This window comes from Alteribacillus persepolensis, from assembly GCF_900099605.1.
Taxonomy (GTDB): Bacteria; Bacillota; Bacilli; order Bacillales; family Marinococcaceae; genus Alteribacillus; species Alteribacillus persepolensis.
The window spans coordinates 519,041-576,711 of sequence record NZ_FNDK01000001.1; the positions used below are offsets into that span (position 1 = coordinate 519,041).

Genomic DNA, 57,671 nt, shown 5'->3' on the forward strand with positions numbered 1-57,671 from the left:
ACTAGCCAAAGTCAACGAATATGGCGGATACTGAAATACTTCAAACTGACTCACTTCTACTTCATGATAATAAATATTTGGATATGTCTTATTTAAACGAAAGGGCATGCTCGTTGAAATAAAGTGAATCTCATGCCCTTTTTCCGCTAATAGTTTGCCTAGCTCTGTAGCTACAACACCCGAACCGCCTACCGTTGGATAACATGAAATACCAATCTTTTGTTTCATTGACTGCTCCTTTTTGGAACCGCCGAAAAAACAAGCGGTGTTTCTCGTTTAAACCCTTCTGCAAACACAGTGTTTGCTTCTTTTCCAAACAACGAATCACGTGCTCTGACAGATTCTATATAGCGGTCGGTAAGCGGTGTTTTTATGCTGTCTTGCTTTGGTACAAATTGACTTTGAAACGCAGCAAGTGCTTTTTCTTTTTTCGGCTGTGTACGTGAAATATCTACATAGAAATCAGGGATTTGTACACCATTTATACAATAGTAAAACAAAGACGGGGTTTGATGTGCTGGTTGAGAAATACCAGGAAATTTATGAATCTTCGCATCAAAAACCGCTTCTCTTACTAAACGAGAACACGCTCCATGATCGGGGTGTCTATCTTCATAAAACGGTGCAAACACTGTATCTGGCTCTACATCCCTTATTAACGAAATCATGTCTTTGTATGATTGGTCCTCACGGCTCAGAAAACGATCGAAAAAGTTGAGCTGAAACCGCTTTGTTATACCTAATATGGCTCCTGCTTGATCTGCTTCATGCTGGCGTTGTTCGATGGTACCGTTTGAAGACAGTTCTCCGCGTGTTAAGCTGCAAATGTATACATCATCTCCATTTTCTGCATGTACAGCTATACTTCCACCCATACCAATTTCCACATCATCTGGGTGCGCGCCGACTGCCAGTATCACCCTTTTATTCACTTGCTTTCCGCTCCTTTGGCATTGCTTTACGAAATTCAAAAAACCCATGTTCCAGCCCTTTTATTAATACCTCAGCTGTTGCCATATTCGTTGCAACCGGCACACTGTGTACATCACACAGCCTAATCAATGCCGAAATATCCGGCTCATGAGGCTGTGCTTGTAGGGGATCTCTAAAAAATAAGACGAGGTCAACGATCCCATCGGCAACAAGAGATCCGATTTGCTGGTCTCCTCCCAGCGGTCCGGACAGATGTTTTGTTACATGAACTGCTGCTTCTTCTTCCAGCCTGGCACCGGTCGTACCTGTAGCGTGGAGAACGTGGCTGTCGAGCACTGGTTTATAGGCTTGTACAAAACGAACTAAATCTTCTTTTTTTCTATCGTGCGCAATTAAAGCAATGTTCATCGGCGCGCCCTCCTACTCCATAATGTTTTCAAGCCCATATACCAATGTGTTCACACGCAACACATTTTCAACTGCCAGTTTAACACCAGGCATGAACGATTTACGGTTGATGGAATCATGGCGAATCGAAAGCGTTTGTGAAGAGCCGCCAAACATTACTTCTTGGTGTGCAACAAGACCGGGCAGTCGTACACTATGTACACGCAAACCATCTACTTCCGCTCCACGCGCTCCTTCTAATTCCTCTTTTTCATCTGGATGCCCTTGAGATTTATGCGGACGTACTTCATTGATTAACGCCGCTGTTTTCGCAGCTGTACCTGACGGTGCATCCAATTTATTATCATGATGCATTTCAATAATTTCTACATCTGGGAAATACTTTGCAGCCATTTGTGAGAACTTCATCATTAAGACTGCTCCCACAGCAAAGTTGGGAGCTATAATCGCCCCGATTTCTTTTTCTTCTGCTTTTTGGCGCAGCCGGTCAATATCTTCCGGGCTGAACCCAGTTGTTCCTACAACTGGACGTACTCCATAATCCAATGCTAATTCCAAATGTTTTTTTCCTACTTCTGGAGTTGTCAAATCAACCAGAACATCTGCTTCGACAGCTTGCAGGCAATCCTCCATATCATCATAAACCAGCACATCTTCGCTAGGCATTCCCTCGAGATCTTGCACCTTCTTGCCATTATTTTTGGAATCAACCGCAGCAGCGAGTTGAAAATGTTCTGTCTCATGCACTAATTGGACAGCCTCGTGTCCCATTTTTCCCCTAGGTCCTGCAACAATTATTCGAGTTGGTTGATCCATATTCATTCTTTGTCATCTCCTTTGTCAATTTTCGTCCAACGATCTTTATCTCTTGTTTTAAATTTTTTCATTACTACATCGAATGCTTCTTCTAAATCAATATCTAATGAGTTAGCAAAGCAAATTAAGACAAATAAAATATCGCCCATTTCTTGTTCTAAAGACTTTTCCGTTTCACTTTCTTTTTTAGGCTTTTCTCCATAGTAGTGGTTCATTTCTCTAGCCAGCTCACCTGTTTCCTCTGTTAACCTTGCCAGCATAGCTAATGGGCTGAAATATCCTTCTTTGTATTGAGATATATGGTTATCTACTTCTTCCTGCATCGCTTGCATTGTTTTTTTATCCATATGTATCTAACCCTTCCCTTCCCATCTTATCGTATCGAATTCCCATTCATTTGACAATATAAAGGTACTTCTGCTGCTTTCACGAACGCCCTGTTCTGCAAGAAGAATCCATCACATCCTGTGAAAGGGCAAGTTGTTTGTTTGATTTGTTTTTCCTATAATGAAGCTTATCCGGCTTTATCAGAGGGGGATTGATAATGAATATAGCTGTCCACGTTAAAAATGCATGTCTCATCCTATTAGGATCTGCCATTATGTCATTTGGACTGGTTTACATTAATATGGAGAACAACTTGGCGGATGGAGGTTTTACTGGCATCACACTGATTTTATATTTTTTGTTCCACATTGACCCCGCCTACTCCAACTTCATTTTAAACATTCCTTTATTTATTATTGGCTGGAAAGTCCTTGGACGTACCGTCTTTTTTTATACGATTATTGGAACAATTGGCATTTCTTTATTTTTATGGTTATTTCAAGAATACCAGCTGATCCATCTTTCCCTTGAACAAGACATGACGTTAGCCGCGCTCTTTGCCGGCGTATTAATTGGTACCGGCCTTGGACTTGTCTTTCGATATGGCGGAACAACCGGCGGAGCAGATATTATCGCAAAAGTAGGATTTCGTTATTTAGGCTGGAGTATTGGCAGAACATTATTTTTGTTTGATACGTTCGTTATCACCAGTTCGCTTGTATACTTAGACTTTCGAGAAGCAATGTATACACTTGTTGCCGTCTTTGTGGCTGCCAAAGTGATTGACATGATACAGCAAGGAGCCTATTCTGCGAAAGCTTCCTTTATTATTTCTGATAAAACCAACGTCATTTCACAGGCTATTCTACAAGAAATGGACCGAGGAGCGACTGTTTTACGAGGCAAAGGTTCATTTACAGGGTCAGATAAGGAAGTGTTATATTGTGTGGTCAGTCGAAATGAAGTCATGCGGCTCAAGCATTTAGTTGAAAAGATTGACCCACAAGCTTTTGTGACTGTCAACGACGTGCAGGATGTATCCGGCGAAGGTTTTACACTTGATGAAAACAAAAGGCCGATTAAAACGCCGTAAAAAAACGCAAGCCACTGACAAAGTGCTTGCGTTTTGTATTACTCTTCGTTCATAAGGAAGTACATGTATACGAACCGAACAAGTTCTAGTACTGCCACAAGTGCTGCTGCTACGTAAGTTAATGCTGCGGCATCCAACACTTTTCGCGTTTCTTTTTCCTCGTCATTTCGAATAATGCCTGTAGAAACAATTTGTTCCATTGCCCGGTTACTGGCATTAAATTCAACTGGCAATGTCACAAGCTGAAACAAGACGGCTGCTGACATGAAAATAATACCGCCAAGCAGCAATCCGCTTGCTTGAAACAGTACACCAGCTAAAATCAAGAAAAACGATAAGTTTGAACCAAGATTCGCCGCTGGAACAAGGGTGTGGCGAAACCGCAAGAAAGCATAATCTTCTGCGTCTTGAATCGCATGCCCTACTTCATGGGCAGCGACAGCTTGACCAGCTACACTCGTGCCGTAGTAATTGTCTTCTGACAAGCGCACTACTTTTGCTTTTGGATCGTAGTGATCAGAAAGCGTGCCTTTGACTGGCTCTACATCTACATCAAATATGCCGTTTTCATGCAAAATCTTTGTTGCTACTTCTCTGCCGCTCATCCCAGATGAGTTAGAAACCTCTGAATATTTGCGATAGGCTTTTTTGACTTTCATTTGCGCCCATATTGGAATAATCAATAGTGCCGCTATATACAACAGCCACATTCCCATATTCGATGCTTCCCTCCATTTCCGTACATTTGGTATATTTTCATTTTATTTAAAACGTCAAATAAAGTCAATAAAGCTGCTCACGAGAGTTTGACGGGTTTTTGAACATTAATCTCTAATTTGCTGACGCTGCTTCTCTCCTTTATATTTTCTCCAGCCGGCATATGTTAATGACACAATAATTGCACTTCCTACCGAAAGCATTACCAGCCATAAAGAAGGATCTGCCGCTGATCTTTTCTCTTCATTCACTACATTTTCTAAAGCAGTCTTCAATTTTTGTATATCGTTTGTACTTGTTGATTGAAGCCAGCCGGCATGCTGGTCCATGTAACGCACGTAGGAAATAAACGGTAAATAATGTTGTTCCTCCACACCTGTATAGATGGCCGGCCGAATTTCTTCAAATTGACGCTGCCACTCTTGAAAAGTTTGTTTTGCATGCTCCACTTCTCCATTATGGACTTGCTGTTCCAACTCATCAAGCTGATGTAAAAGTTGTTTGGCAGACTGCTTCCACAACGGATTTTCTTGACTCACGACAGCATCTGCTGCAAGCCGAAAAGCAAAAAGGTACCGAAGCCGCTGCTTATCGTCTAATTCCGCTCGATTCACTGCTTCTTCGGCTCGTTCAAATGAACGCAGCAGTTCAGACAGCTGATTCGTATTCACATCATATTCATCAAATGGAACAGATGGCAAATGCTGTTTTAACCAGCTATGCACTTGCTTTGCATCTTCATAATTCCCCTTTTCTGCCAGTTCATACAGGAGAGCAGCTTTCTCATTCACTTCTTCCATATCCACAGCAGCATGCTCAGCACTAGTTTGTCCGACACAGCAGAAAAATAAAAAAAACATTGCAGCACTCAAACATCCATATATGAAAAGCTGCTTATGAAAGAAGCTTCCGCTTCGATAATGTATCATATCATACCCCTCCTCATCTCCTCGTTCCATACTTATGAATACTTGGACAAGAGTAGACCGGAAGGGTGTTATTTCTATACAGCTATTTTTTAAGCTCTGTTCTATGCGGAGATTGTTTTTGTGACGGCACCTCCGCTGGATACTTGAAGCAGATGCATTCTTGTCTTTCCAAAGCTGAACAAACCCGTTCGTCCCGCGTGATGTTTAGCTTGTACTTTTTGTACAGACATTACTGTTTGCCACGCTGCCATGCCGATTATTTATATAAACAACCGTTTCTTATACAGAATTTTATTTTCACGGAAGCAGCAGAGTCAGGCGTTGTTTTCTAACGCCTAAAACATAAGCCAGACCAATCGAAAAAATACTCAGCCAGAACGTAAAATATCCAATCTGTGCTATGTAATCATTGATGGCAGGTGAAACCCAAGGATACATACCAAAAACATAATCAATTATATCATTATGCAATGTCCATATAGCTGCTATCACTAAATGCCAGCCTTTTATACGATAATACGGAGAAAACAAAACAGCTTGAACAGCCATCCCTAAATGAGAAGCAATTAACATATAATTTTGCCAGTTCAGCATATCACCATGCACACCGGCAGCGATGTTCATCACTACCGCCCACAATCCGTACTTGACTAAAGTAATAAATGCCAAAGCCTCCATAAGCCCGTTATGCTTTCGAAACAAAAATAAAGCTAAAACGATACAGAAAAATAAGCTTGCTGTCGGGGAATCTGGTACAAACACAAGAAACACAGCCGGAGTAATTTCAAGCTGAGACCCATACCACCAATAACCATAAATCGTCCCGAGAACATTCACGACTAAAAGAAGACTTAGCATGGAAGGCGTTCCTAAAAACGTTATAAAAAGCTTCACTTTTTGCCACCATCCGTTTCTCGCCATAATGAAAGAGCTGTCCCTTTCAGGCAAGGGACAGCTGCTATTTGCTGCTTATTCTTCCGTTTCTTCGCCGTCTTCAGCATTTTCTTCTTCATCCGTTGTTTCGCCCTCTTCTTCGCCTTCACTGTCACCGCCAGCTTCAGGATTACCTCCGCTTGCGATGTATTCAGCAAGAAGATCTAGCTCTTCATCGGAACCATCAAACTGATCAGCTGGCATTTCGCCAATACCATTTACAGCAATGTCTTTAATGGACTCCGCATCATATGGCACATCAAAGAGAGCCGGACCTGCAGAGCCTGCACCTTGCAGCTGGTCGCCGTGACAGCCGATACAGCCTTGATCAGAATATATCTGATAACCTTCGGCTTCCGTGTCAACTTCTTCTACCGCTGCTGCTTCCTCTTCATCAAGCATCTCACCTTGTTCAGCTGCCGCTTCCCAGTCGTGATGGTCGACAGACTCCCATGTAAGATAGACTGTAGCAAGCACTGCTAAAAGCATTAGGCCAGCTGCAATTGGCCGCTGTGACGCTCTTCTTCTTGGGCCTTTATCCAGCCACGGTGCTAACAAGAGAGCCCCAAACGCCAAACCAGGCATAATAACTGCACCAATGACAGTAAAGTCACCGGCTGCATACTCATACTTTAACAGCTGATATAAAAACAAGAAATACCAGTCCGGCAATGGTATGTAACCGGAATCCGTAGGATCCGCCACCCGTTCTAATGGAGATGGGTGTGCTACCGTCAAACACAAATAACCGATAAGAAAAACAGCCCCTACCAGCCATTCTTTTAACAAGAAGTTCGGCCAGAAAGCTTCTGTTTTACCCGGAAACTCCGAATAGTCTTTTGGTATATTCGGTTTACGTTCGGCAGGCACGCGGGAATCCCCAACAAATTTCATACCTTTTCCACGATGCATCGGTTTCCCTCCTTATAGATTCAATCTTCAACGCTCGTACCTGCATTCCTTACAACGGCCCGGAAATACCTTGTCTTCGAATCATAATAAAGTGTGCTGCCATCAGGCCAAGCAAAGCTCCAGGCAAAAAGAATACATGAATCGCAAAGAAACGTGTTAATGTTTGCGCCCCAATGATTTCTGGGTCCCCTGCTAACAACGTCTTTGCCAGTCCTCCTATAACGGGGACACTTTCAGCAATCTGCAGACCAACTACTGTAGCAAAATATGCTTTCATATCCCATGGAAGCAGATAACCTGTGAAACCTAAACCAAGCATAACAAAAAAGATAAGTACACCTACCACCCAGTTCAATTCTCTAGGTCGTTTATATGCCCCTGTAAAGAATACACGCAAGGTATGTAAAAACATCATGACTATGACGAGACTTGCTCCCCAGTGGTGCATGCCGCGTACAATCGTTCCAAACGCTACTTCACCTTGCAAATATTTAACCGACTCGTAGGCGTTTACAATATCGGGTACATAATACATCGTCAAAAACATCCCGGACAGTATTTGGATGACTGTAATAAAAAACGTCAATCCTCCAAAGCAATAAACGAACGCTGAAAAGTGATGAGCAGGGTTTACGTGCTCCGGCACTTCATGGTCAGCGACATCGCGCCACATTGGAGTAATGTCCAGGCGTTCATCTACCCATTCATATATTTTTTGTAACATAAATGACGCCCCTCCTAGATTTGTGGTTCAGCTTTTCCAAGGTAAACCGTTCCATCCTGTACTTCCACTTCATACTTATGAAGTGGTTCAGTCGGCGGTGTACCTTCAATGTTTTTTCCGTCCTTTTCAAATCGTCCACCATGACAAGGACAGAAGAACTGGTCCGGATAATCTTCATTTGCATCCCAATTCACTGTACATCCTAAGTGAGTACAAGTCGGTGAAAGAGCGACAATTTCATCTCCTTCTTGGTAAATCCATGCAGTTTCTGTTACTTCTGATGTGTACCAGGCATCTTTTTGCTCATAAGAAAAATCAAACCGCTGCGGCTGCTCCGTCAAATCACTCACGTCCGCAACAGCTGTCATATCACCTGCTGCACCTGCTTGAAGCACCGGGTCTATAGCAAACCTTGCCATCGGCAAAATCATGCCGGCTGCCATAAATCCCCCAACTCCTGTGAGCGTATATGTTAAAAATTGACGCCTAGACACATTATGATCTTTTTCACTCACCACATATCCCCCCCTGCTATATAAGTTCGGTCCATTTGGACGTAATACACACACGTTTACACAACTAGGACATACTCATGATAGCCTAGTTTTGAATATGCTGTCAATCTTTTGCAGACCGATTTTGCGAGTTATTTCGACTTTTCATGTATCCATTTTCCACTTTTCCATGATTAACGGGATTAACTGTTTAATTTGTTCTGATACTACCTGTCTCTTATACTCCATATCCATATTTTCCAAAGGTACAAGCGGCATCCAAACCAACAGGTCTCCCAAGCTTTGTTCTGCCTTTTTCCATTCTGAATCCGCTGTAATGTAGATAATATGTGCTGTTCCTTCCTTTTTCATCTCCGCCGCCCATTCCAACAGCCGTTCTTTGCGTTGATGAATATCTTCCGTTTCTAAATAAGTAAATGGCGGAACTAATAACATTCTTCCTTTAAACTGGCGTTCCAATTCATCGGAAATAATGGAAATGAATTCGTTCATCGCTGCGCTTTGCCGTACACCGCTTCCAAACGTTACTGGCAAAAGCGGAACAAGAGCTGTATCGATGTACTTTCGTTCTTGAATAAATGAAGCAATGTCATTGGTTATCCATTTCATATCATCCCCTCTTTCTATGCATTTATTATTAATGAAACATAAAAACTCATTTTATTATAAACGTCGTAAGCATTCCTGAAAAGCAGAGATATATTTTTCCCTGTATTTTTCAAAGAAAACTGAGCCAGCACCAAGCTTTTAAGTGCCGGCAAATGCCTCGCCCAACGAATGCTGATTCTCTTAAAGTGTGAATGATGTCTATCGTTTGCCTCTACTAACGTTTTATACTTGCCAGTCAGCGAAAAAGGCTGTCCCGATAACGGACAGCCCGAACATCTGCATCACCTATAGAGTTTTTGCTGTATTATTAATAATCTCTCTGTTAACCTGTAGAATTCTTTCTTTCTTTTGTGGATTAGTGCATCATCAATCTTCTTTCGCAGTGACTCATGTTCAAAATCCCAAACGGCCTGGTTAAGAATATGTTCCGCGGCTATTTCCAACAACAATTTTTCCTGATCTTTTCCAGGTACATATGGATTATCTTCTAGCACTTCTGCATAATAGGTTAAAAATTCATCACCTTCAAACGCCAGCTGCACATAAAGGTCTTCATCTGGATGCAGCCTGATATCATGGAAAGACCGCTCTGTGTCCATGGTGACAAACTGATTTTTATGGTAAGAAAAAGGCATGGAGTTGAGAGTTTCGCTAGAAAAAATAACGGCTTTTGGACAATACTCTGCTTTTTCGACAAAGTGAACTTTTTCTAACAATTTACCGTCACTTAAAAGGTAATGTAAAATCCATGCATGTTCTCTTTGTTTGATGCGCTGTGTTTTTAAAAACCACTTTAGGAAGTCCCGCTTTTCCATCGCTGATACAACGTTACTCAACACCAATCCCTCCTTGTCACCAAGCAAAACACTCAGTTTTGATAACAGTATTATCTTTCGACAAGCACACCTTCATTCCCTTTTCATGCATTAGAATTCTTCTTCGAGGTCACGGATAAACATATCCAGCTCCTCATTTCCAGGATGAAGAGCGAGTGCTTGTTTAAAAAAGTGAAGGGCTTTATTTCTATAGCCAAGTTCTAAAAACAACTTGCCATAGTCTTCTAAGAAGTCATCGTGTTGAGACAGGGAAGGATATACTTTTTCAAACAGTTTCTCTGCCTCGTCGAACGCTTCCTTTTCCCATAGAGCCTTTGCATAGTACCAATCCATATATGCATCCTCTTCTCCAAGTTCTTTCAGATGCAAAGCAAGATCTTCAATTGCTTCATAATTTTCCTGGTCCAGCCACAGAGCAAATAATGCTTTGGCAGCCTCTTGATTCCCTGGATTAACAGCAATCGCTTCTTTTAGTCTGTCCTGGGCAACAGATTCATTGCCAAGAGCGAGCTGAAGCTTGCCTGCTTCGGTAAACAATGTATCGTTTTGTTCATCCACCGATAAACCATCTTCCGCTGCTTTTAATGCCTCTTCATACTTTTCCAGCCCTTCGTAAGCCCGAATCAAATAAGGATAGAGTGTCACATAATCAGGGTCAGTTTGTTTTAACTTCTCTAGTTGCGTCGCAGCCAGTTGGTAGTCTTCTATTTGCAGCGCTGTAAATCCGTAACCGAATAAAGAGTGCGGGTCTGTTTTGTCTTTTAACCCTTTCCGGTAGTAGGTGAGGGCCGTTTCAAATTCTCCAGTGGCACTGTATGCTTCGGCCAGCCGCAGATTCAAACCGCCTTCTGGAAATTCAAACCCTTGTGCTTGCGCCTGTTTCAAATATGGGATGCTTTTCGCAAAGTCTCCTCGGTCTAAATAATAATCGCCTAGCCCGGCTAAGAGAACCGGTTCATTTGGTTCTTTTTGGAGTGCAGCTTTTAACCGGTTTTCTGCTGCTTCATCCAATCCTTGTAATTGATAGAGGTCAGCCAGCAGCATCTGTGCCCTTACATACGCCTCATCACCTTCTTTTACCTCTAGCAGCCATTCAATCGCTTCATCCTCTTCATCTAAATCAACAGCCATTTCAGCAGCTGTCGTTAACAGTTCACCTTCATCGGGATAATAACTAATTAATTCATCCAATAGCGGTTTTGCTTTATCAAGCCTTCCCAATTCTTCATATATTTGAATAAGGTCATATTTTTCTTGATGACTGGCATTTTGTTCCACTTCCTCTAAACGCTGTAACCCTTTTTCTACATCCCCGTTTTGAATCAGTTCAAGGGACTCTTCCAAACTGCTTTTCATTTTTACAACCTCCACATCATCTACACGCGCTGAATAGAACGAAGCCTCCCTGGAAGAAAAGCATTACAGCAGCGGCCAAATCCTTTTAAGAGCTGAACTTGATGACCTGCTTTCAATACCTTTCCCCGCAATACAACAATATCGGGGGGTTGTCCTTCTGACACGTGTCTATCCACTTGATTAACTCTTTTGGATTCATAGTATAACAAATAATCCGCATCTCCTCGAGCAACTGTACCTTTAACGGGATAGAGGCCAATGGTTTGCATTTCATTTTTACTTAACAGAGCTCCATTTTCAAATGTTACAATATGAAAGTGAGAAGAAAGAGCTTTTTCCCATTTATTTTTTTCTATTTGTTCCTCTGCGGAGTCAGGCGGCGGAAAGCGAAAAATAAAACTTAACGGTTCAGGCCCGAGTGCTTGTTTAATCCAATCCCAAGCCACGTATGGACACTCCGATAAGGAAGTAAAATAAATTTCAACAACTGGAAAGTTGCGCCGCAGCAGTTGTCTCATAAAAGCAGGAGTCAGCTGTCTGCTGTGAACCGATGGCACAATCAGATAATCGATTGGTACGTTATTTAATAGATTCAATGATTGTTCTGTTACATGGTCCAGTTGACTGGCTTTTTTTACCGGCATCATAATCAGCGTTGTGGTGACCCCTTTTTTCACCAGTGTTTCCCATCTTCTTTGGCCTTTTTGGTCATTGCACTGTTGCACTGTCGGCCCAATGGCCGCCTTCGCAGGTTCAATGTGAAAACCTCCCGCATGCACATTGATTATTTTTTCATACTGATAGTAATGTCTATAGGTAATTACTTCGTCTTCAATTTTTATATGAACAGGGCCCTTATTTTCTTCTACAGCGTGATTTAGCCAATATTTCACTACATTCCCTGCCTTTCTTCCCTTTTTCTCGAAGATATGAAAGACAGCGTGGATTTATGAAACAAGGCAGAGCACCTGCGCATAAGCAGCACAAAAAAAGACCCGATTCGTAAACGCTTACAAATCGGGCCAGCACACAAGTGCTGAAACGTATTATAAGAGTATGGATAGGAGTGGAGAGAAACCATACGCTACTTTTATTATAACTAAAACGCTTTCAAAGTCAATAATATTTAAATAATTTTTAAAGGAAATTTGGCAAGTTCCCTAAAAAAGGAAAGCAGGCTAAAGGAAAGGTACTTCTGTAACGTATAACAAACGTGAAAAGAGGCTGCCCCTAAAAGATTTTTCACAGCTGAAATACACGCTCCCCTGCGGGAATAGATCAGCAGCCGCTGAAGACCCCGCAGTGAGCAGCTTTTGCTCGCAATGTTACCCTGGAAAGCAAAGCGTATTTCAGCTGATGTTTATCAAAGATAAAACCACTCCGGCTCATGGGACAGACCCATTCTTGTTATTCCATAATATACGTCTCATACAAGGCTTCTTCCAAATGGCGCCGGCCATTTTCCCTGTCGGCTTCTGTCCGAAACGTCAGCTGCAAAACCCCCATAATATCTTCACGTGTCTCAATAATGTGGATGTTTGTAATGCTAATTCCAGCCTTACCCAGGATGCCGGTTACATCCGAAATAACACCAGGATGGTCTGGAACATCAACAAATAAGTCATAAAAAGCAGGCAGGGCACCCTTTTCCCGTGACGGCAGTCCATCTCTAAACGACTTAGCAGAAGCAAAATAATGCTGAATTTCAAGAGGATCTTCTTCTTCAAGCAATTTCTCCACTCTCTTCATTTCCTCTTTCCAATCGTCCAACAGAGATAGGATAATATCTTTATTATGCAAGAGAACATCCCGCCACATTACCGGCGACGCCGAAGCAATTCTTGTAATATCACGAAAACCCCCGGCTGCCAGCCGTGCAACAATATTATCTTCTTTTGCCGTACGTTTCACCTGCTGTACGAGTCCTGCTGCAATAATATGGGGCAGATGGCTGATTAAACCTGCAAAATGATCGTGCTGTTCCGGTGTTAATTCAATAAACCTTGCTTGTGTACCTTTTAACCAGTTTTGCAGCTGAATAACCTTATTCATATCCGTGCTTTCACAAGGAGTTAAAACATAAAACGCATTTTCAAAGAGATGCGGTTTCGCAGCTTGCACACCGCTTTTGTGAGAGCCCGCCATTGGGTGGCCGCCAATAAACGTAACACCTTTTTCAAACAATCTTTTTGCCTTATGAAAGATTTTATTTTTTGTACTGCCCACGTCTGTAACAATGGCACCTTCTTTTAATGGAAAGGTTTCTAGCTCTTCAATGATTTGTTCTGTCTTCGTTACCGGCACCGCAATAACGATTAAATCAGCGTCCTGAACACCTTCTGCTAAACTTTCCACAGGTTCATCTATGACTTTTAACGACTGGGCCAGCCGTAATTGATTTTGATCAATGTCGATACCAGCAATATGTACATCATGTTCTTTCTTGATAGACAACGCAATAGATCCGCCAATCAATCCCATACCAATAATGCATATTTTCCGTTTCACCCTTTGCCCTCCTTTTGCTCTCTATGCTCTTTTCATGAAAAAAGGCAGCGGGCCACTTCTAAGGGAAGTACCAGGCCGCTGCTTTTGTTTACCCTTTCACGGAATGTTTTTGTTCATCTAAACACTCTTCTAATGCCTGCAAAAAGCATGTGTTTTGTTCACTTGTACCTGCTGTCACCCGAATCCAATCCGGATAACCTAATGCTTCGCCAGAACGGATGATAAAGCCTTTTTTTAAGAGTGCATCAAACATAACATCACCAGATACGCCAGTTTGAATCAACATAAAGTTTGTTTGAGAAGGCAAGTAGGACAAGCCCTTCTTCTCACAGTATCTTTCCAATCGATCCAGCTCTTTTCGATTTTTTATGCGGCATTCTTCAATATATTCCTCATCACCAAGTGCTGCTATAGCTGCATATTGAGCAATGGTATTCGTGTTAAATGGAGGTCTTACTGGGTCCAAAGACTGCACCAGTTTTTCTTGAGCCACCCCGTAGCCAATACGCATTGAAGCTAACCCATACGCCTTTGAAAACGTACGAAGAATCATTAAATTAGGATATTCATTTAAATAAGCCAGCGTATTAGGATAATCTTGTGCCGTTACGTATTCAATATACGCTTCGTCAGAGACGACGAGCACATTTTCTGGTACTTGGCGCATAAATGCTTGAAAAGCTTCATCATTTACATACGTACCCGTTGGATTATTTGGATTGCATACCCAAACAATTCGCGTGTTCTCATCAATTTGCTCAAGCATACCCTCTAAATCATGCACACCGTCTTTTAAAGGAACTTCTCTAATCTCCGCTCCTTCAATGACTGCGTTGTGTTTGTATTGCGAAAACGTTGGAGATGCCATGACCGTATTTGTCTCATTATTCAGCATCGCACGGCACAACATTAAAATTACTTCATCTGATCCCGCTCCGAATAATAACTGGCTCGCCTTCACTCCTATGTGGTCGGCTACAGCTTGACGAATGTCTGCAGCATACCCGTCAGGATAAATTTCCGGATAAAGTACTGCCTGTTGAACCGCTGCTTTTGCTTTTGGAGAAGCACCATACGGATTTTCATTTGAAGCTAATTTATGAACTTCCTTTAAACCGAGCTCCCTTTTGACCTCTTCCATAGGTTTTCCCGGTTTATACGGCTCCATGCCTATAATTTGCGACTTAACTTTCATGCTTTAGCACCCCGCATCAATAAATTCTCTACTATTACATGTTACGATGAAATCAGCGTGGAGACAAATGTTTTTATTTCTTGCAGTGCCTCTTTTTTCTTTTCTTCCCCTGCTGCCAGTTCATTGGCATGTTTTTCTACCAGCTTCATAATTGCACTGCCGACAATAACACCGCTGCATATTCCTGAAAGACTTTGAACATGTTCCGGCTTAGAAATGCCAAATCCTACCGCCACCGGTACAGCGCTGTGTTCTTTTACTGTATGAATGAAATCGTATGCTTCTTGCGGAAACACCTCACGTGTTCCTGTCACACCAAGGCTTGACACGCAGTATAAAAAACCTTCTGCATGGCTTGCTATTTTATGCACTCTTGTCGTTGAAGTAGGCGCAACCAGCGATATATTCGCAAGCTGATAATCTTTGGCCAACGCTGTAAAATCCTGACTCTCTTCAAATGGCAAATCAGGTACTAATACACCATCCGCCCCTTTTTCATTTGCCGTTTCTAAAAAGCTCTCCATTCCCATCTGGAACACCGGATTATAATAGGTAAATACAACAACCGGAATGGTCAATCCTCGTTTTCTCATCTCAGGAATGAGATCCATGGCACTTTTCAGGCTCATTCCTTGCTGCAATGCTCTTTTTGCGGAACGTTGTAAAACAGGGCCGTCTGCTAACGGGTCAGAATACGGAATACCAAGCTCCAAAATATGCGCACCAGCCTCTTGAAGTTGTAATGCAAGGTCAACCGTAGCAGATCGTGTCGGGTCTCCTGCCATAATAAACGGAATAAACAATGGATAGTCTGCATTGTGTGCTGCTTCATAAACCGTCAGTCTATTCATGTGAAAGGCTCTCCTTTTTCATTGCTTCTTTTATCGAGTGAACGTCTTTATCCCCCCGGCCAGATAAACATATAATCATGCTTTGCTCAGAAGTCATCTCTTTTGCTTTTTCCATCGCTAGATGCAGGGCATGAGCCGATTCGACCGCCGGCAGTATCCCTTCTGTTTTTGTCAGCAGTGACAACGCATCGAGTGCCTGCTGGTCTGTCACCCCTTCGTACATCACGCGGCCGCTTTCTGCTAAGTAGGCATGTTCCGGCCCGATTCCCGGATAGTCCAAACCTGCTGAAATAGAATACGGCTCAATGATTTGGCCATTTTCATCCTGCATGAGATATGTTAAAGAACCATGAATAATACCTTTTGTCCCTTTTGTGATAGTCGCAGCATGCTGATCTGTATCTACTCCTAAGCCAGCCGCTTCCGCACCGTACAAGCGCACATCATCCTCTAAGAATGGATAGAACATGCCCATGGCATTGCTTCCTCCGCCAACACAAGCCGTAATAGCATCAGGGAGAGCGCCGTACTGCTGTCCAAACTGCTCTTTCGTTTCATCGCCGATAATACGCTGAAAATCTCTTACCATTTTTGGATAAGGGTGAGGACCGACCACTGAACCAATTAAATAAAACGTATCGCCGACATTGGCTACCCAATACCGAATTGCCTCATTGGTAGCATCCTTTAATGTTTTGCTGCCTGAGTTTGCCGGCACCACTTCTGCTCCGAGAAGCTCCATTCTAAATACGTTCAGCGCTTGCCGGCGCATATCTTCTTCTCCCATAAACACTTTACACTCAAGCCCCAGCCGTGCACAGACTGTTGCTGTAGCGACACCATGCTGTCCCGCTCCGGTTTCCGCCACTACTTTCTGCTTGCCCATTCTTTTGGCGAGCAGTGCCTGTCCAATAGCGTTGTTTAATTTATGAGCGCCCGTGTGCAGCAAGTCTTCTCTTTTCAAATAAATGCGTGCGCCCCCTGTCTTTTCCGTTAGACGTTTTGCATATGTCAGCGGGGTAGAACGGCCGGCATATTCTGATAACGTGTGCTTATATTCTTCCATAAAGTCTGTATCTGCTTGTGCTTCTTCCAATGACTGCTCTAACTCTTCTAGTGCATACATTAGCGTTTCCGGTACAAACTTTCCGCCGAAACTTCCAAATCTTCCTCGATTATCTGGATACATGTTACTCATTGCTATTCAACCTCTTTTCCAAACAGTTCAATTTCTGCTGATCTTTTCTGCCATTTGTCTCTACTCCGCTAGAAAGGTCGACACCCCAAGGTCTAAATGCCTTCAATGCAGCAACATTTTCAGCATTAATGCCGCCGGCAATTAAAACTGGCGTGTTCTGTTTACGCCCGAACTCAACATATGCCGGAACATGGGACCAGTCAAAACGCTGGCCTGTTCCACCCCAGGCTCCTTTCACTTTAGCATCTATGACAAATGCATCGACATACGGCACGTACGCATCCATTCTTTCCAGTACAGATGCATCGTGTGCGAGAGCTTTCCAAACGTCTGTTTGACAAACTTCTTTAGTTTTTTTTACATCATCAGGGGTTTCCGCACCGTGCAATTGAACAATATCTGGTGAAAGGATATTCACAGCATCGGCAATTTCGTCTATAGGAGCATTTACAAAGAGAGCTGCTACCGACTTATCCGGCATCGGGTGCCGCTTAAGCCAGGAAGCAGCTGCGTGTGGCGTTATTTTTCGTTTACTTTCCGCCATGACAAATCCCACGTAGTCGGCTTTGGATTCACTCACTATCCGAACATCTTCTTCTGAGTGCAGTCCACATACTTTAAGATAAGGACGAATCATGCTGGTACTCTCCTTTTAACGTGCGTAAAGCTGCCTCTACATCAGGCTGCCTCATGAGCGATTCGCCGACAAGTACTGCCTGTGCTCCAAACTGCTGTACGAGCTGCAAATCCTCTGCAGTATAAATACCGCTTTCACTCACCAAGATGCTGTCCGATGGTATCAAACGGCCCAATTCTTTCGTTACATCAAGCGTCGTGTGAAAGGTACGCAAGTCTCGATTGTTGATTCCCATAACAGCCGGTTCAAATGTTTTCAGAACATCTTCTACTTCCTGCCTTGAATGACATTCTACCAATACTTCCAGGCCTTTTTCATAGGCTTCAAGATACAGCTCATGAAGCTGCTTCGGTTCGAGTGCAGCCGCAATTAATAAAACAGCATCCGCACCAATTCTAACGCTCTCTTCTATTTGTAAACGATCGATGATAAACTCTTTTCTCATTACAGGTATCGACACATTGTGTTTCACTTGTGTCAAGTATTCGCGTTTACCTTGAAAATAAGACTGGTCAGTTAAGACAGACAACGCAGCTGCTCCACCGTTTTGATAACTTTTTGCAATGCTCTCCGGCTGAAAATCAGCGCGGATTAATCCTTTAGAAGGAGACGCTTTTTTTACTTCCGCAATCACTTGGATGTTCGCTGCATTTGATGTTAGTGCCTCTTTTAATGAATATCGTTTCACATCTTGTTTTTCGGGCAGGACTAACTGCTGTATTTCTTCTTTTTTCGTTTCTAAAATTTTATTAAGCATGCTGCTGTTCCACCTTCTCATTTTTCAGACGCTGCAATTGTTGTACTATGTCACCATTTTCTAATGCTTTTGCTGCTTTTTCAACCCCGTCTTTGATAGAAGCCGTGTAATCAGCGACGTAAAGTCCAGCAGCAATATTTAACAGCAAGATATCTTTGGCACCGTCTTGAGCCTCGCCGTTAAAGATATCTTCAATAAGACGGGCACTTTCAGAAGCATTATTCACTTGAATATCCGCCATATCCGCTCGCTTTAACCCTGCCTGTTCTGGTGTAATAGTGTATTGTTCAATGGCCTCGCCGTTCAGTTCTGTTACATAGGTTTTGCCGGTAATCGTTATCTCATCGAGGCCGTCTTCGCCTGTCACAAATATTGCGCGCTTGGCACCGAGACGTTTTAGTGTCTGAGCCATTTTCATCCCATAATCTTTGTTAAACACACCAATAACTTGCCCATTTGCATTAGCAGGGTTCGTAAGCGGTCCTAACAAATTAAAAATCGTACGAAAGCCAATCTCTTTTCTAGGAGCAACGGCGTGCTTCATCGCTACGTGATACATTGGGGCAAACAAAAATGCCATGTCCTGCTTAGCAAGCGAATCCGCCGCCTCCTCTGGGGACGTTTGTACAGACAATCCTAACTTTTCAAGCACGTCAGCACTTCCGCTTTTAGAGGACACAGAGCGATTCCCATGTTTGGCTACTTTGATGCCAAAAGCAGACAAGGCAATCGCAGAAGCTGTAGATATATTATAAGTAGAGCTTTTGTCTCCACCTGTTCCGCACGTATCAATCACGTTCGTTTCACAGTGGGGAATTCGAATTACATGGTCTCGCATCGATCTTGTAAAACCTGTCATTTCATCTACCGTTTCCCCACGGAAACGAAGTACAGTAAGCAGGCTGGCAATTTGACTTTCCGTCGCTTTTCCTTGCATAATTTCATCCATGGCAGCTTTAGCTTCTTCTTCCGTTAGTGTATTTCCCTCAATACATTCGTTTAACAACTCTTTAAGCATGAATGCTCTCCTCCTCTTCTCTTTCTCTGCTAAACATTTCCTCTGCTGATTCAATGGCTTTTAACAACGCAGCTGCTTTATTTTGGGTTTCTTCGTACTCTTTTTCGGGAATAGAGTCCGCAACAATTCCAGCACCGGCCTGAATTTTTGCTTTGTTGTTTTTAACAATCATTGTTCGTATAGCGATACAAGAGTCAATGTTTCCATCAAAACCTAAATAACACACAGCCCCAGCATAAATTCCGCGTCGTTCGGGCTCTAATTCTTTCAAAATCTGCATAGCTCGAAATTTAGGTGCTCCAGACACCGTCCCCGCTGGAAATGAAGCTTCAAGTGCTGCTATCGGCTTTGTGCCATGGCTAATCGTGCCGGTCACTTTTGAGATAATGTGCATCACATGTGAAAACTTACCGATTTCAAGCAATACCGGTGTATCTACCGAACCATATTCTGCCACACGGCCTACATCGTTGCGGGCTAAGTCCACTAGCATATAATGTTCTGCTTTTTCTTTTTCATCTTGCAGTAAATCTCTGACCAGTTCATCGTCTTCCTGTTTTGTCGCCCCGCGTTTTCTTGTTCCAGCAATCGGATGAATTTCTACATGGTTGTCTTGCACTTGAATGAGCCGCTCCGGAGAACTCCCCACCACTTCCGTATCACCAAGCTTTAAATAAAACATATATGGAGAAGGATTAATCATTCGAAGCGTTCGATATATATCAAAAGCTGTTACTGTAATATGTTTTTCAAACCTCTGCGACAGCACGGCTTGGAAGATATCTCCTGCTTTTATATATTCTTTAATCGTCTCAACGTCCTGCAGAAACTTCTGCTTTGGATAGTTCGAGCTGACTTGCTTAAAATGAACATCCACTGTGGTTGTCAACGGTGATAAAAAAGCATCCGCGCCTGTCACGGCTGCCACTTGCTCCATTAATGAACCGACTGTTGCTTTCGCTTGTTCATACCGCTTTTTCGTACCACTCTCTATGTCATTATCATAATGAATAAAACTAATTTCTTTTGTATCATGGTCAAGCGCAATCAATGTCTCGCAAAACAACAGCACCACTTCATCTGCACGGTCTGTATCCTCTGATGACTTTAGCTCTGGTTCAAATTCTTCTACGGTATCATAAGGAATAACGCCGACTGCTCCTCCTTTAAAGGGGATTTGAATAGAGGGAGAACCGGGTTTGAGCCACGTAATGGATTGTTCAAACAGCTCTGCCAGGTTTTCACTCTGCAGTAAAACACGGTCATTTTTATCTGCAAACACGTACATGTTTTTATTGCTGTAAATTTTATATTGTGGAGACAATCCAATAAACGAATACCTCGACCACGGTGACGCTTCGTCTTTACTTTCAAGTAAAAATACTGCTTTATCTTTTAATTTCTGAAATACTTGGATTGGGGTTAGTGTATCTGTAAAAAAACGTCTCACATACGGGAGCATGCTGCTCGTTTTAGAAAGTTCTTGAAATGCTTGAAAAGAAGTCTCTGTCATGGGCTCACCTCTTTATAGCGACAAGAAGAGAGCATGAAGGAAGGAGATTAGGGGTAGGACGCATACGGGCAAAAAGCCTCATAAATTTATATACATAGAAAGCCTGAAACAGACAGTCTCAGGCATAGTTTAAACATTATACACTCTGCTCTGCTACTCTCTCTTCTCTTCTACCTGCACTCTGCTCGACTACTTTATTTTTGTATGGACTCATCTAAACTAAACTACTACTATCGTACACATGTCAATTCTTTTTTGTCAACACCAAGTCAGGGCGCAGCTGTTTTGCATCACGCAAGTAAACATGTTGAACGTCCTTTTGCGCCTTATCTATTTCTGCTTGCAGCATAATACGAATACACTTTGGCAGGCTGTTTTTCACATCAATTTCTTTCGCACACATGACCGGAACGAACTGCCAGCCTTCCAAAGAGCGCACTGCTTTTGCCGGGAATACAGCATCAATATCAGATGTAGCTGTAAACCAAATGTGTGATACATACTCTGGTTCCAAATCATTTTGACTAATCATTTCTTCAAGTAATAATTTGGTGCTTTTCACAATGTCTTCTTCTGTATTTTCATGGATAGTGATTGCTCCTCGAACACCTCTAATCACCGCTAGTCATCCCCCTTTTATCGTTGTTCAGCAGCTCATACAAAAGATGTTCCTCGACTGTTTTTAAAAGAGGACAGCCTGGCTTTTCTACTAAAACAAATGTTAATTGACCAGATGTTGCTTTTTTGTCTTTTTTCATTGTTTCAATGAACGTTTGTGCAGAAAAGCCTGCAGGGATATTCACCGGAAAACCGAGTGCCTCTAACCACTTGACTTCTTCTTCTACGTCCCAGTTGGACAGCCCTAAATAATTGCTGACTCTCATAGCAAACATCATTCCAGCCGCTACTGCTTCACCGTGGGTGACATCACCATTATAGCCTGCCAATTTCTCAATAGCATGGCCCAATGTGTGGCCGAAATTCAAATACGCGCGCACCCCCGCCTCTTTTTCATCTTCTTTTACAATATCTGCTTTGACAGCTATGGAGCGTTTTAAGAACGGGCGAATCTTATTTGTTTTTATGTCCTCTATCGATCGCACGTTTTCCTTTAGCCACTGTAGAAACTCTGAATCGTTAATATAAGCATGCTTGATCATTTCTGCAAATCCTGAACGCCACTCCCTGTCCGGAAGCGTCATAAGCGTTTGTGTATCGTAAAGCACAGCTGACGGCTGATGAAAAGCACCAATTAAATTTTTTCCTAACTCGTGATTAATACCTGTTTTGCCGCCTACACTGCTGTCATGCGCGAGCAAAGTTGTCGGGACCTGTACAAATGGTATGCCCCTCATATATGTGGCAGCAACAAAGCCTGCCAAATCTCCAATCACACCGCCGCCAAGTGCAAAAATAATGGACTGGCGATCCAGACCTTCTCGTATGCATGCTGTTAACAATCGTTCGTAGCTGGCTAGTGATTTCGCGGACTCACCATTTGGCACGGTTTCCACACAAACAGGCAGCATAGGGTCCAAACAAAGCCGTAAATCCTCTGCATATAACTCACCGACATTTGTGTCTGTAATAATCATTGCTTTGCTTTTACCAGCCAGCTTTTCTTTCAATAAACTCTCCGTTTGATGCAGCACGTTCTCTCCAATATATACTGGATACGATTGGGCTGATGCATGTACCGTTAATTGTTCCATTAAAATTCCCTCGACCATTTTTCGTGTTCACTCAAGTTTCGTTGAATAGCATCTACTCGGTCAGAACCGAATGTTTCTAACAGCGCATTCGCCACTTCAAATGCGACGACATTTTCCATAACAACAGATGCTGCCGGCACCGCACAGCTGTCGGACCGCTCGATGCTGGCTTTAAACGGTTCCTTTGAGTCAATATCCACACTGTAAAGGGGTTTATAGAGTGTTGGAATAGGCTTCATCACACCTTGTATGACAATAGGCATACCGGTTGTCATTCCGCCTTCAAACCCGCCAAGATTATTCGTCTTACGCTGATAGCCATTTTCTTCATCCCATACAATTTCATCATGCACTTGACTTCCCGGAAGGCCAGCTGCATCAAACCCGATACCAACTTCCACCCCTTTAAAAGCATTAATGCTTAAAACAGCACCGCCAATTTTAGCGTCGAGCTTTCGGTCATAATGCACGTGACTGCCAAGTCCAGTTGGAACCCCAGTGATAACTGCTTGAACAACCCCTCCGATGGAATCTCCCTCTTTTTTCGCATCGTCAATGGCTTGCATCATTTGTTCTTCTGCATGTTTGTCCAGGCAGCGTACTGGAGACGCTTCACTTCTTTCTTTCAAATCATAAATATCCTTATATGACGTGTCTTCTGCTTTAATACCGCCAATTTCAAGAACTTGGCCGCCAACTTCCATGCCAAATGTTTTCAGCACTTTTTTCGCCACAGCACCTGCACAAACGCGAGCTGTCGTTTCTCTTGCAGAAGAACGCTCTAACACGTTTCTCATATCCCGGTGATTATATTTAATTGCTCCATTTAAGTCTGCATGTCCAGGGCGAGGTCTCGTAATTTTACGTTTCACTTCGTTTTCTTCTTCCGGTGTCAATGGTTCAGGTCCCATAATTTTCTGCCAATGTTTAAAGTCATCGTTTTCCACGACTAGAGTCACTGGTGCCCCAGTTGTTCTGCCATGTCGCACACCGCTTAAAATTTGCACTTTATCTTTTTCTATCTGCATGCGTCTACCACGCCCGTAGCCGCCCTGCCTGCGCGCAAGTTCTGTATTAATATCTTCGCTGAGCAGCTCCATGTTAGCGGGAAGCCCCTCAATGATTGTTGTTTGCTGCGGTCCGTGTGATTCACCTGCTGTTACATATCTCATGTTCATTCCACTCCTCTTTTTACTTGCTGCCCAATACTCTTTATCGCTTTTATGCATTAAATGATAACATATTTATTTTTTTATGTGGGCACTGCATCTAAAGTTTTCAAAATTTATGTAACATCTTTAACTTTTTTATAAAAAAATGTATCTTCCGTTTCAAAGCCATATCGGGACGGGGTAAAAATTTGTTCAGTGCTTCCTACAAACAACACTCCTCCGACAGTCAAAGCTTTATTGAATTCTTTATAAATGTCATGCTTGGCAGCTTCTGTAAAATAAATTAAGACGTTGCGGCAGACAATCAAATCAAAGCCTGTCTGCACAGCTTTATTTAACAAGTTATGTTTTCTAAACGTCACCTGCCCTTGAAGAAATGGCTTCACCTTATAGTATGTGCCGTTTTGATCAAAATAGCGGGATAATGTGTGAGACGAAAGCTCTTTTAGAGCACGGTCTGAATAGAGTCCTTGCTCAGCCTGTGCTAAAACAGTTTCATCAATATCCGTTGCCAAAATAGAGTATTGGCGTTTTTTTAACAATGTATCTAAAATAATAGCAAGCGTATAAGGTTCTTCGCCGGTGGAACAAGCAGCAGACCATACGTTCAACCTCGACCTTTCCTTTTTAAGACGAGGCAAAATAACTGTTGTCAACACGTCCCAACGCTTGGGATTGCGGTAAAATTCCGAAACATTTATTGTCATCCGCTCCAAAAATTCAGACAATAATGCCCCATCTTGATTTAACCCTCGATGAAAAAAATCTTCAAAGGTGTGGTATCCGTTCTTTTCAAAAAACGAACGCAGCCGCCGTTTCATTTGTGCTTCTTTATATAACGATAAATCAATGCCTGTTTTCTTTTTCACGTTTCGAACAAAGTCACTGTAATCCTGATTATATCGCTCACCGGGTGAACCCATTGAATGTGCGGGCATAAAATATTATCCTCTCCCTGAATCATGGTTCTTATTATACCATGCTAACCGTTTACTGGCAGCTGTTCAAACACTTTTTGCGGTAAGAACACTCTATAAAGAAACGCCTTCTGCCAATAAGCAAAAGACGTTTGAAACGATTTCCTATTTACACCCATTTAGAAATTGTTTTTTCATATGAAACAAGGTCGTCTTCATTGAAAAACAAGCCAATTTCTCTTTCTGCACTTTCTGGAGAGTCGGAACCGTGAATCACGTTCATACCTACTTGTACGCCAAAGTCACCGCGAATGGTTCCTGGCTCGGCATCCTGAGGGTTTGTTGCTCCCATCATTTTACGAGCAGTTGCAATAACTCCTTCGCCTTCCCACACCATTGCAAAAACAGGGCCGGATGTAATAAATGAAACAAGCTCACCGAAAAATGGCTTATCCTTATGCTCTCCATAATGTTCTTCTGCTAGTTCTTTTGAAATGTTCATCAATTTACCTGCAGCAAGTGTGTAACCTTTGTTTTCAAAACGCTGCACAATTTCTCCTATAAGGTTGCGCTGCACACCATCTGGCTTTACCATAATAAATGTTTTTTCCATGCCTATCCCTCTTTCTTATGTAATACAATCAGACTTGTTAGATTATAACAAACTATGAAAGCGGTCGCAATGGAAAGCTGATTTATGTACGGGTTCAGCACGTATTAATGGTCCCTTCCTCCAATATAGCTAGCGATATTAGAAAGCGATTTTTTAGCAGGTATGTCTGGCAGTCCTTCTAATGATAAATAAGCTTTTTTTAGATACTTTTTGCTCAGTTCTTTAGAGTATTCGATGCCCCCGGAATTTTTGACTAATTCAATCACCGAGTCGACATCATCTTTTTTTGTTTTGCTGCCCTCTATGAAATGAGACATTTTTTGATACGCATCTTCGTTTTTATGAATAGCGTATAACGCCGGCAGCGTGATATTTCCTTGCAGCAAATCACTTCCAGCTGGTTTGCCCAGTTCTTTTTCCGTTCCGGTAAAATCTAAGATATCATCAATGATTTGGTAAGACATCCCTACATTGTATCCATAATGATAGAGCCGTGACTGCTCTTTTGGTGCTGCTCCTGCACTAACTGCCCCTAACTGGCAGCTTACCGCAATTAAAAGCGCTGTTTTGCGCTTGATACGGCGCAAATATGTCTTTAACGATTGATCCCAATTATATTGATCCCGAATCTGCTCAATTTCTCCAAGACACATTTCATGCATGGCTTGAGAAATGATACGGTGAATGTCTTCATTTTTAAAGCGTGCTGCCTTTTCAATCGCTTTAGCAAAAATGTAATCCCCTGTATACATAGCCACACGATTGTCCCACTGCGCTTTAATCGTTCGTTTTCCACGGCGAAGCTCTGCATCATCAATGACATCATCATGGACTAAAGAGGCCATATGTATTAATTCCAAAGCTACAGCAATGTGTTTAATTCGTTCAATATCATAGTTGCCAAATTTTGCACCGAGCAAAACAAAAACAGGGCGAATCCGCTTGCCGCCTGCTTGTAATAAGTGAAGGGAAGCATCTTTTAAGACGGGATGCTCTGCTGCCACGGACCTTTCCAGCTCTTTTTCGATTTTATTAATATCCGATTTTAAAAACATATATAAGTCCGCCAACTTCATTATATTCACCTTCAAAATAAGTATTGCACCTCGTTTCCAGCCAGCCACATGTCAATGTTGTGTACAGGTTTTTGAAAATAACCATATTTATACATCAACTGATAATAATATAAAAGACTTTCTTTTTCTTTTTCTTGAAAATCGTAATGCAGGTTTTTGAAATACGCTTCCCAAAATGATTGACTGCCGCCATGCTCCTTTTGTATGGAAGCGGTCATATCTTTCAAATGACGATGAAGAGTAAGCTTTTTGCTGTATAAAAACTGCTTGTACAGTTCTTTTAATATCTCAGGGTGTTCTTTTGCAGCCTGTTTTCTTACGGCAAAAACAGCATAAGTCATTGGAAGGCCGGTATGGCGGTACCACATTTCGCCTAAATCGTAACAATGCATGCTGGACGGATTTTCCCATGATGCATGGATAGCATCGTCACCAATTAAAAGAAAAGCATCAAAATTATTCTTCATTTCATGAGGGTTGGGAGCCATTGTCGTATACTTTATGCTGTTCAGATTGTAAAACTCAGCCAGCATGACTTTTAATAGGTGCACAGATGTTGCACTAGAAGATGTTAAGGCAATATCCGCCCCTTCTAATGATTCTATCGGCCGATGAGAAAATAAGAAAATTGACCCTACGCTGCCATAAGAAGATACGGACAAACCAGGCATCAACTGATAATGGTCATGTGACTTCCCAAATGCAAATGAAGAAATCCCCCCGACATCAATTTTTCCTGCTTTCATTGCTTCATTCAGGCCAGCAGGCACTTTAGGGATGAAGGTGCAACCTTTCGATTGCAGATGGTCACGATCAATATAAAAGAACATCGGCAAAATATTTGTATAAGAAATCTCTCCAATTTTTATGCTCATGTCTTACGCCCCGCTTTATACATAGGGAATGATGAATACACTTTTTCATCTTTTACCTACTATAGTTTGCTTTTGTTTTCACTACAACTTTCGCCACATGTCATAGAAAGATGGTACTTCCTACTTGTATTATAGACAACTTTCCCGATATATCATGCATAGAACACAGCTGCTCCTATCATATCAAGACATCACCAATGGTAAAGAACAGCATAACCATGCTGATAATGCCATTCATGGGAAAGAAAGCTGTTTTCACATTTGTTAAGTCATGCGGCTTTACCATCGAATGTTCATATGTCATCACCACACCTGCTATTAACACACCTGCTAAATAAATCATAGAAAGCGGCGAAACAACATGCAGAATAAGCAATGACACAAAACTTATGCTGTGAAAAGCACGGGAAATATACAATGCTTTTTTTATTCCAAACTTAGATGGGATAGAATAGAGACCTTCTTTCCGATCATAATCAGCATCTTGTGTTGCATAGATAATATCGAAGCCGGCAACCCAAAAAGCTACGGCAAAAAACAATAAAAATGCTTCTCCTTGCAGTGTGCCAGTAGTACCTACCCATCCGCCAAGCGGTGCAATCGCTATTGTTATACCTAAAAACACGTGGCATAACCACGTAAAACGTTTCGTATAAGAATAAAAGGCGAGAAGAAATACAGCAATTGGAAGCAAATACACAGACAACATATTTAACTGATACGCAGACACAAACAATAACAGAAAAGAAGCAGTGATAAACAGCATACTTTGACTAATCGAAATCAACCCGGCAGGTATAGCTCTGTCAGCGGTACGGGGGTTTTTCTTATCGATGTTTACGTCAATAACACGGTTTAGCGTCATCGCGGCACTTCTAGCACCAACCATTGCCAGTGTAATCCAGATCCACTCCGCTATAGTCGGCCATGTTCCTTCTACCATTAAACTGCCTAAGACAGCGCCTAAAAATGCAAATGGAAGTGCAAAAACTGTATGTTCAAACTTGATCATTTCTAAAATTATTTTTATCTTTCTCATCGGACTTCTTCCTCACTTTTTGCCGAGCTTGCTTTCACAGCAAAATGTGCAGCTGCTGCTCCCATAGTGTATGGGATAACACTTACCCGAGCAAACCCTGCCTGCGAAAACAGCACAGCCAGAAGGCTTTTATTCGGAAACGACATCGTTGACTCTTGCAGCCAGGAATACTGTTCATAACTTCCTGCTAAATACTTCCCTAATAACGGCATAATCTTTTTAAAGTAAAACGAGTAAATACCGCTGATTTTTTTATTATCAGGCTGAGACGTCTCGAGGCAAACAGCCAGCCCTTCTGGTTTTAACACACGATACATTTCTTTTATGACGGTTTGATAATCAGGGACATTTCTAAGTCCAAACCCAATCGTAACGTAGTCAAATGTATTATCTTCAAACGGAAGGCTCATTGCATTGCCTTCAACCAGCTCCACGTTGGAAAGCTGTTTTTTTTGTACCTTCTCCACCCCGACCGACAACATGTTTTTGCTGAAATCAAGCCCTACCACACGTCCATTTTTCCCTGCTTTTTCTGCAAGCTGAATCGTCCAGTCTGCTGTTCCGCAGCATATATCCAAGGCAGCTGCACCCTTTGCTACATTCATTCTTTTCATCGTATCATTACGCCAGCTTTTATGAAGCTGAAAGCTAATGACAGAATTCATATAGTCATACTTATCATATATGCTCTCAAAAACTTCATGTACTTTTTCCTCTTTTGAGCTATGCATCACTGTATCCTTCTCCCATTACAATCTCTCATTCACCGCTTAACCAGTTTTCCACCCTTTGATAGAGAGTATTTGTCACCTGCATCGCACAGGCATCCATTTGTGAGACGAGCGCCTCTTCTAATTCTTTTTCTTTTGCTTCTAAAAATGAGCGCGTGCGCGCCGTCGGCCAGTCTGTTACCTCGTCTTTTCTCTCTCCTTCGTGAAAGGCATAGATAGCCGATGCAAAGGCAGATAAATATTTAACGTCTCTCTCTTGTTTTTCATGTTTTATTCTTTTTAATAAAAAAAACGTTTCCGCCAGGCAGCCAACTTCTTGCTGCTGATAAAACGAAGCAATATCAAAAAGAAAGCCCCCTTCTACAACTTTCAGGCGGTTCATTAACTCTTCTTCTGACTGGCTTTCAGCAAAATGAAGACTCATCTTTTCTTCATTGATCCTTTGTATAGCGCTGCTGAACACCGGTAGTATATCATCATGTGTGTTTTTCACGAGCATGAAATAGTACAGGCTGCTAAAAAAGTCCCCTGCGAGTACCGTTAACTGGCGCGGCTTTTTCGCTGTACCATTAACCAAATTCTTGTTGTATACATTTTCGTGCGTCAAAAAGGCTGCTTGTACGAGCAGCGCTGAAAGGATTTGTTCTTGTTTGCTCACAGCATCAATCCGCGCATCCTTCATGATGTCTTGCAAAAAAAAGATAATATCAAAATCTATTTCTGCTTTTTCAATGTGTTTGGCCAGATAAGGGTGGGTCGTCATGGCTACAAATTTTTTTTCTATCTCTTTGACTTCGCCTGGTGATTGTTGTGTAGATTTCATGCAAGACGTCCCCCCGTTAAAATATAGCAAATAATATGTATGTTACCTTTGAAGCAATGCTGCAATGAATGAAACAATCTCATTATAGCATAGAAGCAAAAAACGTCGAAACTTTTGTTTTAATCGCAAACAGCTCAACTGAATGAAGGGCTGAAATAAGACGGAAAACAGCTTCCATCTTTTTCTTTTAGCCCTCTTTGTTTATTCATCCGTTTTCATTTCACCATGACTTGTTTGTACGACTGCCTTCCCTCTCACTTTGACAGCAGAAGTATGTTCTGTAAACTGAGCAATCATCACTTCCCCTTTATCCAGTTTTTCGGAATGGTGAAAGCGTGTGTCTGTGCCTCTTGTTAAACCAATGACATTTACACCATCTTCTTCTGCTTTTATTACAAAGAAATCACCTTTATCTTTCATTTTCATCACCTGCCATTAAAACTTATGATTTATTAATAAGAGACAGCACTTCTGCCCGTGCCGCTGCATCTTCTTCAAACGTGCCTCTCACAGCAGATGTTACAGTCTGTGCTCCCGGCTTTTTAATGCCGCGCATCGTCATGCACATGTGTTCAGCTTCCACCACTACAATAACACCGTGCGGTTCTAACGTTTCAACTATAGAGTCTGCAATAGTCGATGTAATCCTCTCTTGCAGCTGTGGTTTTTGTGCTACTGTTTCCACCGTACGAGCAAGCTTGCTTAAGCCAGTAACTTTTCCACCTTTTGGTATATACCCAACGTGTGCTTTCCCAAAAAACGGAACGAGATGATGTTCACACATTGAATGAAAAGGAATGTCGCGTACCAATACCAGCTCTTCATGATCTTCTCCAAATACCGTTTGTAAATGCTCTTTAGGGTCTTCATAGATACCTTGGAACACTTCTTCATACATCTTGGCCACTCGTTTCGGCGTATCTAAGAGCCCTTCTCGATCAGGGTCCTCACCGACACCTTCCAAAATCATCCGTACTGCCTGCTTAATTTTATCGTGATCAACCGTTGACAATCTTATTTTCCCCCATTCGCAGTTTAAGTAACCTTTGAAAAATTTTAGCATAAGGCTAGGTATAAAGCAAAATGTAACCCTTTTTAATTTACATAATTTTTATTATGTAAACTCATTAATGAATAGCTTCTCAACTTAACCAAAACCTTATAAAACGTCTTCATTCATCAAACGGCACACAAAAAAAGAAGCAGTTATACTGCTCCCTTTGTACCTATGAATGAAGTTTCGTTATAAAATAATAGCTATTAATCCACCTGAACCCTCATTAATGATGCGTTCTAATGTCTCTTTTAGTTTATACCTTGCATTTTCAGGCATGAGCGACAATTTCGCTTGAATCCCTTCTCGGACAATGGAATTGAGCGAACGGCCGAAAATATCTGAATTCCAAATGCTGAGCGGATTTTCCTCGAAATCCTGCATAAGATAGCGCACTAGTTCTTCGCTTTGTTTTTCCGTACCGATTATTGGCGCAAATTCCGATTCAACATCTACTTTTATCATATGAATGGAAGGCGCTACCGCTTTTAAACGCACCCCAAAACGCGATCCTTGCCGGATAATTTCTGGTTCATCCAAGCTCATATCCGTTAATGCTGGAGCAGCAATGCCATACCCTGTTTGTTTCACCATTTTCAAAGCATCACTGACTTGGTCATACTCACTTTTTGCATATGCAAAGTCTTGCATTAATTGTAGTAAGTGGTCTTTGCCGCGTATTTCAACGCCAACAACTTCTTTTAACACTTGATCATATAAACGATCAGGTGCATATAAATCAATTTCAGCGATTCCCTGCCCCATTTCAATTCCAGCCAGCCCTGCTTCTTCAATAAATTCGAATTCATTAGCAAATTGATGAACGACTCGATCGACATCACGCAGCCGCTTAATGTCTTTGACGGTGTTGCGGACAGACTCCTCATATTCTTTTCGCAGCCAGTGATTTTCACGTAATACCATAACCCAGCTTGGCAAATTCACGTTTACTTCATGCACAGGAAACTCAAACAGCACTTCTCTTAACACATTATGAATATCGTGTTCGGTCATGCTCTCAATACTTAACGCCAACACAGGAATATCATGCGTTTCTGATAACTCTTGACGGAGTGCTTCGGTTTCAGGATGGTGCGGCCTGACTGTATTGACAACCATAATAAATGGTTTCCCAACTTCTTTTAACTCTTCGACGACTCGCTCTTCCGCCTCTACATAATCCATTCGGGGGATGTCACCAATTGTACCGTCAGAGGTTACAACAACTCCCAGCGTCGAATGTTCTTGAATAACTTTGCGAGTGCCTATTTCAGCAGCTTCCTGAAACGGAATCGGCTCTTCATACCATGGAGTGTTAATCATCCGCGGTCCATTTTCATCTTCATACCCTTTTGCACCTTCTACAGCATACCCTACACAATCAACCAGTCGTACATTAACTTCTAATCCCTCATCCACTTCCAAAGACACAGCGTTATTTGGGACGAATTTGGGCTCAGTCGTCATAATCGTTTTTCCGGCAGCACTTTGTGGCAGTTCATCTTTCGTGCGAGCTTTGTCTGCTTCACTTTCCATGTTTGGAAGAACAACCAGCTCCATAAACTTTTTAATGAAAGTGGATTTACCGGTACGGACTGCCCCAACGACTCCAAGATAAATGTCTCCGCCGGTCCGCTCCGCGATATCTTTAAAGATATCAACCTTTTCCACTAGATCCCCTCCTGTCAATATGAATTCCGATACCACTCTTGCATGTATGACATTATATGTTTATGTTCATGTCTGGCGGATATGACTTGCTCATCTCTACTTATGCTTTGAGTCGGCTATCTATGCGTACCTCGGAATACATATTTCATTGAATTGGTATACAGCTTATGTCATCTCACAATGAAAAAGACCCTTTTTTCATAGAAAAAAGGGTCTATTCTTCCATCTTTTGCTTAAAGACAGGCTCATGGTTTTCATCAATCGTATACGGCACGGAATAAGCCGGAACAATTGGAGAATGTTCTGTTAGTATATTTCTAATATCATCACCTGGGCGGTAGGAATGGTCATATTCCCGGAGAAAAATATTTAAATCAATGCTGTAATCAATAAAAATATTACCATGCTCGTCCATAATAAGCGGTAAATATGTGTCATTATATGGGCTTTCCACTTGAGGATCGCGATGATAATCGAGCTTTTCCATATCAATAGAATACACATTCGGTCCAATTGGTTCTTTCACCGGAGTAAAACCATGCTCGCTTATATAACTCTGTACCGCCCTCTGCAGTTCCTGAATTTCTCTCATAATACGCAGGTCAATCACTTTGACTTCGGGTTCATCTTCAGGGTTAATCAAAACATACTGATAAAAACCGCCATTTTCAAACGAGTTTCCAGGCGGCTCCTGCAAATAGCGCGGCATCAATTCATTAAAATCGACGACATATTTCTGATAAATGGGTGTGTCTTGGTCTTTTGTCCGAATAGGAAGAACGTTGTGGTCACTCTGATATTGATCCACGGCTTGCTGAACGGAAGTAAGTTGTGTTTCATAAGGCACTTGATTTTCCGCTCTTCGCTCATCTGGAAACATACATCCTGTTAACATCAGCAGGCAAGACACACATGACAACAATAAAACCTTTCGCAATACTGCACCTCCAAACCATCCCATCATCACATGCAAAACCACTCGCACTTTACTCTGCCAACGGTCCTCTAATCACAACCATAAATACAATCAACCCTGCCACAACAAGGCATAAAAACGATATTACAAGCAAAAGCACCCGCCAAAAACTTGGCAGCTTTTGCGATAAAACGGTCAGTCCTGCTGAGACAAACATTAAAAATAGACCGAAAAACGAGAACCACATATTTTGAAGCGCTGTCATATCTTGTCTCCTCCTTTAATACCGTTCATATTATAACATAGGGCGTCTGTCATGCATGCAAGTCATTTGGTTGTTCAACAATTTGTAATACACACCTTACTGCCGAATTTTCAGTTCATCGTCTGTTATGTAAAAATACCGCATCCTTTACATACGCACCAAAAACCAGCTGAACCGGGGCTGATCCAGCTGGCTTCGCTATATTCTTTCCGTTTTTCCAACAGCCTTTATTCTATTCTTTTTACTGTATTCATAAAGAGGTCCATTGGAATGAGCATATGCCTTTGCTTCACAAAGAAAATTTAAAAAAATTTTACATTATCTTGACTGAAACCACTTATTTAAGGAAGACAAATCGAAAGGAATATTATTGTTCACAATCGCCTTGACGAGTTCATCTTCTTGCTTTTTTGACACAGATTTTCCTGCCAGTCTGCTAACATCGGAAATCACGCGGCGTACTGTCTGTTCGTCTTGAAAATCAGCTCCATTTAAAGATTGTACAAGTTTGAACAGATCTTCTTGTTTTACGTTCGTTTTCTTTTCAATTTGGTCAAAAAACGAATCGTTTTGACGATGTCGCATGTAACAGCCTCCCTTAATCACTATTCAAATTATCCTATGCATGATTAAAGAAGGCGTGCGCATGTTTCTTTTATGATTTATCATCTATCTATTCGCTGCACTCCTGCCATTTTTCGTGAAATTCATGACCTAATAGCAGCGACACATTTTCTACCTCATGTTTCTTTACCCGCCCCATCAATTGATTGGCTGCTTCTTTCGGATCTTTTCCTTCAAATAACACGTGAAACAATGCTTCTGTTATCGGCATTTCCACATCTAACTGTTTGGACAGTTCATGGACCGCTTTTGTTGTCCTGACTCCTTCAACAACCATGTTCATTTCTTCTAACACAGCATCAAGCTCTTTTCCTGTGCCGAGTTTGTAACCAGCCCGCCAGTTTCGGCTGTGTTTGCTTGTGCATGTCACAATTAAATCTCCCAACCCCGATAATCCAGTGAAAGTAAGCGGATTCGCGCCAAGTTTGATGCCTAATCGTGCAATCTCAGCCAACCCCCTTGTCATCAAGGCAGCTTTTGCATTATCTCCATAACCCAATCCATCCGTCAAACCAATTCCAAGCGCAATAACATTCTTTAATGCGCCCCCCATTTCCACGCCAATTAAATCTTCATTTGTATAGACACGAAAATGTTGGTTCATTAACAATTCTTGAACTTCTGAAGCAGCATCAATCACGTGTGATGATGCGGTAATAGTCGTCGGCTGTTTTTCGCATACTTCCTCCGCATGGCTTGGACCAGACAATACCACGGTAGCACGCCCTTGCTCGTCATTTAACTCTTCATCCATCATTTCCGATATTCGTTTCGAGGTTCCTGGCTCAATACCTTTAGATGCATGAATGAGGATGTGATGTTTTTGTATGAACGGCTTTAACCGTTTCATTGTATCTCGAATTGCTTTGGTTGGCACAACAAGAAGAATGTACTGAGTACCTTCTGCACAAACACGAATATCTGTGGATGCCTGTATCGATGACGGCAAAGAAAAACCTGGCAGATAAGCTTCATTCGTGTGAGAATGGTTGATTTCACTTGCTTGTTCCTGCCGTCTTGTCCATATCTTTACTTGATGGCCATTATCGGCTAGAACCGCGGCAAGTGCTGTGCCCCAGCTTCCCGCCCCTGCGACCATAATATTTTGTTTCATGCTAGCCCCCCTCGTACATACTCTTTATGTTATTGTTTCCTTCCAATTTTACTTTCTGTCCCATTCACTAACCTTTGTACATTGGTACGGTGTTTCCACACAGAAATGACACCTAACAGTGCTGTTAAATAAAAATACGGACCGGGATGTCCGTAATAATCTTTCGTCACCCAAATGAAAACTGGTGTGAAAACAGCAAATATTAATGATCCCAGTGACACATAACGTGTAATGACAATGACTAAAATAGCGACAATGCCCACATATACAGCAGGAAAAAACACAAGACTTCCAACCACACCAATGGCTGTTGCTACGCCTTTTCCACCTTTAAAACCATAATATACCGGCCAGTTATGCCCTAAAATGGCAGCAAGCCCTGCTGCTGCAGGAGCAAGCCCTTCCCATTCTCCTAACGGTGTAATAGCAGGTAAAAATCCCATCATTTCTAACCATTTGGCCAGCCAAACAGCAACAATCCCTTTTGCTATATCAAGGCTCAGCACTAAAATGGCCGGCCCTTTCCCCAACACCCTTAAAATATTGGTAGCCCCTGCATTGCCGCTTCCATGCTGGCGTATATCAATTTTCATAATCTTTCTTGCCACGACATAACTAAAGCTAATGGATCCTAATAAATAAGCAGCAATGACTGAAACAATTAATTCCATCTCTCCTGTTCCCCCGATTAATAGTTTATCTCTATTTTACTCGTTCTTTTGTCTAGGTATAATTTTAAGCGGTGTTCCTTCAAAATGAAAGGCTTCTCTCAGTTTATTTTCCAAATAACGCCGATAGGAAAAATGTAAAAGCTCTGGGTCGTTCACAAACAATACGATGGCCGGCGGTGCTACTGCTACTTGCGTTGCATAGTTAATTCTTAATCGCCGGTTGTTTTCTGTCGGTGTCGGATTCATCACAACAGCATCCATCACCACATCGTTTAACACATTTGTCGGAACGCGCAAATTATGGTTGTCAGCTGCTTGTTTTACTGCTGGGAGCAGATGCTGCAGCCGATGCTTTGTTGTGGCTGATAAATAAAGGACGGGAGCATAAGATAGAAACTGAAATTCATCACGAATTTTTTCAGTGAACTGAGCCATCGTTCTATCGTCTTTTTCCACCACATCCCATTTGTTTACAACAATAATCAACGCCCGTCCTGCTTCATGAGCATAACCAGCAATTCTTTTATCTTGCTCCCGAATGCCTTCCTCTCCATTGATGACCATTAATACCACGTCCGTGCGCTCCATCGCTTTTAATGCTCGCAGCACACTGTATTTTTCCGTTGTCTCATATACCTTTCCTTTTTTACGCATGCCAGCTGTATCAATAATCACATATTCCTGGCCATCCTTTTCAAAAACCGTGTCCACAGCATCACGCGTCGTTCCCGGGATATCACTGACAATCACTCTCTCTTCGCCAAGAACAGCGTTTACTAGCGAGGACTTACCTACATTAGGCCGGCCAATGACAGCCATTCGAATCGTATCTTCTTCATAACCTTCCTCCTCATCATCAGGAAAGTGGTGGACGACCTCGTCTAATAAATCCCCCAATCCTAATCCATGTGCACCGGATATACCAAACACCTCACCAGTTCCAAGTGCATAAAACTCATAAATATTATCTTTCATTTCAACGTTATCAATTTTATTAACACCTAAAACGATTGGTTTTTTTGAACGGTGCAGCATAGAAGCCACTTCTTCATCAGCTCCTGTCACTCCATCTCTTCCATTGGTGAGGAACATAATAACATCCGCTTCATCAATAGCGATCTGCGCCTGCTCTCGCATTTGTTCTAAAAGCGGCTCATTGCCGATTTCAATGCCGCCGGTGTCAATAATATAAAATTCCCGGTTTAACCATTCTGCTTTACTGTAAATACGATCCCTTGTAACACCGGGAACATCTTCTACAATTGCCTGCCTTTCTCCCACGATTCGATTAAAGATAGTAGATTTACCTACGTTAGGCCGACCTACAATTGCCACTACTGGTTTTGACATTGCTTTCTTCCTTTCTCCCTGACAAATAAACATACAGCCATGTTTTTATGTTTTTGTATTTAGAAAGAACCCGGCTCTCTTGCCGAGTTCAGTTATTTGTCACATTCATGCAACAACTTGTATATTCTAGCAGAATTGCCTCTATCCAGGCAAGTTCGAACCCGATGGTGAAACAACTCCATTAACGAAAGAAAACATTTTATATAGCAAGTGAATACCATACATCACCGCAACTAATGTCATTATATAGTTCAGAAAAAAAATTTCGCCTAAATAAATAGCTGATGAAAACGGAAACAGATGAATCTGGCAGACAATTTCCCCACAGCAAGAAGCAATAACAGCACAAATGATGCGTTCTCTCAATGAAGAGAAAAACAACCAGAAAATAAACCCAAAACAAATGACATACGTGACAAAGCGGCCAAATAAAAAAACAACGGGTTCATACCATTCAATGAAACGAAATGCAGCAAACAAAAAAGAAAAGCTCAGTGATAACAACAGGACTTTCCATTTCCTTATCAAAGACAGTGAACATAGAGCAAAAAAAGCTGCTGCCAGTAAAAAGACAAATACCGGCTTGACCGTCCAATGGGCGACAGAAAACTCCATTGGAAAGAGAATAATCATCATAAGTAAACACCAAGCTGACAAAAAACGGTGGGTATTTTGTTTTTTTACAAGAAACGTTTGAATCATCCACAAATACCAGCTAATAATTAGAAACATTACACTTCCCATTTTTTTCCTTTTTTCTACTCAGTGTACCCATCTTTACATTATGTATACCTCTTATTCTTTTTTGCGTCTACTGTAGGAAGAGACATGGATCCCTCTGTCCAAAAGCCAATCTCGTGTTCTGCCGGTAATAACGAGCGGCACACTTTGTAACTGCTGTATGCTGTCTGCCCCCAGTGCTGCCATGATGATTGTTAGTTCATGAAGACAGTGCTGAATATAGCGTTCGGCTTTTTCTTTTCCGCCATCATTTGCAGCAGCTAATACTCTGCCAGCTATCCCACAAGCATCTGCTCCTAAAGCAATGGCTTTTGCTAAATCATAGCCGTCCCTTATACCCCCAGAACCAATAACAGATAGTTCTTTTGAAGCGGAATGAACGGCTTCTGCGAGCGACACAGCCGTAGACAGCCCCCACTCATTAAAAAATGAATAAGGCTCTTCTCTCCTTTGATTTTCAATCACCGCAAAGTTGGTCCCGCCTTTCCCACCGATATCAACAGCGGCAGCACCTGTCTCTTTTAAAGCTTTCACTGCTTCAGAAGAGACTCCAAAGCCTACCTCTTTTACAATAACGGGCACTTCTAGCGATGAAGAAATATGTGCAATAGTCTCTAACGCTCCTTGAAAGTCCCTGTCTCCTTCGGGCATGACCAGCTCCTGGATAACATTCAAGTGTATTTGCAATGCGTCCGCTTCTACCATATCCACGGCACGCTTTGCCTGATCGAGCGTCAATTCACTGCCTAAATTAGCAAATATCAGTCCTTTTTGATTCACTTTCCGAACAATGCTGTACGTTCGTTTTACGGCCGGATCTTTGAAAGCCGCCATTTGCGAGCCAACAGCCATCGCTGTTCCACTATCTCTTGCACACGCAGCAAGACTTTCATTGATGCGCTCTGTTTCTTTATCACCGCCGCCTGTCATAGCATTAATAATAATCGGCGAACTTAACATAAGTTCGCCGATAGAAACAGAGAGATTGATTTGTGAAACGGAGGTCTCCGGCAAGCTGTTATGAACGAAACGGACATCATCAAAGCTATTGCTGTTTTCTGTAACGCTATTTAAAGCGTGTTGAATATGATCCTTCTTTCGTTCCGCACGAGACACGTTACAATCAAACTCCTTATTTTTTATATTTTTTTAATTGATCTCCAATCATATCTCCTAGTGAAAATCCAGAGTGATCTTCTTCTGGTGCTTCATATTCCTGCTGTACTTTTTCATCTGGTGTATCTTCTTTTTCTAACTCACGAATGCTAAGCGAAATCCGTTGTTCCGATGGATTAATATCAAGAATTTTTGCTTTTACAGACTGTCCTTCTTCTAGCACTTCACCTGGGGTGCCGATATGTCGATTAGCGATTTGGGAAATGTGAACTAATCCTTCTACACCCGGTGCTACTTCTACAAATGCTCCAAAGGAAACTAAGCGTTTTACTTGCCCTTCGATGATATCACCTGGTTCAAACTGGCCTTCAATCGTTGTCCAAGGCCCCGGAAGCGTTTCTTTAATTGATAAAGATACACGTTCGCTTTCCGTGTCAACCGCTAAAATTTTCACATCGATTTCGTCGCCTTCTTTCACAATCTCACCTGGAGATTCTACGCGGTGATGTGCCATTTGGGAAATATGAACTAGTCCGTCTACACCGCCGATGTCTACAAAAGCACCGAAATCAGTGAGGCGCTGCACAGTACCTTTGACAACGTCACCAACTTGTAAATTTTCCAGCAGCTCTTTTTTCTTTTGTTCTGCTTCTTCATCAAGCACAGCACGTTGGGAGAGAATTAATTTGTTTTCTTCTGGATCAATTTCAGCTACTTTTAATCGCAGTGTTCTCCCCTTGTAGTCGCTGAAATCTTCTACGAAATGACGCTCTACCAGTGAAGCCGGAATGAAGCCGCGTACGCCAAGGTCGACAACAAGGCCGCCTTTCACTACTTCTGCCACTTCGGCTTCAATAATTTCGCCAGACTCATACTTTTCCTGCAGTTCTCCCCATGCTTTATCAGCTAATGCGGCACGGCGAGACAATACAAGTTCGTCATCTTCTACTTTAATCACTTTTAACTCCAATTCATCTCCTACTTGCAATACATCACTGACTTTTTCTACATGCAGGCTTGACAGTTCACTGATTGGGATTACAGCATCTACTTTATATCCAGCATCTGCATAGGCCTGTTTGTCCTCTACTTTTGTAATTTTACCGGTTACAAGATCACCTGCTTGAAGGTCTTGCATACCGACCAATTCATTGTTCATTTCATCCACCATTGACATTTGCCTCCTTACTTTCTTTAGGGAACATATACCTTAAACTAAATATATAAATTCTTTAAACTAAAGAATTTACCTCACATTCAATGAAGATCTTATGATTCATTCGCTTTTTCTCTTTTACGATGTTCATCTATTAATGCACGGATACCATCCATAATTTCTTCTGTTGCATCAGCCGCGTTTGTTTTTTGATCCCGCAGTTTTTGAAAGTCAAGCGGCTTTCCATACACAATCGTGACTTTATGAAAAGGCTTATACTTACCAATAACCGCCACAGGAACAATAACAGCTTCAGATTTTAACGCAAAAAAACCAGATCCAGACAATCCTTTGCCAACTTCTCCTGTTTTACTTCTTGTACCCTCCGGAAAAAGGCATAAAACTTTTCCCTCTTTTAACATACTCAAACCTTTTTTTAAAGCTTGGCGGTCACCAGCTCCTCGTTTAACCGGAAAAGCGCCTAAAGCATTTAACAATGAGCCAATCAATTTCTTTTCGAAAAGTTCTTGCTTGGCCATAAAGTTAAGTTTTCTTTTGATAAAGCTTCCAACTAAAGGAGGGTCATAGTTGCTGATATGATTGGAGCAGAGTAAAACAGGTCCTTCTTTTGGAATATTTTCTCTGCCAATTACTTCAGCTCTGATAACAAAAGTAAAGTATAGTCTACAAATCATTTTCCCTATCCCGTAAATGCTCATAGCTTCTTAATCCTTTCCTTTGCTATTGAACATATACGCATCGCAGCTTGTTCTGCTGTTAATTCAGTTGTATCCATTTCCACAGCATCAGCTGCTTTTGTTAAAGGTGATACCAGCCGTGAGGAATCCTTTTCATCTCTTGTTTGAATATCTTGTTTAATCGTTTCAAAATTGGACTCTCTGCCGTTTTCCACATTTTCTAAATGTCTGCGCCGTGCTCTTTCCTCTACAGAAGCTGTGAGAAACACTTTCAGCTCAGCATGGGGAAGAACCGTTGTTCCAATATCTCTTCCGTCTAAAACAGTGCCTTTCGCTTTTGCGAGCTCTTGTTGTTTTTTTACCATCTGTTCCCGCACGCCGGCGTGCAGAGACACTTGTGAAACAGAAGCAGTTACTTCATTGGAACGAACCATGTTTGTCACTTCTTCATTATCAACAAAGATGCGATTGCCTTCTGCTGTATAAGACAACGTTAAATCCATAGATTCTAAAAGCGCCGACAGAGCCTCTCCGTCCTGTATATCTGCTTGTGACTGGAGAGCTTTCCACGCTAGTGCACGATACATTGCCCCTGTGTCAATATAAGTATAATCAAGATCACGGGCTACTTGTTTGGCAACCGTACTTTTGCCTGCCCCTGCAGGCCCATCAATAGCAATATTTATTTTATTCATAGTGCACCCCATTGACCATATGTATTACTGCGACGATAGCGGGCAATTATTCCCTAAAAACTAACATATTCACAGAGTATCATACCACAAAGCTATGAACAAATCTAATGATTCTGCTTTTCATTCTCATCACCTCATCTGCTTCTATGAGCAGCAAGAACAAGAAACAGGGAAAGAAGAAGCAAATGCTTCTCCTTTCCCCTTAGTGCTATGATATCGTTTGCTACATCGTGTCGTAAACAGGTTCAGCTTCTTGCATTTTCTTCACGTTTTCTTCGTCTCCGTCTTCTGCGTTAATATAAATTCTAAACGTGTCATTTTCAATCGTACCGTAAAATTCATAACAAAGAATCTCTTCATCGTCTTCATTATGAATGACAGCTAACCCCTCTTCTTGGACATCCACATTCGGATTCACTTGCGCTTTGGCTTCTTCTGCACTGATGGATGGAGATAGGTCATCTCGTTGATGATGGTTGGCGATATAATCCGATGCTTTGTAGCCGACCACTTCCCCATCATCAAGTGCTACTTCTACATAAACGGTATCAGGATAGATTTTTACATCGTCTTTTTGAGTGACGAATTGAAAAACACCAACCGTGTCATATTGCTTACCGTCTGCTAGTTCCATGTTTTCGTAACCATTTTCTTCAAGAAACGCCAGTCCCTTGTTTGACGCTTCATTCAAACTCATTTCCGGCTCGTCAATTGGCCTGGATTGTAAAAACCATAAAGGATGGCCGCCTCTTTTTGTCATATCCATGTAGATTTCATCTTCGCCTTCCGGCTCTTGAACGGTTAACGTGTAACCTTCAAACCCTAAACTTTCTTCATCAAGCTCATCAATCTCTACTTCCATTGAATCAGGGACACCTAAAAACTGTTTCGCTTTTTTTGCCGCTTCCTGTTTAGACAATGCTTTGCCTTTGACACTTTCAGCAATTTTCTTCTCAACGTCCGGGGCAAAGCCTTGACCCATTTCAGAACCAAACTCTGTTTCTTTAAAGCCTTTCACCTTATTATCAATCGTTTGAAAGCCATTGACGATGGAGTTATCCATTGGTGCATCGTTATCTGCCATTACCTGTTCTGCTTCTGTCCATTTGTATTGTTCCTTTAGTGCAGAAGCTTGCAGTTTACGCAAGTCATGACGAATTTCTCCAGCTTCTTTGTAAAACCGCTGCAATTGTTCGTATTCTTGGTCTGAAAGTGGTTTTTCGCCTAAGTCGCGAATCGTTGTTTTATAACTGAAGTCCCCAATTTTACTCAGCAAATTCTCTGTTTCGTTTAAAGCCATCAGGCCTAATGGAAGCTGGCCAAGTTCGCTTTGAGCAAGTGATGTCAAACGCCATACTTGCGCCAGCGAACTAGACAGCTGCTCTCTGGAATTCATCGCAAGAGTTGAACCAACTTCATCCTCGATTTGATCAAGGTGAAAAGACAGGTCATGAAAGGCTCGCTGATAGTTGTTTTCACTATTTATTTCTAATGCTTCTTTTTGGCTGGCCTGATTGGCTCCCCACCAGCCAGTGCCAATTACTGCTGCAGCAAGCACCCCGATTAAAACATTTTTAACCATTTTCTTTGTTCACCTCCATTATTTCGCAAATACGTGTTTACCAATCGTTTTCACTTGCGGCCGTTGTGCTACCCAATCAGATGTTGCTGTTACGGGATTATAATAATACAACGATCCCTCAGACGGGTCTTGGCCATTAATCGCATCCAGTACCGCCTTTCTTGCCTCCTCGTTTGGAGTCATATAAATCTGTCCATCCATTACTGCTGTAAACGCTCTCGGCTCAAAAATTACTCCACTTGCCGTATTAGGAAAAGTCGGGCTTTCTATTCGATTAATAATGACAGCAGCTACGGCAACCTGTCCGACATACGGTTCACCACGAGCTTCTCCGTAGACAGCATTGGACATAATTTGAATATCGTTTTCAGAGTACCCATCTGGTACGTTCATGGCCTTTTGGATATTGGCTTGATTCGATTGATCCTCGTCTACCTGCTCTTGGCCCTGTTGTTGCGGCTGTTCTTGCTGGCCTTGCTCGGCTGGAGCCTGCTCTCCTGCGCCGTCTTGCGGCTGCTCTTGTCTTCTTTGTCCTTGTCTCTGCTGACCTCCGCCCTGCTGCTCTTCTTGCTGCTTAGAAGGCGCCGGTTTTTGCTGCTGTTTATTTTTACCGCCTTTTGGACCTTTTTGAATGTGTTTCGGTGTACTTCCGTAATGTGTAAATTTCCTGCCGTTTTGCAAGGCTTCTTGAACAAATTCTTCATCATATTCTGTAGATGTTTCGAGCTTATTTTTCATTTTGTCTCCTACAAGTCCATCCGTTTCAAGCCCAAATTCTTCTTGAAAGTTTTTAACGCTCCAGTATGTCCCCCAGCCATATACGCCATCAATATTACCATTGTAAAAACCGTTATACTGCAACCGTGCCTGTAGTTCGACTACATCATCTCCTGTTGCACCTTTTTGTATAACCTGATCAGAAAAAGCTTCTGCTGATTGTATAGGAAGTGCATAATTCATAAAAAAAAGGCACAAAGAAAAAATAACACATGTTGAAAATACCTGTTTATACTGCACTGCCATATTCCCTCCTTTTACTCACCCTCATCGGTTACGCTTATTTTCTTCGTGGTTGCCTTTTTTATTCATAAAGAGTTATTTATTACATGTTTTTTTATAAAATCTGGTTAAAACAATGGAAACCATAACTTGTATATGTGTACACAAAAAAAGCACAGCTTTTTCTGCTGCGTAAAAAAACTGACTTGCTGTTAAGCCTTTCCAGCGGCAGCTGCGGTTTTAACGGCATTAAACGCCCTTCCCATACAAAAAAACCCTTTTGGCATACGGCCAAAAGGGTTTTTCCTTATAATACGCTGAAGTACCTTGCTTCTGGATGAGCAAATACCATCGCAGAAACAGAAGCCTCTGGTTCCATCATATATTCTTCTGTTAAATGGACACCTATCTTTCCAGGCTCTAACAGCCGGAATAGTTTAGCTTGATCGTTTAAATCAGGACAAGCCGGGTACCCAAACGATACTCTAATGCCTTCGTATTTTGCCGAAAACCGTTCTTCCATCGTTAACTCTGGCGAATCCGGTATGCCCCATTGATCACGCATCATTTGATGCAGCTTTTCTGCAAAGCCTTCTGCAAGCTCTAATGCTGTTGCTTGAATGAGGTGGCTGAACAAATAATCACCGTTTTCTTTTGCTTGGGCAGACATTTCCCGTACGCCTTTCCCAGCAGTCACTGCTAAAAATCCGACGTAATCCATTTCTCCGCTTTCGACTGGGCGAATGAAATCAGCCAGGCACAAATATGGTGCACGCGGCTGCCGCGGGAAAGAAAAGCGCTCAAGTATTTTCTTTTCCTCTGGATTGTTATAAATAACAATATCATTACCTTCAGATTGGGCTGGATAAAATTGATACATGCCGTGCGCTTTCAATAAGTCTTCTCGTTTTGCCTGCATCAAGAGTGCATCTACTTTTTCTTTTAAATCCAGTGCTTTTTCATTTTTTTCTTCTAATAACCGGCTTACCTTCCCTTGAAGCCCTAAGTGTTTCCCCATCAGCATCTGCAAATTCACGTACGGCTCTAAATGGGCAATGCTGAAGTCTTTTAATACATGCTTTTTTAAATCCGGCGGTGTTTGAACCGGAACGGTCAACGATACTTCTGAACGTGCAGGCATATCTTCTTCGGGTGTTCTGGCTTTTTGCTTCCGTTCTCCTTTTTCTAAACGGTTTTCAGCTTTTTCCTGTAATTCTTGCTGCAGCTTAGTACGCTCCTCTGGAACAGCAAGCTTGTTCGCTATATCGAGACCATTCATGGCATCTTTGGCATACAGTACCATGCCGTCGTATTCCGCACTAATCTTTTCTTCTGTAAATCTACGTGTTAAGGCCGCTCCCCCGACAAGAACAGGAATGGATATTTCTTGGTTCTTCAAATCCTGTGCAGTGAGCACCATTTGCTGTGCCGACTTCACGAGCAGTCCGCTTAAACCTACTGCATCGGGCTTCTCTTGATCAATAGCTTCGATGAGTTCGTTCGATGTTACTTTAATTCCTAAGTTGACAATTTTAAAACCATTATTCGACAAGATAATGTCAACTAAATTTTTGCCAATGTCATGCACGTCGCCTTTTACGGTTGCCAGCAATATTTTCCCTTTGCCAGAGTCGTCTTCTTTCTGTTCCATATGCGGTTCTAAATGGGCAACTGCGGCTTTCATAGCTTCGGCACTTTGCAGCACTTCAGCAACAATTAACTCGTTGTTGTTAAATAATTTACCGACCTTATCCATTCCCTTCATAAGGGGACCATTGATAATATCGAGTGGCTCATCGAATTTTTGCAGAGCTTTATCCAAATCATCAAATAAGCCCTCTTTGGTGCCTTCTACGATATATTCCGCGAGCCGGTCTTCAAGGGAAAGATTTTTTTCGACTTTCTTTTTTTCTGACTTTTTCCCGCGATAGTGTGCAGTGAAATCCGCAAGCGATGCATCACTTGTTTCAAACAACAACTTGCGTGCCATTTCTTTTTCTTCCTCTGGAATGCTGGCATAGCGTTCTACCTTTTCCGTGTTTACAATCGCATAGTCCAAGCCTGCTTTCGTGCAGTAATACATAAATGCTGCATTTAACACTTCACGCCCGACAGGAGGGAGGCCAAATGATACGTTACTAACCCCTAAAATAGTCAAACAGTCCGGCAAATGTTCTTTAATGAGACGAATACCTTCCACTGTTGCTTCAGCAGAACCAATATATTGTTCATCACCTGTTCCAACTGGAAACACAAGCGGGTCGAAAATAATATCTGTTGGATTCAGGCCGTACTTGTGCACGAGCAAATCATGAGAGCGTTTTGCCACTTCGAGCTTGCGTTCAGCCGTAACGGCCATCCCTGTTTCATCAATGGTCCCCACAACGACTGCAGCACCAAAACGCTTAACAATCGGTATAATATCATCAAAACGTTCTTCCCCGTCTTCTAAATTAATCGAATTAATAATTGCTTTTCCCTGAGAGTAGGTTAACGCTTTTTCAATCACCTTGGCATCTGTGGAGTCAATCATTAACGGGACTTTCACTTTATTGGTAACATAGCTTAAAAACTTTTCCATATCCTCTAATTCATCACGATCCGGGTCAGCCAGACATACATCAATGACGTGTGCTCCACGCTTTACCTGGGCACGGGCAATTTCAGAAGCTTCTTCAAATGCCTCTTCATTAATTAGCCGTTTAAATTTTCGTGAGCCGATCACATTTGTTCTTTCTCCAACAAACAACGGTCTCATATCTTCTTCATATATAAGCGGTTCAATACCAGACACAGCGTGAGCGTGTGAATCGGCCGGTACTCTCGGCTCATAGTCTTTTAATGTATCTCTCATTACTTTAATATGTTCTGGTGTAGTACCACAGCAGCCGCCTACAATATTCAACCAGCCTTTTTCGGCAAATGTTTTTAATTTTGATGCCAGTGATTCTGGTGACTCATGGTAATGACCTTCTTCATCCGGAAGACCAGCATTTGGATAACAATGCACATAAGTTGTGGCCAGCTCTGATAACGACCGCAAGTGATCGCGCATAAATTCTGGGCCTGTCGCACAGTTTAATCCGACAACCGTTGGTTTCATGTGCTCAAGGGAGATGTAAAAGGATTCAATTGTCTGTCCTGCAAGAGTTGTTCCCATCGGCTCTATCGTTCCAGACACAATCAGCGGAAGCTCGATGTTCATTTTTGTTTCTGCTTGTTTAATACCAGCATAGGCAGCTTTTACATTTCGCATATCCTGGCTCGTTTCCAGCAAAAAGATGTCTGCACCGCCCTTCATTAAACCCGTTGCCTGCTCCTGATAGGCATGCACTAAATCATCAAATGTAGCACCACCGGTAACGGACAATGACTTCGTTGTCGGCCCCATTGCTCCAGCCACGTAACGGGGAAAATCGGGAGTCGAAAAATCCTCCGCCGCTTTTTTTGCAAGTTGCGCCGCTGCAATATTTAATTCTTCTGCTCTATCTTCTAAGTCATAGTCACTAAGCACGATATCCGTTGCTCCAAACGTATTGGTTTCAATAATATCGGCACCTGCCTCCAAATAATCGCGATGGATGCGATCAACCACATGCGGAGAGGTGACATTTAAATATTCATTACATCCATCATAGTGTTCTCCGCCAAAATCTTCTGGTGACAAGTCTGCATTTTGCAGCATCGTTCCCATCGCACCATCTAGTAGTAATATGGACTGTTGTAATCTATCTTCAAATTTTATTGTTTTGGTCATCTTTCCACTCCTCTATATACTGCTCTCCACTATCTTAACGCTGCAGTGCTTGTGCACGTATATATGACGTTAATTCTGTTGTTATGTCATACCGCAAAAATGGTGTGATCAAATATATGCCTTGAAAGTACAATAACGCCTCGTCAATAAGAGATTTCGCAATGGCGATGCCTTCTTTTTGCGCTTTTTCCCGGTCTTGACCACAATCGGCCATAATTTTCCGTGTTTCATCTGTCAGCTTGATTCCCGGCACTTCATTATGCAGAAACTCTGCATTTCTGCTGCTGACAAGCGGCATAATCCCTACGTAAATAGGAGCATCTAAGTGCTTTGTTGCTTCATAAATTTCCTTAAATTGTTCTTTTCCATACACTGGCTGACTCATAAAATAATCTGCACCTGCATCTACTTTTTTCTCGAGCCTTTTCACCGCACGATCGACATTTCGAACATTAGGGTTGAATGCTGCAGCAATCGTAAAGGATGTCTTTTCTCCTAATGATTTTCCCGAAAAGGAGCGGCCCTCATTCATTTCTTTCATGAGAGAAATTAAATTCAATGAGTTCACATCATACACAGACGTTGCTCCTGGAAAGTCTCCCACTTTCGTTGGATCCCCAGTCACCGCTAAAATATCATGAATACCTAGAGCGTGGATGCCTAACAAATGGGATTGCAGTCCGATTAGGTTGCGGTCCCGGCAAGCGACATGCAAGAGAGGTCGTGCATTTGTTTGATTTTTAACCATTGCTCCCATCGCTAAATTATCAATGCGCGGAGAGGCAAGAGAGTTGTCAGCCATCGTTACCGCATCGGCTCCAGCTCGATACAGAGCAGCTGCTCCTTCTATATACTTTTGTGTTGACAGCTTCTTTGGGGGATCCAATTCAACAATCACCGTTGGCTCCGTATTTTTTTCATCGAGACGTACATGAGACTGAGCAGGCGGCGCATTGTCGAACGCATCTGACTGTACCGGTGTTACAATTGCTTTCTCACGGACAGGTGCTGTACCTTTTACAGCCTTTGCAATTTCAGCAATATGTTCGGGCGTTGTGCCGCAGCACCCTCCAATCAGCCTGACTCCTTGCTGTTTAAGATCCTGAGCTCTTTCATAAAAGTAGTCGGGATTTGATTGATAAACAAATCTCCCATCGTCTAGATCCGGCAAGCTTGCATTAGGATAGGCAGATAGAAACACATCTTCCATTAACGGAACTGTTTCCAGTGAGCGCAGAATATGGTACGGACCCATCCGGCAGTTTAAACCGACAACATCTGCCCCAGCATTTTTCAACCTTTGAAATACGTCAGAAACCGGCAAACCGCCCCGCATGACTCCTACATCACCTAAAGCAGCCTGCGCGATAATTGGCAAATCCGTTAATTCCCTGATAAGTGTTACTGTGCCCAGCAGCTCGTGGATATCATAAAATGTTTCCAGCATAAAACCGTCAACGTTTTCTGACAATAACGCTTCTGCCTGTTCTTTAAAAGCATCTAATATATCGTCATTTGTGACATCAAGCTGCTGGACTCCTTTTATTCCTCCAATTGTTCCAAACACATACGCATCATCAGCCGCTGCTTCTTTAGCCAGCTGTACACCGGCTTTATTGATTGCACCCGCTTGTTCATGAAGTCCATATTTTTCGAGTTTTATCTTGTTTGCAGCATACGTATTGGTTTGTATAACGTCAGCACCGGCTGCCACATACTCTTTATGAATCGCAGTAATTGTCTCCGCTTCTTCGATATTCAATTTCTCAAAAGATCCTCTGTAGCCTTTTTCATATAAGTAGGTGCCTATTGCCCCATCTCCAACCAGCATGCTGTGCTGTAATTTTTCTAGTACATTCACTTTTTTGTCATCCTTTCTGCCTTACTTCAGCACCTTACAGCTTAGAAAATGCCTGATCTAAATCAGCAATTAAATCTTCTGCGTGTTCAATACCAACCGAAAAACGCAGCAGTCGATTATCCACACCATTTGCCATCCTTACTTCTTCGGGGACGTCAGCATGTGTTTGTGTTGCCGGATAAGTGATAAAACTCTCTACACCGCCGAGGCTTTCAGCAAACGTAATCAAACGTAATTCCTGAAGCAATGTGTCAACCCATTCTTCGTCTTTTACCCGAAACGACAGCATGCCGCCTTTTCCAGGATAGAGCACATCTGCTATTTTATCATGGTCTTCTAAATAGGCAGCCACAGCTTTCGCATTTTCTGTATGCTTTTCCATTCTTAGCGACAATGTTTTCATTCCACGCATTAAAAGCCACGAATCAAGCGGCGCTAAAATCGTCCCCATTCCATTATGAAAAGCGGCAATTCGCTCACAAATGCTTTCGTCTTTGGCCACGATCAGACCGGCAATCACGTCATTATGGCCGCCTAGATACTTCGAAGCGCTGTGAATGACGATATCAGCTCCCATATCTAACGGCTTCTGCAGAATGGGGGTGTAAAATGTATTATCTACAATAAGCAGAAGGTTGTGTTTTCTGGCAATATCTGAAAGAGCATATAAGTCTGCTTGCTGCATTAATGGATTTGTTGGAGTTTCAATAAATAACGCTCGGGTTTTTTCTGTAACCTGTTGTTCAAATTGTTCGATATCTCTTGGGTCACCGTAGTTAATACTTACTCCCCAATGCTTCCAGCCTTCTTCAAACAAGCGGTACGTGCCGCCATATAAATCTTGTGAGGCTAGAATTTCCTCGCCGCTTTCAAAAATCGCAAACAACGTTTGAATAGCTGCCATACCTGAACTTAACGCAAATCCCTGCCGGCCGTTTTCTAACGAAGCAATTGCGTTTTCCAAAATGTCTCTTGTGGGGTTTTTGGTTCGTGAATAATCATAGCCAGTCGACTGGCCGATTCCCGCATGTCGATAAGCAGTGGAAAAATAAACGGGAGCGCTTACTGCGCCTGTTTTTTCATCTTGATTATTACCAATTTGCACTAAATTCGTTTCTATGTGATGTTTCCTACTCATCTGTCTGCACCTCTTCTGCATATGTATTTCTCCATAAAAGGAAAGCCTTCTTCTTGATAAGAAGAAGGCTTGCTTTCATTGGCAATCTATACTTCTCCTTATCTCCCAGACGAAAGCAATCGCCTGCTGGATTTAGCACCTGACCGCACGCCACGGCTGGTTGCTGAGATTTCATCGGGCCGGTCCCTCCATCTCTCTCGATAAGAATATAAGCTATTTTTGTTGTTAGTAAAACCGTACACGATTAAAAGCATAATTGCAATAACAAATTATTCCGGTGTGACATCAATGTGAAGGTTGGAATCATTGCCGCACACGCACTGCTTAAAACCAGTTTCTAATTCTCCTTTGCTGTTATAACGTCCGCGAAGGATATATTTTTCCCCGCACTTTGGGCAACGGACAATGACACGATATCTTGTCTGAACAGCCATCAATATCATCCTTTCTTATGCTATATTTTCATTCGCTTTTTTCGTTTTTGATAACGCGAACCACCATAAGAAAAACATAAACGGTACTATCGCCAGTATGACATTTTCATGGACGGCCAATAATATCAAATCGTATACACTGTGTAAAACGATCGGGACCGCCAACGACAATACCATCCAGCATATTCTCATGCTTTTTTCTACAGTCCATTGTGCACATCCTATATAATACCCCATTAGGACTCCAAATAAAGCATGACTTGAAACAGGGAGGAGTGCTCTGCCTACAGCATAATCAATACCTGCTGCCATTAAATACAAAACATTTTCTACAGAAGCAAATCCTAACGAAATGGCTGCTCCATACAAGACGCCATCATAGCGCGAAGAAAATGGAACAAATTTGTAAACAGTATAAAATAAAAGAAACCATTTAAAAAACTCTTCCAGAAAGGCAGACGCGACAAGAACGTGCTGCCAGTCAGAGGAGAAAACCCGCTCGACTTCCAAGGCATATTCCAGCACAAGAATAGGAAACACAAGCAGCGCGCCAATAATAAACGTTCGCACAACCTCAAAGAGGATGCTGGTATCATATTTGTTTTTTAAATAAAAATAACTTAAAAGAGCGACCGCTGGAGCGATGGCCGCTACTATTAGCGCTATCACTACTATCCGTACCCTTCTTCTGCTATTATCATAACATGCAATGGCTGCTCGAGAAATATGGCATATAACATGAAGACCCCGCTACGCATCTGATTTTGCCGATAAAGAAACTGCTAGACGGATACGTGCTTTTTTAGCATCCAAATCTCCTGCAAGCTTTGCACCCATTCTTTCTAAATCATAGGTACTTCCTCGATAATCATAAGCCGAAAGCACATTTCCTTCTTCTGCATTTGTCGTTAACACAACTTCGATATTTTGTTTTATTGCCCTTCTAATACTATCTGCCATCTCTACAGGAATTTGCCCGCGCCCTGCTCCTTCAACAACAATTCCTTTTGCACCAGCAGCAACAGAAGCATCAACGTGTGTGCCGTCTGCACTCACATACGCTTTGACAATATCTACTTTTGGCAGCATGTTTCCAAGAGGCAATACTTCTTGTTTAACCGGCTTTTGGTAGAGGAAAACATTGTCTGCATCAACAGTCCCTAAATAGCCAAACCCAGACGTGCCAAACCCTTGAACATTAGAAGCGTGTACTTTTTTAACGTAGCGGGCGGCATAGATGCTTTCGTTAAAAACAACAACTGTCCCAATATCAGCACAATCTTTTTCACAAGCTGTCAGCACCGCATAACGGACATTTATGTAAGCATCGCTCCCCAATGCTTCAGGTGCTCTTTGTGACCCCGTAACAACGACTGGTTTCCTGTGCGCTACTGTTATATCCAAAAAGTACGCTGTTTCTTCTAATGTATCTGTCCCGTGCGTAATAACAATGCCGTCAACCGTATCATCGTTTACATATTTGCGGACTGTTTCGTGGAGCTTGATGTAATCATCAAAATCTACGTGCATGCTCGGTTTTTGCAAAAAAGATTCGACAACAATATCAATATCACTCGGCAAATCAAACATAGCGGTCAACTCTTCTCCGCTTATTTCCCCTGCAACCAGCAAGCCAGAGTCTATATTAGGTTTACTTGCAATCGTACCGCCAGTAGTGATAATAACGATTTTTTTCATGACTGCACCCCATTTTCACGCCGTTTTTTTATGGCATTTGCAATCCGCTCTCCATGAAAACGTCCATTTTCAATAAAAATTTCATTAGCATTATTCCCTGCTGCAATCACACCTGCGATATAAATGCCTTCTACATTAGTCTCCATTGTCTCTTCGCTAAACACCGGGCGGCCAGTATCTTCTTCCATTTGCACTCCCATTTTTCGCAAAAACGCATGATCAGGGTGATACCCGGTCATAGCCAGCACAAAATCAGCTTCTTGCTGGTATGTTTTACCTTCAGTACGATAATAAACAGCAGATGAAGTAATTTTTTCAACGTGTGCTTCATACACCATTCGTATTTTATTTTGCCGGACAAGGGAATAAAAGTCAGGCAGAATCCAAGGCTTTACTGCACTTGAAAATTCACTTTTCCGATAGAGCACGGTCACATGAGCCCCTGCTTGTTCAAGCGCCAGCGCAGCGTCCACCGCAGAATTCTTCCCTCCAACAATTGTTACGTTCTTTTGAAAAAACGGGTGCGCTTCTTTAAAATAATGAAAAACATGCGGAAGGTTTTCCCCTTCTACCCCCATCATATTGGGATTATCGTAATAACCGGTTGCAACAATTACATTTTTACAGTGATAAGTTTTTTCTTCATCATGCGCTGTAGAAGTTACTACGTAAAAACCATTTGTTTCTGCTTTGCTTACTTTCTTTACTGTCTCGTAAGAGTGGATTCTCAGTTTACTTCTCTCCGCCACCTTCCGGTAATAAACGAGCGCTTCGTGGCGCTTTGGCTTTCTTTCAATGGATGGAAAAGGGTAGCCGCCAATTTCTAGTTTATCGCTGGAACTAAAAAAAGTTTGGTGAGAAGGGTAACGATAAATGGAATGGGCCACATTGTTTTTTTCTATGAAGAGCGGCTCGTATCCATTCTCTTGTAAAGCAAGGCCCGTCGAAAGACCGCACGGGCCTGCACCAATAACGATAATGTCTTCTTCCAGCATATCCTCATCTCCCTTGTTGACTGTATATAGTAAGAAAAACGCGAGCGTCCTAAAAGAAGGAACTTCGGCTACGATGAAGGCACTTCTGCATGGAGCGTCAGCCAGAGGCTTTTGAAAGATACTTCTGTTAAGTACGCACACGTTTTGTGTGCAGCGCAGCAGGCACCATCTCCTGTGAAAACACGCCTTGTATGCAGCCGCTAAGCAAACCCACGCCGCGGGCGTCCAAGCGGCTTATGCTTGCACAAGAGGAAAATAACACCGGCTTTTATGTTCTCCTAGCAAAAGAAACCCGCCACAAACAGGCGGGTCCGTCCACTATCTTTGTTTAAATCCACCCTCGAAACCTTGAAGCCTCTGCCATTTTGCGGACGCCAATCATATAGGCTGCTAGGCGCATATCAATTCTTCGCCCGTGTGCCAGCCTGTAAATGTTATCAAAAGCTTGTACCATCACTTGCTCAAGTTTGTTCTCAACTTCTTCTTCCGTCCAATAATACCCTTGGTTATTTTGTACCCACTCAAAGTAAGACACGGTTACTCCACCTGAGCTAGCCAGCACATCCGGCACTAATAAAACGCCGTTATCAGACAGAATCTTTGTTGCTTGAAGAGTTGTCGGGCCATTTGCGGCTTCGACAACAATACCGGCTTTAATAAGATCGGCATTTTTCTCTGTAATTTGATTTTCAATAGCAGCCGGTACCAATATATCACAATCAATTTCTAGCAGTTCGTCATTCGACAAACGATCTTTGAAAAGATTTGTGACCGTTCCAAACGAATCTCTTCTGTCAAGCAAGTAGTCGATATCCAAGCCATCAGAATCATACAATGCACCATATGCATCAGCTACACCGACTACTTTCGCCCCTGCATCATGCATAAACTTTGCTAAAAAGCTGCCTGCATTGCCAAAGCCTTGAATCGCTATTCTGGCATCTTTTAGATCGATTCCCTTTTTCTTTGCTGCTTCACGTATGCAAATGGTAACTCCTTTTGCCGTCGCTGACTCTCTGCCATGCGAACCTCCTAAAACAACTGGTTTCCCTGTAATAAATCCAGGAGAGTCAAACTCGCGGATTCTGCTGTATTCATCCAGCATCCACGCCATAATTTGTGAATTCGTAAAAACATCTGGAGCTGGAATATCTTTGGTTGGCCCCACAATCTGACTGATTGCTCTTACGTACCCGCGGCTTAAGCGTTCTAGTTCATGAAAAGACATATTTCTTGGATCACAAATAATCCCGCCTTTTCCTCCGCCATAAGGAAGATCAACGATTCCTGCTTTCAGAGACATCCATATAGACAACGCCTTCACTTCTTGTTCCGTAACGTTAGGATGAAAGCGGACGCCTCCTTTCGTCGGGCCAATTGCATCGTTATGCTGTGCACGGTATCCTGTGAATACTTTTGTAGAACCGTCGTCCATTTTTACCGGGATACGTACAGTCAACAACCGCATCGGCTCTTTCATAAGTTCGTACACTTCTTTTGGATATCCCAATTTATCTAAAGCTTTCTTTATTACCGTCTGCGTAGAATCAAGGACGTTCATGTTTTCTGCTGTCTTTTTTTTCTTGTCTTGATTCCCTTGTTCCTCCATTATTTTTTCACCTCTAAAACGATTGCTTAGTCATGTGTATGCCAATTACTACTATAAAGAATTAAAACAGTGATTTCCACTCATAAACAAGAAAAAGAATGACAGTTATTCAGGCGATGCTAAATACTGTAAGGCTGACCTGACGTTAATAACTTTTCCCCTTTTTTGAACGCAGCCTGGGTCGATATACGTCTTCTCCCCGTATTCTTCTAATAATGCTGTCAACAAGTACTGCTGTGTCATTTCTGAACAGGTAAACAACAAATAATCATACGGATACCAATATAAAAGAGTTCCACCTTTCAAATCATATTCAGCCGCCCTGAGCGCAAAGGCACCTAAGTTTTCTTTTGTCGCAAACCGAAATAACAGCACTTCTTCGTTTTGACTGGTTTCACAAAACAGCGGCATTTGATTGCCATGTTCATCATAAAAATGAACAAGAAGGAAAATATCCCCTGCTTCGCCTTCGTTAAATTCCACATCTAGCTGTGCATTTTCTTGCACTTGAAAATGATTGGATGCCATCCATAATAACGATACAAAAAAAGCCTCTGCCCGCTCACGATGTACGAGTCCATTACGGGGGTCCAAACCGTATCTTTTTAACTCTTGTGTATCCAAATAAACTTGTAAACGATCCTCCGGCCAAGTGTACATCTCCATTTTTCTTCCTCCTGAATATGCCATGGTGCTGTCATTGCTTGCTATACTGTATTCATTCGCCCAAGGAGGGGTGAAGAGATTTACACTTTTGATTTTAACGTTAAAAGGTGTGTCTCGGCAGGAGCCCCAAAACGCAGCGGCAGAGACGTTGTTCCATAGCCATTACTGATTAATACGTTTATCCCTCGCCGCTGTTTCCAGCCGCCGCGCTCACGAATACCAAAACGCCCAAAGCGAATTTGTCCCCCGTGCGTATGGCCCGTCAGTGCTGTATCAAACGTTGTTGGATCATTCAGTTTCGATATAACCTCTGGGTCGTGCACAACTAAAACCGGAATCGGCTGCTGCGTTTTTTCATACAGCCGCCACTCAGCCAACTTTTGATAACGGTCCATTAACCCTGCAATCTGCAGCTTATGACGGCCTATTCCCCACTGATAAATGTCATTTTCCAAACATATGACACCCTCTTCTTCCAATAAACGTCCAAGCTGTTCCTGTTCTTCTATATCGTTATTTCCCCACACAAAAATGACCGGACCGATTTCTTGTAAACGCCGTATATTTGTTCGCACCCTGTTAATCGGTACATTTTTCTCCAAAAGATCCCCACCAATAATTACAATATCTGCTTTTGACTTCGCTTTATGTACTAGCCTTCGGGAAACGCGGCGAAAATGTATGTCCGAAATGAAAAATATCCCTTTTTCATCGAAGGGAGTTGGCAAGTCATATATATAAAGATATTCTTCTTTGATATAATTCCGTTTTGCTTCCATAAACATAAACAATATCCAGAGCCCGCTGCACCAAAATAACACTTTCCACCATGCTTTCATCGTTCATCGCCTTCCCCTGTTCATGTTTGTTCTTTTACCATGTTACATCATAGCAAAACTTTTCGGGCAGATAAACAAAAACACTGTACTAATACACAAGCTTTCTCTTCCCCAAACAGATATACACAGAATATGTACTACTATCTTCTGTAATTCCTTGAAGCAAGCTTCTGTCAAAACCACTCAGAGAAGAAACGTGCGCACATTTGCGCAGCTTCCTTGTTATGTATTGCGCACTTGTTGCTTGTCTTTCTTTTCCTGACGGCAGCTTAGGCACAC

The 57,671-nt window shown here is 42.2% G+C and carries 60 protein-coding genes and 1 riboswitch (1 of these 61 cut by a window edge); of the genes, 1 reads left to right on the forward strand and 59 read right to left on the reverse strand.

The features are described 5' to 3' along the window. The 5 genes in view from bshA to BLT18_RS02490 are tightly spaced (at most 12 nt apart) and all read right to left on the reverse strand, a layout consistent with a single transcriptional unit that may run on beyond the window. A protein-coding gene (gene bshA, locus BLT18_RS02470; RefSeq protein WP_091270857.1) for an N-acetyl-alpha-D-glucosaminyl L-malate synthase BshA crosses the window boundary here: on the reverse strand, nucleotides 1-228 show its start. 903 nt of this gene lie to the left of the window's left edge; only the first 228 of its 1,131 coding nucleotides appear in the window; it begins with the start codon at nucleotides 226-228; the stop codon falls past the left edge of the window. Continuing rightward, nucleotides 225-932 (reverse strand): bacillithiol biosynthesis deacetylase BshB1, encoded by a 708-nt coding sequence (gene bshB1 / locus BLT18_RS02475; protein ID WP_245705149.1) that lies wholly within the window; start codon nucleotides 930-932, stop codon nucleotides 225-227. The genes bshA and bshB1 overlap by 4 nt, the downstream gene beginning before the upstream one ends. Beyond that, nucleotides 925-1,341 (reverse strand): methylglyoxal synthase, encoded by a 417-nt coding sequence (mgsA, locus tag BLT18_RS02480; protein WP_091270859.1) that lies wholly within the window; start codon nucleotides 1,339-1,341, stop codon nucleotides 925-927. Before mgsA ends, bshB1 begins: the two co-directional genes overlap by 8 nt. 12 nt (nucleotides 1,342-1,353) lie before the next feature. Next, nucleotides 1,354-2,157: a 4-hydroxy-tetrahydrodipicolinate reductase gene (gene dapB, locus BLT18_RS02485; protein WP_091271155.1), complete on the reverse strand. Its 804-nt coding sequence runs from the start codon at nucleotides 2,155-2,157 to the stop codon at nucleotides 1,354-1,356. 2 nt (nucleotides 2,158-2,159) lie between these two features. After that, entirely contained in the window at nucleotides 2,160-2,504 is a 345-nt protein-coding gene (locus BLT18_RS02490; RefSeq protein WP_091270861.1) for a nucleotide pyrophosphohydrolase, read from the reverse strand. A gap of 197 nt (nucleotides 2,505-2,701) precedes the next feature. On the opposite strand from BLT18_RS02490, the gene BLT18_RS02495 reads away from it, so the two are divergent. Further along, nucleotides 2,702-3,577: a YitT family protein gene (locus BLT18_RS02495; protein WP_091270862.1), complete on the forward strand. Its 876-nt coding sequence runs from the start codon at nucleotides 2,702-2,704 to the stop codon at nucleotides 3,575-3,577. Between the two features lie 38 nt (nucleotides 3,578-3,615). Here the strand turns inward: BLT18_RS02495 and BLT18_RS02500 are convergent, their stop codons facing one another. The 54 genes from BLT18_RS02500 to BLT18_RS02765 form a co-directional block, all read right to left on the reverse strand. After that, complete coding sequence (locus BLT18_RS02500; protein ID WP_091270864.1) at nucleotides 3,616-4,293, reverse strand: zinc metallopeptidase; 678 nt, start codon at nucleotides 4,291-4,293, stop codon at nucleotides 3,616-3,618. Between the two features lie 108 nt (nucleotides 4,294-4,401). Next, nucleotides 4,402-5,223: a sporulation protein YpjB gene (locus tag BLT18_RS02505; protein WP_175487341.1), complete on the reverse strand. Its 822-nt coding sequence runs from the start codon at nucleotides 5,221-5,223 to the stop codon at nucleotides 4,402-4,404. Between the two features lie 297 nt (nucleotides 5,224-5,520). Then, nucleotides 5,521-6,117 (reverse strand): lipoprotein heptaprenylglyceryl N-acetyltransferase LhaT, encoded by a 597-nt coding sequence (gene lhaT, locus BLT18_RS02510; RefSeq protein ID WP_407639913.1) that lies wholly within the window; start codon nucleotides 6,115-6,117, stop codon nucleotides 5,521-5,523. A gap of 75 nt (nucleotides 6,118-6,192) precedes the next feature. Then, nucleotides 6,193-7,068 (reverse strand): menaquinol-cytochrome c reductase cytochrome b/c subunit, encoded by an 876-nt coding sequence (locus BLT18_RS02515; RefSeq protein ID WP_091270869.1) that lies wholly within the window; start codon nucleotides 7,066-7,068, stop codon nucleotides 6,193-6,195. 49 nt (nucleotides 7,069-7,117) lie between these two features. Further along, nucleotides 7,118-7,792, reverse strand: a complete 675-nt coding sequence (gene qcrB, locus BLT18_RS02520) for a menaquinol-cytochrome c reductase cytochrome b subunit (RefSeq protein WP_091270872.1) — start codon at nucleotides 7,790-7,792, stop codon at nucleotides 7,118-7,120. Between the two features lie 14 nt (nucleotides 7,793-7,806). Continuing rightward, nucleotides 7,807-8,307 (reverse strand): QcrA and Rieske domain-containing protein, encoded by a 501-nt coding sequence (locus tag BLT18_RS02525; protein WP_091271157.1) that lies wholly within the window; start codon nucleotides 8,305-8,307, stop codon nucleotides 7,807-7,809. A 144-nt stretch (nucleotides 8,308-8,451) separates the two neighbouring features. Beyond that, complete coding sequence (locus BLT18_RS02530) at nucleotides 8,452-8,916, reverse strand: YpiF family protein (RefSeq protein ID WP_091270874.1); 465 nt, start codon at nucleotides 8,914-8,916, stop codon at nucleotides 8,452-8,454. 281 nt (nucleotides 8,917-9,197) lie between these two features. Next, nucleotides 9,198-9,752, reverse strand: a complete 555-nt coding sequence (locus BLT18_RS02535) for a ReoY family proteolytic degradation factor (protein ID WP_091270876.1) — start codon at nucleotides 9,750-9,752, stop codon at nucleotides 9,198-9,200. 90 nt (nucleotides 9,753-9,842) lie between these two features. Further along, nucleotides 9,843-11,108 carry a tetratricopeptide repeat protein gene (locus BLT18_RS02540; protein ID WP_091270878.1) on the reverse strand — a complete coding sequence of 422 codons (1,266 nt, stop codon included), beginning with the start codon at nucleotides 11,106-11,108 and terminating at the stop codon, nucleotides 9,843-9,845. 20 nt (nucleotides 11,109-11,128) lie between these two features. Further along, the gene (locus tag BLT18_RS02545) at nucleotides 11,129-12,001 is read right to left on the reverse strand and encodes a hypothetical protein (RefSeq protein WP_091270879.1); all 873 of its coding nucleotides are present in this window, start codon (nucleotides 11,999-12,001) and stop codon (nucleotides 11,129-11,131) included. A 514-nt stretch (nucleotides 12,002-12,515) separates the two neighbouring features. After that, nucleotides 12,516-13,616 carry a prephenate dehydrogenase gene (locus tag BLT18_RS02550; protein ID WP_091270881.1) on the reverse strand — a complete coding sequence of 367 codons (1,101 nt, stop codon included), beginning with the start codon at nucleotides 13,614-13,616 and terminating at the stop codon, nucleotides 12,516-12,518. Between the two features lie 88 nt (nucleotides 13,617-13,704). Further along, a complete protein-coding gene (gene hisC / locus BLT18_RS02555) occupies nucleotides 13,705-14,811 on the reverse strand; it encodes a histidinol-phosphate transaminase (protein WP_091270883.1) in 1,107 nt (368 codons plus the stop codon). Between the two features lie 41 nt (nucleotides 14,812-14,852). Further along, nucleotides 14,853-15,662 carry a tryptophan synthase subunit alpha gene (gene trpA / locus BLT18_RS02560; protein WP_091270885.1) on the reverse strand — a complete coding sequence of 270 codons (810 nt, stop codon included), beginning with the start codon at nucleotides 15,660-15,662 and terminating at the stop codon, nucleotides 14,853-14,855. Then, on the reverse strand, nucleotides 15,655-16,860 hold the full coding sequence (gene trpB / locus BLT18_RS02565; RefSeq protein ID WP_091270887.1) for a tryptophan synthase subunit beta: 1,206 nt from the start codon (nucleotides 16,858-16,860) through the stop codon (nucleotides 15,655-15,657). The genes trpA and trpB overlap by 8 nt, the downstream gene beginning before the upstream one ends. After that, nucleotides 16,853-17,497: a phosphoribosylanthranilate isomerase gene (locus BLT18_RS02570; protein WP_091270889.1), complete on the reverse strand. Its 645-nt coding sequence runs from the start codon at nucleotides 17,495-17,497 to the stop codon at nucleotides 16,853-16,855. Before BLT18_RS02570 ends, trpB begins: the two co-directional genes overlap by 8 nt. After that, the gene (trpC, locus tag BLT18_RS02575) at nucleotides 17,478-18,254 is read right to left on the reverse strand and encodes an indole-3-glycerol phosphate synthase TrpC (protein ID WP_091270890.1); all 777 of its coding nucleotides are present in this window, start codon (nucleotides 18,252-18,254) and stop codon (nucleotides 17,478-17,480) included. Before trpC ends, BLT18_RS02570 begins: the two co-directional genes overlap by 20 nt. Then, complete coding sequence (gene trpD / locus BLT18_RS02580; protein ID WP_091270892.1) at nucleotides 18,247-19,272, reverse strand: anthranilate phosphoribosyltransferase; 1,026 nt, start codon at nucleotides 19,270-19,272, stop codon at nucleotides 18,247-18,249. The genes trpC and trpD overlap by 8 nt, the downstream gene beginning before the upstream one ends. After that, a complete protein-coding gene (gene trpE / locus BLT18_RS02585; protein WP_091270894.1) occupies nucleotides 19,265-20,785 on the reverse strand; it encodes an anthranilate synthase component I in 1,521 nt (506 codons plus the stop codon). Before trpE ends, trpD begins: the two co-directional genes overlap by 8 nt. 244 nt (nucleotides 20,786-21,029) lie before the next feature. Continuing rightward, the gene (aroH, locus tag BLT18_RS02590; RefSeq protein WP_091270896.1) at nucleotides 21,030-21,404 is read right to left on the reverse strand and encodes a chorismate mutase; all 375 of its coding nucleotides are present in this window, start codon (nucleotides 21,402-21,404) and stop codon (nucleotides 21,030-21,032) included. Then, nucleotides 21,397-22,497: a 3-dehydroquinate synthase gene (aroB, locus tag BLT18_RS02595; RefSeq protein WP_091270898.1), complete on the reverse strand. Its 1,101-nt coding sequence runs from the start codon at nucleotides 22,495-22,497 to the stop codon at nucleotides 21,397-21,399. The genes aroH and aroB overlap by 8 nt, the downstream gene beginning before the upstream one ends. Further along, nucleotides 22,497-23,669 carry a chorismate synthase gene (gene aroC, locus BLT18_RS02600; RefSeq protein WP_091270900.1) on the reverse strand — a complete coding sequence of 391 codons (1,173 nt, stop codon included), beginning with the start codon at nucleotides 23,667-23,669 and terminating at the stop codon, nucleotides 22,497-22,499. Before aroC ends, aroB begins: the two co-directional genes overlap by 1 nt. Nucleotides 23,670-23,782: 113 nt before the next feature. Beyond that, nucleotides 23,783-24,607 carry a CheR family methyltransferase gene (locus BLT18_RS02605; protein WP_281242324.1) on the reverse strand — a complete coding sequence of 275 codons (825 nt, stop codon included), beginning with the start codon at nucleotides 24,605-24,607 and terminating at the stop codon, nucleotides 23,783-23,785. Between the two features lie 148 nt (nucleotides 24,608-24,755). Next, on the reverse strand, nucleotides 24,756-25,199 hold the full coding sequence (gene ndk / locus BLT18_RS02610) for a nucleoside-diphosphate kinase (protein WP_091270904.1): 444 nt from the start codon (nucleotides 25,197-25,199) through the stop codon (nucleotides 24,756-24,758). Between the two features lie 104 nt (nucleotides 25,200-25,303). Further along, a complete protein-coding gene (gene hepT / locus BLT18_RS02615) occupies nucleotides 25,304-26,275 on the reverse strand; it encodes a heptaprenyl diphosphate synthase component II (protein ID WP_091270906.1) in 972 nt (323 codons plus the stop codon). An 11-nt stretch (nucleotides 26,276-26,286) separates the two neighbouring features. Next, nucleotides 26,287-27,150, reverse strand: coding sequence for a menaquinone biosynthesis protein (locus BLT18_RS02620; RefSeq protein ID WP_091270909.1), 864 nt, complete (start codon nucleotides 27,148-27,150; stop codon nucleotides 26,287-26,289). Nucleotides 27,151-27,328: 178 nt separating this feature from the next. Continuing rightward, nucleotides 27,329-28,189, reverse strand: a complete 861-nt coding sequence (locus BLT18_RS02625; RefSeq protein ID WP_091270911.1) for a UbiA-like polyprenyltransferase — start codon at nucleotides 28,187-28,189, stop codon at nucleotides 27,329-27,331. Further along, complete coding sequence (locus BLT18_RS02630; protein WP_091270912.1) at nucleotides 28,186-28,920, reverse strand: demethylmenaquinone methyltransferase; 735 nt, start codon at nucleotides 28,918-28,920, stop codon at nucleotides 28,186-28,188. The genes BLT18_RS02625 and BLT18_RS02630 overlap by 4 nt, the downstream gene beginning before the upstream one ends. Nucleotides 28,921-28,948: 28 nt before the next feature. Continuing rightward, a complete protein-coding gene (locus tag BLT18_RS02635) occupies nucleotides 28,949-29,743 on the reverse strand; it encodes a heptaprenyl diphosphate synthase component 1 (protein WP_091270914.1) in 795 nt (264 codons plus the stop codon). 201 nt (nucleotides 29,744-29,944) lie between these two features. Further along, nucleotides 29,945-30,163, reverse strand: coding sequence for a trp RNA-binding attenuation protein MtrB (mtrB, locus tag BLT18_RS02640; protein ID WP_091270916.1), 219 nt, complete (start codon nucleotides 30,161-30,163; stop codon nucleotides 29,945-29,947). 22 nt (nucleotides 30,164-30,185) lie between these two features. Beyond that, nucleotides 30,186-30,755, reverse strand: a complete 570-nt coding sequence (gene folE / locus BLT18_RS02645) for a GTP cyclohydrolase I FolE (RefSeq protein WP_091270918.1) — start codon at nucleotides 30,753-30,755, stop codon at nucleotides 30,186-30,188. 231 nt (nucleotides 30,756-30,986) lie between these two features. Then, a complete protein-coding gene (spoIVA, locus tag BLT18_RS02650) occupies nucleotides 30,987-32,468 on the reverse strand; it encodes a stage IV sporulation protein A (protein WP_091270920.1) in 1,482 nt (493 codons plus the stop codon). A 214-nt stretch (nucleotides 32,469-32,682) separates the two neighbouring features. Further along, a complete protein-coding gene (locus tag BLT18_RS02655; protein ID WP_245705150.1) occupies nucleotides 32,683-33,405 on the reverse strand; it encodes a hypothetical protein in 723 nt (240 codons plus the stop codon). A gap of 49 nt (nucleotides 33,406-33,454) precedes the next feature. Continuing rightward, a complete protein-coding gene (locus tag BLT18_RS02660) occupies nucleotides 33,455-33,649 on the reverse strand; it encodes a DUF2768 domain-containing protein (protein WP_091270922.1) in 195 nt (64 codons plus the stop codon). A gap of 318 nt (nucleotides 33,650-33,967) precedes the next feature. After that, nucleotides 33,968-34,234: a stage VI sporulation protein F gene (locus tag BLT18_RS02665; protein WP_091270924.1), complete on the reverse strand. Its 267-nt coding sequence runs from the start codon at nucleotides 34,232-34,234 to the stop codon at nucleotides 33,968-33,970. An 88-nt stretch (nucleotides 34,235-34,322) separates the two neighbouring features. Then, the gene (locus BLT18_RS02670; protein WP_091270926.1) at nucleotides 34,323-35,387 is read right to left on the reverse strand and encodes an NAD(P)H-dependent glycerol-3-phosphate dehydrogenase; all 1,065 of its coding nucleotides are present in this window, start codon (nucleotides 35,385-35,387) and stop codon (nucleotides 34,323-34,325) included. 29 nt (nucleotides 35,388-35,416) lie between these two features. Beyond that, on the reverse strand, nucleotides 35,417-36,058 hold the full coding sequence (gene plsY / locus BLT18_RS02675; RefSeq protein ID WP_091270928.1) for a glycerol-3-phosphate 1-O-acyltransferase PlsY: 642 nt from the start codon (nucleotides 36,056-36,058) through the stop codon (nucleotides 35,417-35,419). Between the two features lie 36 nt (nucleotides 36,059-36,094). Further along, nucleotides 36,095-37,408 carry a ribosome biogenesis GTPase Der gene (gene der / locus BLT18_RS02680; protein ID WP_091270929.1) on the reverse strand — a complete coding sequence of 438 codons (1,314 nt, stop codon included), beginning with the start codon at nucleotides 37,406-37,408 and terminating at the stop codon, nucleotides 36,095-36,097. A gap of 141 nt (nucleotides 37,409-37,549) precedes the next feature. Further along, nucleotides 37,550-38,152 carry a YphA family membrane protein gene (locus BLT18_RS02685; RefSeq protein ID WP_091270931.1) on the reverse strand — a complete coding sequence of 201 codons (603 nt, stop codon included), beginning with the start codon at nucleotides 38,150-38,152 and terminating at the stop codon, nucleotides 37,550-37,552. A gap of 51 nt (nucleotides 38,153-38,203) precedes the next feature. Next, the gene (gene fni, locus BLT18_RS02690; RefSeq protein WP_091270932.1) at nucleotides 38,204-39,265 is read right to left on the reverse strand and encodes a type 2 isopentenyl-diphosphate Delta-isomerase; all 1,062 of its coding nucleotides are present in this window, start codon (nucleotides 39,263-39,265) and stop codon (nucleotides 38,204-38,206) included. 16 nt (nucleotides 39,266-39,281) lie between these two features. Beyond that, complete coding sequence (gene rpsA, locus BLT18_RS02695) at nucleotides 39,282-40,436, reverse strand: 30S ribosomal protein S1 (protein ID WP_091270934.1); 1,155 nt, start codon at nucleotides 40,434-40,436, stop codon at nucleotides 39,282-39,284. A 98-nt stretch (nucleotides 40,437-40,534) separates the two neighbouring features. Continuing rightward, nucleotides 40,535-41,116, reverse strand: coding sequence for a lysophospholipid acyltransferase family protein (locus BLT18_RS02700; protein WP_245705151.1), 582 nt, complete (start codon nucleotides 41,114-41,116; stop codon nucleotides 40,535-40,537). Between the two features lie 20 nt (nucleotides 41,117-41,136). Beyond that, nucleotides 41,137-41,814: a (d)CMP kinase gene (cmk, locus tag BLT18_RS02705; protein WP_091270937.1), complete on the reverse strand. Its 678-nt coding sequence runs from the start codon at nucleotides 41,812-41,814 to the stop codon at nucleotides 41,137-41,139. Nucleotides 41,815-42,037: 223 nt separating this feature from the next. Beyond that, complete coding sequence (gene ypeB, locus BLT18_RS02710; protein ID WP_091270939.1) at nucleotides 42,038-43,396, reverse strand: germination protein YpeB; 1,359 nt, start codon at nucleotides 43,394-43,396, stop codon at nucleotides 42,038-42,040. A gap of 18 nt (nucleotides 43,397-43,414) precedes the next feature. After that, nucleotides 43,415-44,419, reverse strand: a complete 1,005-nt coding sequence (sleB, locus tag BLT18_RS02715; protein ID WP_091270940.1) for a spore cortex-lytic enzyme — start codon at nucleotides 44,417-44,419, stop codon at nucleotides 43,415-43,417. A 283-nt stretch (nucleotides 44,420-44,702) separates the two neighbouring features. Further along, nucleotides 44,703-48,152, reverse strand: coding sequence for a methionine synthase (gene metH, locus BLT18_RS02725; RefSeq protein WP_091270943.1), 3,450 nt, complete (start codon nucleotides 48,150-48,152; stop codon nucleotides 44,703-44,705). Nucleotides 48,153-48,186: 34 nt separating this feature from the next. Then, on the reverse strand, nucleotides 48,187-50,013 hold the full coding sequence (locus BLT18_RS02730) for a bifunctional homocysteine S-methyltransferase/methylenetetrahydrofolate reductase (protein ID WP_091270945.1): 1,827 nt from the start codon (nucleotides 50,011-50,013) through the stop codon (nucleotides 48,187-48,189). 34 nt (nucleotides 50,014-50,047) lie between these two features. Next, nucleotides 50,048-51,151 carry a methionine biosynthesis PLP-dependent protein gene (locus tag BLT18_RS02735; RefSeq protein ID WP_091270946.1) on the reverse strand — a complete coding sequence of 368 codons (1,104 nt, stop codon included), beginning with the start codon at nucleotides 51,149-51,151 and terminating at the stop codon, nucleotides 50,048-50,050. 95 nt (nucleotides 51,152-51,246) lie between these two features. Further along, nucleotides 51,247-51,358: riboswitch (SAM riboswitch) on the reverse strand. A gap of 62 nt (nucleotides 51,359-51,420) precedes the next feature. Next, on the reverse strand, nucleotides 51,421-51,585 hold the full coding sequence (locus tag BLT18_RS18085) for a hypothetical protein (protein ID WP_175487343.1): 165 nt from the start codon (nucleotides 51,583-51,585) through the stop codon (nucleotides 51,421-51,423). Nucleotides 51,586-51,600: 15 nt separating this feature from the next. Then, complete coding sequence (gene prsW / locus BLT18_RS02740; RefSeq protein WP_091270948.1) at nucleotides 51,601-52,254, reverse strand: glutamic-type intramembrane protease PrsW; 654 nt, start codon at nucleotides 52,252-52,254, stop codon at nucleotides 51,601-51,603. An 81-nt stretch (nucleotides 52,255-52,335) separates the two neighbouring features. After that, nucleotides 52,336-53,283: an asparaginase gene (locus BLT18_RS02745; RefSeq protein WP_091270950.1), complete on the reverse strand. Its 948-nt coding sequence runs from the start codon at nucleotides 53,281-53,283 to the stop codon at nucleotides 52,336-52,338. Then, entirely contained in the window at nucleotides 53,280-54,278 is a 999-nt protein-coding gene (locus tag BLT18_RS02750; RefSeq protein WP_091270952.1) for a YpdA family putative bacillithiol disulfide reductase, read from the reverse strand. The genes BLT18_RS02745 and BLT18_RS02750 overlap by 4 nt, the downstream gene beginning before the upstream one ends. A 328-nt stretch (nucleotides 54,279-54,606) precedes the next feature. Further along, nucleotides 54,607-55,887 (reverse strand): Glu/Leu/Phe/Val family dehydrogenase, encoded by a 1,281-nt coding sequence (locus BLT18_RS02755; RefSeq protein ID WP_091270954.1) that lies wholly within the window; start codon nucleotides 55,885-55,887, stop codon nucleotides 54,607-54,609. A gap of 105 nt (nucleotides 55,888-55,992) precedes the next feature. Then, nucleotides 55,993-56,553 carry a hypothetical protein gene (locus BLT18_RS02760; RefSeq protein WP_091270956.1) on the reverse strand — a complete coding sequence of 187 codons (561 nt, stop codon included), beginning with the start codon at nucleotides 56,551-56,553 and terminating at the stop codon, nucleotides 55,993-55,995. A gap of 80 nt (nucleotides 56,554-56,633) precedes the next feature. Then, nucleotides 56,634-57,392 (reverse strand): metallophosphoesterase, encoded by a 759-nt coding sequence (locus BLT18_RS02765; RefSeq protein ID WP_091270958.1) that lies wholly within the window; start codon nucleotides 57,390-57,392, stop codon nucleotides 56,634-56,636. Nucleotides 57,393-57,671: the final 279 nt, after the last annotated feature.

Excerpts from the sequence above, each read along its gene's own strand:
- mgsA (WP_091270859.1), bottom strand. The coding sequence starts at position 1,341 with ATGAACATTGCTTTAATTGCGCACGATAGAAAAAAAGAAGATTTAGTT.
- dapB (WP_091271155.1), bottom strand. The coding sequence starts at position 2,157 with ATGGATCAACCAACTCGAATAATTGTTGCAGGACCTAGGGGAAAAATG.
- BLT18_RS02490 (WP_091270861.1), bottom strand. The coding sequence starts at position 2,504 with ATGGATAAAAAAACAATGCAAGCGATGCAGGAAGAAGTAGATAACCAT.
- BLT18_RS02495 (WP_091270862.1), top strand. The coding sequence starts at position 2,702 with ATGAATATAGCTGTCCACGTTAAAAATGCATGTCTCATCCTATTAGGA.
- BLT18_RS02500 (WP_091270864.1), bottom strand. The coding sequence starts at position 4,293 with ATGGGAATGTGGCTGTTGTATATAGCGGCACTATTGATTATTCCAATA.
- BLT18_RS02505 (WP_175487341.1), bottom strand. The coding sequence starts at position 5,223 with ATGATACATTATCGAAGCGGAAGCTTCTTTCATAAGCAGCTTTTCATA.
- BLT18_RS02515 (WP_091270869.1), bottom strand. The coding sequence starts at position 7,068 with ATGCATCGTGGAAAAGGTATGAAATTTGTTGGGGATTCCCGCGTGCCT.
- qcrB (WP_091270872.1), bottom strand. The coding sequence starts at position 7,792 with ATGTTACAAAAAATATATGAATGGGTAGATGAACGCCTGGACATTACT.
- BLT18_RS02530 (WP_091270874.1), bottom strand. The coding sequence starts at position 8,916 with ATGAAATGGATAACCAATGACATTGCTTCATTTATTCAAGAACGAAAG.
- BLT18_RS02540 (WP_091270878.1), bottom strand. The coding sequence starts at position 11,108 with ATGAAAAGCAGTTTGGAAGAGTCCCTTGAACTGATTCAAAACGGGGAT.
- hisC (WP_091270883.1), bottom strand. The coding sequence starts at position 14,811 with ATGAAAGTTAAGTCGCAAATTATAGGCATGGAGCCGTATAAACCGGGA.
- trpA (WP_091270885.1), bottom strand. The coding sequence starts at position 15,662 with ATGAATAGACTGACGGTTTATGAAGCAGCACACAATGCAGACTATCCA.
- trpB (WP_091270887.1), bottom strand. The coding sequence starts at position 16,860 with ATGAGTAACATGTATCCAGATAATCGAGGAAGATTTGGAAGTTTCGGC.
- BLT18_RS02570 (WP_091270889.1), bottom strand. The coding sequence starts at position 17,497 with ATGATTCGTCCTTATCTTAAAGTATGTGGACTGCACTCAGAAGAAGAT.
- trpC (WP_091270890.1), bottom strand. The coding sequence starts at position 18,254 with ATGCTTAATAAAATTTTAGAAACGAAAAAAGAAGAAATACAGCAGTTA.
- trpD (WP_091270892.1), bottom strand. The coding sequence starts at position 19,272 with ATGCTTAAAGAGTTGTTAAACGAATGTATTGAGGGAAATACACTAACG.
- trpE (WP_091270894.1), bottom strand. The coding sequence starts at position 20,785 with ATGACAGAGACTTCTTTTCAAGCATTTCAAGAACTTTCTAAAACGAGC.
- aroB (WP_091270898.1), bottom strand. The coding sequence starts at position 22,497 with ATGGAACAATTAACGGTACATGCATCAGCCCAATCGTATCCAGTATAT.
- aroC (WP_091270900.1), bottom strand. The coding sequence starts at position 23,669 with ATGAGATATGTAACAGCAGGTGAATCACACGGACCGCAGCAAACAACA.
- BLT18_RS02605 (WP_281242324.1), bottom strand. The coding sequence starts at position 24,607 with ATGCCCGCACATTCAATGGGTTCACCCGGTGAGCGATATAATCAGGAT.
- ndk (WP_091270904.1), bottom strand. The coding sequence starts at position 25,199 with ATGGAAAAAACATTTATTATGGTAAAGCCAGATGGTGTGCAGCGCAAC.
- hepT (WP_091270906.1), bottom strand. The coding sequence starts at position 26,275 with ATGAAGTTGGCGGACTTATATATGTTTTTAAAATCGGATATTAATAAA.
- BLT18_RS02620 (WP_091270909.1), bottom strand. The coding sequence starts at position 27,150 with ATGAGCATAAAAATTGGAGAGATTTCTTATACAAATATTTTGCCGATG.
- BLT18_RS02625 (WP_091270911.1), bottom strand. The coding sequence starts at position 28,189 with ATGAGAAAGATAAAAATAATTTTAGAAATGATCAAGTTTGAACATACA.
- BLT18_RS02630 (WP_091270912.1), bottom strand. The coding sequence starts at position 28,920 with ATGCATAGCTCAAAAGAGGAAAAAGTACATGAAGTTTTTGAGAGCATA.
- BLT18_RS02635 (WP_091270914.1), bottom strand. The coding sequence starts at position 29,743 with ATGAAATCTACACAACAATCACCAGGCGAAGTCAAAGAGATAGAAAAA.
- mtrB (WP_091270916.1), bottom strand. The coding sequence starts at position 30,163 with ATGAAAGATAAAGGTGATTTCTTTGTAATAAAAGCAGAAGAAGATGGT.
- BLT18_RS02660 (WP_091270922.1), bottom strand. The coding sequence starts at position 33,649 with ATGACAGCGCTTCAAAATATGTGGTTCTCGTTTTTCGGTCTATTTTTA.
- BLT18_RS02665 (WP_091270924.1), bottom strand. The coding sequence starts at position 34,234 with ATGCGACATCGTCAAAACGATTCGTTTTTTGACCAAATTGAAAAGAAA.
- BLT18_RS02670 (WP_091270926.1), bottom strand. The coding sequence starts at position 35,387 with ATGAAACAAAATATTATGGTCGCAGGGGCGGGAAGCTGGGGCACAGCA.
- plsY (WP_091270928.1), bottom strand. The coding sequence starts at position 36,058 with ATGGAATTAATTGTTTCAGTCATTGCTGCTTATTTATTAGGATCCATT.
- der (WP_091270929.1), bottom strand. The coding sequence starts at position 37,408 with ATGTCAAAACCAGTAGTGGCAATTGTAGGTCGGCCTAACGTAGGTAAA.
- BLT18_RS02685 (WP_091270931.1), bottom strand. The coding sequence starts at position 38,152 with ATGGGAAGTGTAATGTTTCTAATTATTAGCTGGTATTTGTGGATGATT.
- rpsA (WP_091270934.1), bottom strand. The coding sequence starts at position 40,436 with ATGGTGGATGAAATGAACAATGAATTGGTCGGTATGCAAGACCTTCAA.
- BLT18_RS02700 (WP_245705151.1), bottom strand. The coding sequence starts at position 41,116 with ATGATTTGTAGACTATACTTTACTTTTGTTATCAGAGCTGAAGTAATT.
- cmk (WP_091270937.1), bottom strand. The coding sequence starts at position 41,814 with ATGAATAAAATAAATATTGCTATTGATGGGCCTGCAGGGGCAGGCAAA.
- ypeB (WP_091270939.1), bottom strand. The coding sequence starts at position 43,396 with ATGGTTAAAAATGTTTTAATCGGGGTGCTTGCTGCAGCAGTAATTGGC.
- sleB (WP_091270940.1), bottom strand. The coding sequence starts at position 44,419 with ATGGCAGTGCAGTATAAACAGGTATTTTCAACATGTGTTATTTTTTCT.
- metH (WP_091270943.1), bottom strand. The coding sequence starts at position 48,152 with ATGACCAAAACAATAAAATTTGAAGATAGATTACAACAGTCCATATTA.
- BLT18_RS02735 (WP_091270946.1), bottom strand. The coding sequence starts at position 51,151 with ATGAGTAGGAAACATCACATAGAAACGAATTTAGTGCAAATTGGTAAT.
- BLT18_RS18085 (WP_175487343.1), bottom strand. The coding sequence starts at position 51,585 with ATGGCTGTTCAGACAAGATATCGTGTCATTGTCCGTTGCCCAAAGTGC.
- BLT18_RS02745 (WP_091270950.1), bottom strand. The coding sequence starts at position 53,283 with ATGAAAAAAATCGTTATTATCACTACTGGCGGTACGATTGCAAGTAAA.
- BLT18_RS02750 (WP_091270952.1), bottom strand. The coding sequence starts at position 54,278 with ATGCTGGAAGAAGACATTATCGTTATTGGTGCAGGCCCGTGCGGTCTT.
- BLT18_RS02755 (WP_091270954.1), bottom strand. The coding sequence starts at position 55,887 with ATGGAGGAACAAGGGAATCAAGACAAGAAAAAAAAGACAGCAGAAAAC.
- BLT18_RS02760 (WP_091270956.1), bottom strand. The coding sequence starts at position 56,553 with ATGGAGATGTACACTTGGCCGGAGGATCGTTTACAAGTTTATTTGGAT.
- BLT18_RS02765 (WP_091270958.1), bottom strand. The coding sequence starts at position 57,392 with ATGAAAGCATGGTGGAAAGTGTTATTTTGGTGCAGCGGGCTCTGGATA.